General features: G+C 65.1%; 48 protein-coding genes, 1 tRNA gene and 1 pseudogene (2 of these 50 cut by a window edge). 29 read left to right on the plus strand and 21 right to left on the minus strand.

The annotated features are described in order from the left end of the window. Positions 1-1,521: the 3' portion of a polyribonucleotide nucleotidyltransferase gene (gene pnp / locus X265_RS00250; protein ID WP_128963099.1), read on the plus strand. It extends 642 nt beyond the left edge of the window; 1,521 of the gene's 2,163 nt are visible here — the last part of the coding sequence; the start codon falls outside the window, past its left edge; the stop codon is at positions 1,519-1,521. 205 nt (positions 1,522-1,726) lie between these two features. On the opposite strand, the gene katG is transcribed toward pnp, so the two are convergent. Next, positions 1,727-3,892 (minus strand): catalase/peroxidase HPI, encoded by a 2,166-nt coding sequence (gene katG, locus X265_RS00255; RefSeq protein WP_128963100.1) that lies wholly within the window; start codon positions 3,890-3,892, stop codon positions 1,727-1,729. A gap of 113 nt (positions 3,893-4,005) precedes the next feature. Here katG and X265_RS00260 point away from each other — a divergent pair, with 113 nt between their 5' ends. The 3 genes from X265_RS00260 to X265_RS00270 are packed head-to-tail and all read left to right on the plus strand — an operon-like array spanning position 4,006 to position 5,996. Then, positions 4,006-4,932, plus strand: coding sequence for a hydrogen peroxide-inducible genes activator (locus X265_RS00260; protein ID WP_128963101.1), 927 nt, complete (start codon positions 4,006-4,008; stop codon positions 4,930-4,932). Between the two features lie 6 nt (positions 4,933-4,938). Then, on the plus strand, positions 4,939-5,403 hold the full coding sequence (locus X265_RS00265; protein WP_128963102.1) for a GNAT family N-acetyltransferase: 465 nt from the start codon (positions 4,939-4,941) through the stop codon (positions 5,401-5,403). Beyond that, on the plus strand, positions 5,400-5,996 hold the full coding sequence (locus tag X265_RS00270) for a glutathione S-transferase family protein (RefSeq protein WP_128963103.1): 597 nt from the start codon (positions 5,400-5,402) through the stop codon (positions 5,994-5,996). The genes X265_RS00265 and X265_RS00270 overlap by 4 nt, the downstream gene beginning before the upstream one ends. A 10-nt stretch (positions 5,997-6,006) precedes the next feature. Here X265_RS00270 and X265_RS00275 read toward each other — a convergent pair whose 3' ends face one another. The 4 genes from X265_RS00275 to fabA form a co-directional block, all read right to left on the minus strand. Then, positions 6,007-7,995 (minus strand): autotransporter outer membrane beta-barrel domain-containing protein, encoded by a 1,989-nt coding sequence (locus X265_RS00275; RefSeq protein ID WP_128963104.1) that lies wholly within the window; start codon positions 7,993-7,995, stop codon positions 6,007-6,009. A gap of 135 nt (positions 7,996-8,130) precedes the next feature. After that, positions 8,131-8,931 carry an enoyl-ACP reductase FabI gene (gene fabI, locus X265_RS00280; protein WP_128963105.1) on the minus strand — a complete coding sequence of 267 codons (801 nt, stop codon included), beginning with the start codon at positions 8,929-8,931 and terminating at the stop codon, positions 8,131-8,133. Positions 8,932-9,070: 139 nt separating this feature from the next. After that, on the minus strand, positions 9,071-10,294 hold the full coding sequence (fabB, locus tag X265_RS00285) for a beta-ketoacyl-ACP synthase I (protein WP_128963106.1): 1,224 nt from the start codon (positions 10,292-10,294) through the stop codon (positions 9,071-9,073). Positions 10,295-10,343: 49 nt separating this feature from the next. Further along, positions 10,344-10,865 carry a bifunctional 3-hydroxydecanoyl-ACP dehydratase/trans-2-decenoyl-ACP isomerase gene (fabA, locus tag X265_RS00290; RefSeq protein WP_097663360.1) on the minus strand — a complete coding sequence of 174 codons (522 nt, stop codon included), beginning with the start codon at positions 10,863-10,865 and terminating at the stop codon, positions 10,344-10,346. Between the two features lie 359 nt (positions 10,866-11,224). On the opposite strand from fabA, the gene irrA reads away from it, so the two are divergent. After that, the gene (gene irrA / locus X265_RS00295; protein ID WP_128963107.1) at positions 11,225-11,713 is read left to right on the plus strand and encodes an iron response transcriptional regulator IrrA; all 489 of its coding nucleotides are present in this window, start codon (positions 11,225-11,227) and stop codon (positions 11,711-11,713) included. 88 nt (positions 11,714-11,801) lie between these two features. On the opposite strand, the gene X265_RS00300 is transcribed toward irrA, so the two are convergent. Next, a complete protein-coding gene (locus X265_RS00300; protein ID WP_128963108.1) occupies positions 11,802-12,332 on the minus strand; it encodes an SH3 domain-containing protein in 531 nt (176 codons plus the stop codon). A 320-nt stretch (positions 12,333-12,652) separates the two neighbouring features. Between X265_RS00300 and X265_RS00305 the strand changes: the two genes are divergently transcribed. After that, the gene (locus X265_RS00305; RefSeq protein WP_128963109.1) at positions 12,653-13,654 is read left to right on the plus strand and encodes a 2-hydroxyacid dehydrogenase; all 1,002 of its coding nucleotides are present in this window, start codon (positions 12,653-12,655) and stop codon (positions 13,652-13,654) included. A gap of 20 nt (positions 13,655-13,674) precedes the next feature. Here X265_RS00305 and X265_RS00310 read toward each other — a convergent pair whose 3' ends face one another. Then, positions 13,675-14,478: a HesA/MoeB/ThiF family protein gene (locus X265_RS00310; protein WP_128963110.1), complete on the minus strand. Its 804-nt coding sequence runs from the start codon at positions 14,476-14,478 to the stop codon at positions 13,675-13,677. Positions 14,479-14,569: 91 nt separating this feature from the next. Here X265_RS00310 and X265_RS00315 point away from each other — a divergent pair, with 91 nt between their 5' ends. Then, entirely contained in the window at positions 14,570-15,931 is a 1,362-nt protein-coding gene (locus X265_RS00315; protein WP_164938349.1) for a serine protease, read from the plus strand. Between the two features lie 145 nt (positions 15,932-16,076). On the opposite strand, the gene ggt is transcribed toward X265_RS00315, so the two are convergent. After that, complete coding sequence (gene ggt, locus X265_RS00320; protein ID WP_128963111.1) at positions 16,077-17,756, minus strand: gamma-glutamyltransferase; 1,680 nt, start codon at positions 17,754-17,756, stop codon at positions 16,077-16,079. Positions 17,757-18,000: 244 nt separating this feature from the next. Here ggt and X265_RS00325 point away from each other — a divergent pair, with 244 nt between their 5' ends. After that, the gene (locus X265_RS00325; RefSeq protein WP_128963112.1) at positions 18,001-18,744 is read left to right on the plus strand and encodes a ParA family protein; all 744 of its coding nucleotides are present in this window, start codon (positions 18,001-18,003) and stop codon (positions 18,742-18,744) included. A gap of 270 nt (positions 18,745-19,014) precedes the next feature. Here X265_RS00325 and mutM read toward each other — a convergent pair whose 3' ends face one another. Continuing rightward, positions 19,015-19,920, minus strand: coding sequence for a bifunctional DNA-formamidopyrimidine glycosylase/DNA-(apurinic or apyrimidinic site) lyase (gene mutM, locus X265_RS00330; RefSeq protein WP_128963113.1), 906 nt, complete (start codon positions 19,918-19,920; stop codon positions 19,015-19,017). Positions 19,921-20,001: 81 nt separating this feature from the next. Here mutM and ubiE point away from each other — a divergent pair, with 81 nt between their 5' ends. The 12 genes from ubiE to X265_RS00390 all read left to right on the plus strand — a co-directional run bounded on the left by ubiE (position 20,002) and on the right by X265_RS00390 (position 38,384). After that, positions 20,002-20,763, plus strand: a complete 762-nt coding sequence (gene ubiE, locus X265_RS00335) for a bifunctional demethylmenaquinone methyltransferase/2-methoxy-6-polyprenyl-1,4-benzoquinol methylase UbiE (protein WP_128963114.1) — start codon at positions 20,002-20,004, stop codon at positions 20,761-20,763. Beyond that, the gene (ubiB, locus tag X265_RS00340) at positions 20,760-22,334 is read left to right on the plus strand and encodes a 2-polyprenylphenol 6-hydroxylase (RefSeq protein WP_128963115.1); all 1,575 of its coding nucleotides are present in this window, start codon (positions 20,760-20,762) and stop codon (positions 22,332-22,334) included. Before ubiE ends, ubiB begins: the two co-directional genes overlap by 4 nt. A 72-nt stretch (positions 22,335-22,406) precedes the next feature. Continuing rightward, positions 22,407-23,855: a bifunctional phosphopantothenoylcysteine decarboxylase/phosphopantothenate--cysteine ligase CoaBC gene (coaBC, locus tag X265_RS00345; protein WP_128963116.1), complete on the plus strand. Its 1,449-nt coding sequence runs from the start codon at positions 22,407-22,409 to the stop codon at positions 23,853-23,855. Further along, positions 23,852-24,310, plus strand: a complete 459-nt coding sequence (gene dut, locus X265_RS00350) for a dUTP diphosphatase (RefSeq protein ID WP_128963117.1) — start codon at positions 23,852-23,854, stop codon at positions 24,308-24,310. The genes coaBC and dut overlap by 4 nt, the downstream gene beginning before the upstream one ends. A gap of 400 nt (positions 24,311-24,710) precedes the next feature. Further along, on the plus strand, positions 24,711-27,215 hold the full coding sequence (locus X265_RS00355; RefSeq protein ID WP_128963118.1) for a sensor histidine kinase: 2,505 nt from the start codon (positions 24,711-24,713) through the stop codon (positions 27,213-27,215). Then, positions 27,212-28,732, plus strand: a complete 1,521-nt coding sequence (gene tsaE, locus X265_RS00360; RefSeq protein WP_128963119.1) for a tRNA (adenosine(37)-N6)-threonylcarbamoyltransferase complex ATPase subunit type 1 TsaE — start codon at positions 27,212-27,214, stop codon at positions 28,730-28,732. Before X265_RS00355 ends, tsaE begins: the two co-directional genes overlap by 4 nt. 89 nt (positions 28,733-28,821) lie before the next feature. Then, positions 28,822-29,139, plus strand: a complete 318-nt coding sequence (locus X265_RS00365; protein WP_128963120.1) for a PilZ domain-containing protein — start codon at positions 28,822-28,824, stop codon at positions 29,137-29,139. 122 nt (positions 29,140-29,261) lie between these two features. Continuing rightward, positions 29,262-29,984 (plus strand): nucleotidyltransferase family protein, encoded by a 723-nt coding sequence (locus X265_RS00370; protein ID WP_128963121.1) that lies wholly within the window; start codon positions 29,262-29,264, stop codon positions 29,982-29,984. 210 nt (positions 29,985-30,194) lie between these two features. Next, entirely contained in the window at positions 30,195-33,338 is a 3,144-nt protein-coding gene (gene addB, locus X265_RS00375) for a double-strand break repair protein AddB (RefSeq protein ID WP_128963122.1), read from the plus strand. Further along, positions 33,332-36,841: a double-strand break repair helicase AddA gene (addA, locus tag X265_RS00380; protein ID WP_164938350.1), complete on the plus strand. Its 3,510-nt coding sequence runs from the start codon at positions 33,332-33,334 to the stop codon at positions 36,839-36,841. The genes addB and addA overlap by 7 nt, the downstream gene beginning before the upstream one ends. A gap of 69 nt (positions 36,842-36,910) precedes the next feature. Further along, a complete protein-coding gene (gene trxA / locus X265_RS00385) occupies positions 36,911-37,231 on the plus strand; it encodes a thioredoxin (RefSeq protein WP_092289405.1) in 321 nt (106 codons plus the stop codon). A gap of 145 nt (positions 37,232-37,376) precedes the next feature. Further along, entirely contained in the window at positions 37,377-38,384 is a 1,008-nt protein-coding gene (locus X265_RS00390) for an ATP-dependent DNA ligase (protein WP_128969086.1), read from the plus strand. A gap of 118 nt (positions 38,385-38,502) precedes the next feature. Here the strand turns inward: X265_RS00390 and X265_RS00395 are convergent, their stop codons facing one another. The 11 genes from X265_RS00395 to aroA form a co-directional block, all read right to left on the minus strand. Next, complete coding sequence (locus X265_RS00395; protein WP_128963124.1) at positions 38,503-39,846, minus strand: bifunctional folylpolyglutamate synthase/dihydrofolate synthase; 1,344 nt, start codon at positions 39,844-39,846, stop codon at positions 38,503-38,505. After that, positions 39,843-40,784, minus strand: coding sequence for an acetyl-CoA carboxylase, carboxyltransferase subunit beta (gene accD, locus X265_RS00400; RefSeq protein WP_092289413.1), 942 nt, complete (start codon positions 40,782-40,784; stop codon positions 39,843-39,845). Before accD ends, X265_RS00395 begins: the two co-directional genes overlap by 4 nt. A gap of 124 nt (positions 40,785-40,908) precedes the next feature. Then, positions 40,909-41,745 carry a tryptophan synthase subunit alpha gene (gene trpA / locus X265_RS00405; protein ID WP_128963125.1) on the minus strand — a complete coding sequence of 279 codons (837 nt, stop codon included), beginning with the start codon at positions 41,743-41,745 and terminating at the stop codon, positions 40,909-40,911. Next, on the minus strand, positions 41,742-42,959 hold the full coding sequence (gene trpB / locus X265_RS00410) for a tryptophan synthase subunit beta (RefSeq protein WP_128963126.1): 1,218 nt from the start codon (positions 42,957-42,959) through the stop codon (positions 41,742-41,744). Before trpB ends, trpA begins: the two co-directional genes overlap by 4 nt. Then, the gene (locus X265_RS00415) at positions 42,956-43,615 is read right to left on the minus strand and encodes a phosphoribosylanthranilate isomerase (RefSeq protein WP_128963127.1); all 660 of its coding nucleotides are present in this window, start codon (positions 43,613-43,615) and stop codon (positions 42,956-42,958) included. Before X265_RS00415 ends, trpB begins: the two co-directional genes overlap by 4 nt. 64 nt (positions 43,616-43,679) lie before the next feature. Beyond that, the gene (locus X265_RS00420; protein WP_128963128.1) at positions 43,680-44,072 is read right to left on the minus strand and encodes a lipopolysaccharide assembly protein LapA domain-containing protein; all 393 of its coding nucleotides are present in this window, start codon (positions 44,070-44,072) and stop codon (positions 43,680-43,682) included. A gap of 71 nt (positions 44,073-44,143) precedes the next feature. Next, positions 44,144-44,449 (minus strand): integration host factor subunit beta, encoded by a 306-nt coding sequence (locus X265_RS00425; RefSeq protein ID WP_007598410.1) that lies wholly within the window; start codon positions 44,447-44,449, stop codon positions 44,144-44,146. A 182-nt stretch (positions 44,450-44,631) separates the two neighbouring features. Next, positions 44,632-45,612, minus strand: coding sequence for a signal peptide peptidase SppA (gene sppA, locus X265_RS00430; RefSeq protein ID WP_128963129.1), 981 nt, complete (start codon positions 45,610-45,612; stop codon positions 44,632-44,634). 344 nt (positions 45,613-45,956) lie between these two features. Continuing rightward, positions 45,957-47,663, minus strand: a complete 1,707-nt coding sequence (gene rpsA, locus X265_RS00435) for a 30S ribosomal protein S1 (protein WP_164938351.1) — start codon at positions 47,661-47,663, stop codon at positions 45,957-45,959. Positions 47,664-47,929: 266 nt separating this feature from the next. Continuing rightward, positions 47,930-48,568 (minus strand): (d)CMP kinase, encoded by a 639-nt coding sequence (gene cmk / locus X265_RS00440; RefSeq protein WP_128963131.1) that lies wholly within the window; start codon positions 48,566-48,568, stop codon positions 47,930-47,932. Beyond that, positions 48,565-49,902: a 3-phosphoshikimate 1-carboxyvinyltransferase gene (gene aroA, locus X265_RS00445; protein WP_164938352.1), complete on the minus strand. Its 1,338-nt coding sequence runs from the start codon at positions 49,900-49,902 to the stop codon at positions 48,565-48,567. Before aroA ends, cmk begins: the two co-directional genes overlap by 4 nt. A 161-nt stretch (positions 49,903-50,063) precedes the next feature. Between aroA and X265_RS00450 the strand changes: the two genes are divergently transcribed. From X265_RS00450 to X265_RS00460, 3 genes and pseudogenes are all read left to right on the plus strand, one after another. After that, entirely contained in the window at positions 50,064-50,474 is a 411-nt protein-coding gene (locus tag X265_RS00450) for a TIGR02300 family protein (protein WP_128963133.1), read from the plus strand. A gap of 91 nt (positions 50,475-50,565) precedes the next feature. Then, positions 50,566-50,641, plus strand: a tRNA-Ala gene (locus X265_RS00455). A 137-nt stretch (positions 50,642-50,778) separates the two neighbouring features. Next, positions 50,779-51,021 (plus strand): annotated as a pseudogene (locus X265_RS00460) (GIY-YIG nuclease family protein). 3 nt (positions 51,022-51,024) lie between these two features. Here the strand turns inward: X265_RS00460 and X265_RS00465 are convergent. Continuing rightward, a complete protein-coding gene (locus X265_RS00465; RefSeq protein WP_128963134.1) occupies positions 51,025-51,483 on the minus strand; it encodes a MarR family winged helix-turn-helix transcriptional regulator in 459 nt (152 codons plus the stop codon). Between the two features lie 157 nt (positions 51,484-51,640). Between X265_RS00465 and X265_RS00470 the strand changes: the two genes are divergently transcribed. The 6 genes from X265_RS00470 to X265_RS00495 form a co-directional block, all read left to right on the plus strand. Further along, on the plus strand, positions 51,641-52,066 hold the full coding sequence (locus X265_RS00470; protein WP_128963135.1) for an organic hydroperoxide resistance protein: 426 nt from the start codon (positions 51,641-51,643) through the stop codon (positions 52,064-52,066). 173 nt (positions 52,067-52,239) lie between these two features. Then, a complete protein-coding gene (locus X265_RS00475; RefSeq protein ID WP_128963136.1) occupies positions 52,240-53,457 on the plus strand; it encodes a CaiB/BaiF CoA transferase family protein in 1,218 nt (405 codons plus the stop codon). A gap of 226 nt (positions 53,458-53,683) precedes the next feature. After that, on the plus strand, positions 53,684-55,003 hold the full coding sequence (gene ugpB / locus X265_RS00480) for a sn-glycerol-3-phosphate ABC transporter substrate-binding protein UgpB (RefSeq protein WP_128963137.1): 1,320 nt from the start codon (positions 53,684-53,686) through the stop codon (positions 55,001-55,003). Positions 55,004-55,051: 48 nt separating this feature from the next. Then, positions 55,052-55,933 (plus strand): sn-glycerol-3-phosphate ABC transporter permease UgpA, encoded by an 882-nt coding sequence (gene ugpA, locus X265_RS00485; RefSeq protein ID WP_128963138.1) that lies wholly within the window; start codon positions 55,052-55,054, stop codon positions 55,931-55,933. Continuing rightward, entirely contained in the window at positions 55,933-56,781 is an 849-nt protein-coding gene (gene ugpE, locus X265_RS00490; protein ID WP_128963139.1) for a sn-glycerol-3-phosphate ABC transporter permease UgpE, read from the plus strand. The genes ugpA and ugpE overlap by 1 nt, the downstream gene beginning before the upstream one ends. Positions 56,782-56,794: 13 nt before the next feature. Further along, positions 56,795-57,671, plus strand: the 5' portion of a protein-coding gene (locus X265_RS00495) for a sn-glycerol-3-phosphate import ATP-binding protein UgpC (protein ID WP_128963140.1). 209 nt of this gene lie beyond the right edge of the window; 877 of the gene's 1,086 nt are visible here — the first part of the coding sequence; it begins with the start codon at positions 56,795-56,797; its stop codon lies off the right edge, out of view.

Genomic DNA, 57,671 nt, shown 5'->3' on the forward strand with positions numbered 1-57,671 from the left:
GTCATCAACGCGATCATCGAGCTCGCCGAGAAGGCCGCCAAGGAGCCGCGCGAAGTCACCGTGATCGACAATGCCGCGCTCGAGAAGGAAATGCTCGGCCTCGTCGAGCAGGAGCTGCGCGCCGCCTACGCCATTCCGGTCAAGCAGGATCGCTACGCCGCGGTCGGCAAGGTCAAGGAAAAGGTGATCGCCCACTACTTCCCCGAAGGGCAGGAGCCGAAATACGACAAGCTGCGCATCGCTGCCGTCTTCAAGGAGCTCGAGGCGAAGATCGTTCGCTGGAACATCCTCGATACCGGCAAACGCATCGACGGCCGTGACGTCAAGACGGTGCGCAACATCATCGCCGAAGTCGGCGTGCTGCCCCGCGCCCACGGCTCGGCGCTGTTCACCCGCGGCGAGACCCAGGCGATGGTCGTGACCACGCTCGGCACCGGCGAGGACGAGCAGTACATCGACGCGCTGTCGGGAACGTACAAAGAGACGTTCCTGCTGCACTACAACTTCCCGCCCTACTCGGTCGGCGAGACTGGCCGCCTCGGCGGTACCAAGCGCCGCGAGATCGGCCACGGCAAGCTCGCCTGGCGCGCGATCCACCCGGTGCTGCCGCCGCATCACGAGTTCCCCTACACCGTGCGCGTGGTCTCGGAGATCACCGAATCCAACGGCTCCTCGTCGATGGCTTCGGTCTGCGGCGCTTCGCTCGCGCTGATGGACGCCGGCGTACCGATGAAGCGGCCGACCGCGGGCATCGCGATGGGCCTGATCCTCGAGGACAAGCGCTACGCGGTTCTCTCGGACATCCTCGGTGACGAGGACCATCTCGGCGACATGGACTTCAAGGTGGCCGGTACCGAGCAGGGCATCACCTCGCTCCAGATGGACATCAAGATCGAGGGCATCACCGAAGAGATCATGAAGGTGGCGCTGGCCCAGGCCAAGGACGGTCGTATCCACATCCTCGGCGAGATGGCCAAGGCGCTCACCAACGCCCGCGCCGAGCTCGGCGAATACGCGCCCCGCATCGAGACCTTCAAGATCGCCACGGACAAGATCCGCGAAGTGATCGGCACCGGCGGCAAGGTGATCCGCGAGATCGTCGAGAAGACCGGCGCCAAGGTCAACATCGAGGACGACGGCACCGTGAAGGTCGCCTCCTCCGACGGCGAGGCGATGAAGGCCGCGATCAAGTGGATCAAGTCGATCGCATCCGATCCGGAAGTCGGCCAGATCTATGACGGCACCGTCGTCAAGGTGATGGAGTTCGGCGCCTTCGTGAACTTCTTCGGCTCCAAGGACGGCCTCGTCCACATCAGCCAGCTCGCGGCCAACCGCGTGCAGAAGACCTCCGACGTCGTCAAGGAAGGTGACAAGGTCAAGGTCAAGCTGCTCGGCTTCGACGACCGCGGCAAGACCCGCCTGTCGATGAAGGTCGTCGACCAGACCACCGGCGAAGACCTCGAAGGCAAGGACAAGGGCGGCGAGGGCGAGAAGGCCCCGCGCGAAGCGGCCGGCGAGTAATCGCTAACCCAGACCCAAAACACGAAGGGCGGCCGAAAGGCCGCCCTTTTTGTTTGTCGCTCCAGGTGAGCTGCGCCCCCTCTCCCGCTTGCGGGAGAGGGTCGGGGAGAGGGGTCTCTCCTCAATGGGAAAATCCCCTAGAGGAGAAAGCCCTCACCCGCACCTTCGGCGCAACCTCTCCCGCAAGCGGGAGAGGTTGGAAGCCTCACGCCGCGATGTCGTACCGATCGAGGTTCATCACCTTGGTCCAGGCCTTCGCAAAGTCTTTCACGAACTTCTCCTTGGAATCCGAGGTCGCATAGACCTCGGCGAAGGCGCGGAGCTGCGAGTGCGAGCCGAAGATCAGATCGGCGCGCGTAGCAGTCCACTTCACCGCATTGGTCTTGCGGTCGTGGCCCTCATAGGAGCCATCGGCAGCGGGGGCCCACGCCGTGCTCATATCGAGCAGGTTGACGAAGTAGTCGTTGGAGAGCGTGCCCACCTTCGAGGTGAAGACGCCGTGCTTCGACCCGTTCGCATTGGCGCCGAGCACACGCAGGCCGCCGACCAGGACGGTCAGTTCGGGACCGGTCAGCCGCAGAAGCTGCGCGCGATCGACGAGGGCCTCTTCTTCCCGCATGAACTGATGCTTCTTCCCGACATAGTTGCGGAAACCATCAGCCCGCGGCTCCAGCGGCGCGAAGGAGGCGGCATCGGTCTGCTCCTGCGAGGCATCCATGCGGCCCGGCGTGAAGCCAACCTTGACGTCGACACCGGCATCCTTGGCGGCCTTCTCGACCGCGGCAGTGCCGCCGAGCACGATCAGGTCGGCGATCGAGACCTTCTTGGCCCCGCCCGACGCGTTGAACTCCTTCTGGATCGCCTCGAGCTTGCCGAGCACCTTGGCGAGCTGAGCCGGCTGGTTGACCTCCCAGTCCTTCTGCGGAGCCAGGCGAATGCGCGCGCCGTTGGCGCCGCCGCGCTTGTCCGAGCCGCGGAAGGTCGAGGCCGACGCCCAGGCGGTCGAGACCAGTTCGGACACCGAGAGGCCCGAGGCCAGGATCTTGCTCTTCAGCGCGGCGATATCCTGGTCGCCGACCAGCTCGTGATTCACGGCCGGAATCGGATCCTGCCAGATCAGCGTCTCCTTCGGCACCAGCGGGCCGAGATAGCGCTGGATCGGACCCATGTCGCGATGGGTGAGCTTGAACCAGGCGCGGGCAAACGCATCCGCGAACTGATCGGGGTTCTCCAGGAAGCGGCGCGAGATCTTCTCGTAGGCAGGATCGAAGCGCAGCGAGAGGTCGGTCGTCAGCATCGTCGGCCGATGCTTCTTCGACTTGTCGAACGGATCAGGAATGATCGCGTCGGCACCCTTCGCCGTCCACTGGTTCGCACCACCCGGGCTCTTCGTCAGCTCCCATTCGTATTTGAACAGGTTCTCGAAGAAGTTGTTGCTCCACTTCGTCGGCGTCGTCGTCCAGGTCACTTCGAGGCCACTGGTGATGGAATCGCCGGCCAGGCCAGAGCCGTGCTTGCTCTTCCAGCCGAGGCCCTGGTCTTCCAGCGCGCCCGCTTCCGGCTCGGGACCGACCAGCGACGGATCGCCAGCGCCGTGGGTCTTGCCGAAGGTGTGGCCGCCGGCGATCAGCGCGACGGTCTCTTCGTCGTTCATCGCCATGCGGAAGAAGGTCTCGCGGATGTCCTTCGCCGCGGCGACCGGATCCGGCTTGCCGTTCGGACCTTCCGGATTGACGTAGATCAGGCCCATCTGCACGGCGCCGAGCGGCTCGGCGAGCTGGCGCTCACCGCTGTAGCGCTCGTCGCCGAGCCAAGTGCCTTCCGGACCCCAATAGAGCTCTTCCGGCTCCCAGACGTCGGCGCGACCGCCGGCAAAGCCGAACGTCTTGAAGCCCATCGACTCCAGCGCGACGTTGCCCGCGAGCACCATCAGATCGGCCCAGGAAATCTTGCGGCCGTATTTCTGCTTGATCGGCCAGAGCAGCCGGCGCGCCTTGTCGAGGTTGGCGTTATCGGGCCAGCTGTTGAGCGGGGCGAAACGCTGCTGACCAGCACCGGCGCCGCCGCGGCCGTCGGTGATGCGATAGGTCCCCGCGCTGTGCCAGGCCATGCGGATCATGAGACCGCCATAGTGACCGAAATCGGCGGGCCACCATTCCTGCGAATCCGTCATCAGAGCGGTCAGATCCTTGATGACCGCGTTCAGATCGAGCGACTTGAACTCCTTGGCATAGTCGAAGTCCTTGCCCATCGGGTCGGACAGGTCGGAGTTCTTGTGCAGCATCTCGATGCTGAGATTGGTGGGCCACCAGTCGCGGTTCGCCGGCACGCGTTTTCCACCCGAAAACGGGCACTTTGAAGTGTCGTCCATGAATACCTCCTCTGGTGGCTCGAACTCGCGCCATTGACCAGGTAGAAGCACTCTAAGCGCCGCCTTCCATCAGGGGAAGTTGACTTTAATGATCGCTGCGATAGGATTTTCTGATGATCAATCTGACGCTGCGCCAGCTGCGGTATTTTGACGCGCTGGCGCGTCATGGTCATTTCGGCCGCGCCGCGGAGGCCTGTTCCATCTCGCAACCGGCGCTGTCGATGCAGATCAAGGAACTGGAGGAGGCGCTCGGCGGGCTGTTGCTGGAGCGCAGCGCACGCCAAGTCGCGCTAACCCGGTTCGGCGAGGAGCTCGCGCAGCGCGTCCGCGACATCCTGCGCTCGGTCGACGAGCTCGGCGATTTCGCCCGCGCCTCGCGGGACCGTTTCTCCGGCCGCTTGCGCATCGGCATGATCCCGACGATCGCGCCTTATCTCCTGCCCAAGATCACCAAGAACCTCACGCGGATGCATCCGGAGCTCGACATCCGCGTGCGCGAGACGATGACGCCGCGCCTGATCCAGGAGCTCGTCGAGGGCCGGCTCGACACCGCCATCGTCGCGCTGCCGGTCTCCGAACCCTCGCTCACCGAGGTCGCGCTGTTCGAGGAGAAATTCCTGCTGGTACGGCCGGGCACGGATGCGGGCACGCCCGTGCCGTCGCGCGAGATGATGCGCGAGATGCGGCTGCTGCTGCTCGAGGAAGGCCATTGTTTCCGCGACCAGGCGCTGTCGTTCTGCAACATGCAATCGGCGCCCCCGCGCGAGATGCTGGATGCGAACTCGCTGTCGACGCTGGTGCAGATGGTGAGCGCCGGTATCGGCGTCACGCTGATTCCGGAGATGGCGGTGTCGGTAGAGACGCGATCGGCCTCGGTCTCGCTGTCGCGCTTCCGCGATCCCGAGCCGTCACGCACCATCGGCATGGTCTGGCGCAAGACCAGCCCGCTGGCGCGGCAACTGCTCCAGATCTCGGAGGTGGTGTGTCTGTCGGCCGGCAAGGTGCGCGCGCGGCAGTCCCTGCGCAGCCAGCGGGCGTAGCGCTTGATGTCGGATCCGGTCATCCGCCCCGCCCGCACCAACGAATATGATGAGATCGCCCGCGTCTGGATGGAGAGCTGGGTTTCGACCGGGCTCGCCGAAGCGAGCAACTTCCTGCTGGCGAATCTGCGCGCGCGCCTCAGGCGCGAGATCGAGGACGGCTGGACCCTGTTCGTCGCCGACGACAACAGTACGATCGCCGCGATGCTGGCGCTGCACCTGCCCAAGCTCTATCTCGACCAGCTGTTCGTCGCGCCCGCCTATCAGGGCCAATCGCTGGGACGGAAGCTGCTTGCCTTCACGCGCACGAAAATGCCCGACGAGATGTACCTGCGCTGCGTCCGCGAGAACGAAAAGGCCTGGCGCTGGTACGAGCGCGAGGGTTTTGTGTTCGAGAAGCAAGAGATCGAGCCGTCGAACGGCTTCATGATGAAGTACTATCGGTGGAAGAATAACGGAGATCCACGATGATCAAGCTCTATTGGTCGCCGCGCTCGCGATCATTTTCGACGCTCTGGCTGATGGAAGAGAGCGGCCTGCCTTATGAGCGCGTGCTGACCGACATTTCGACGGGTGCGCAGAAGGCACCGGCCTATCTGGCAATCAACCCGATGGGCAAGGTACCGGCGCTCAGCGATGGCGATGCCGCGCTCGGCGAGGCCGCTGCGATCTGCGCTTATATCGCCGACCGCTTTCCGGAGACCAGGCTCGCGCCCGCAATCACCGATCCGCGCCGCGCACGCTATCTGCAATGGCTGTTCTTTTCGCCAAGCTGCATTGAGCCCGCGATCATCCAGATCTTCACCAAGATCGAGGTGCCGACCTCGACGGCGGCCTGGGGCAGCGCGACGCAGGTGTTCGACGTGCTGGAAGCAGCACTCGCCAAGGGACCGTGGATTCTCGGCGAGGAGTTTTCCGCCGCCGACATCACCATCGGCTCGGGCCTGAATTTCGCGGTGCGCCTGTTCAAGATGGTGCCGTCGCGCCCGGCCTTCGAGGCCTATCTCGCCCGCTGCATGGCGCGGCCAGCGTTCCAGCGCGCGGAGAAGATTGCGGCAGGTTGAGACAGGCCGGCTACAGCTTGATCCTGAGGACGGCGAGCCCGGACTGCTGCAGCAGTCCGGAGGATGTCGCCGCAAGGCCGTAACGGATTCCGAGATCGAAGGTCTTGCCGTCGGCGGCGACGAGACTCATCGCTGTCGAGTAGATCCACGGCGACAAAGCAAGGCCGTTGGTCACGAAGGTGTCGCCGCCTCCGGCAAATGCCGATTTGACCTGAAGTGCCTGGTTCAGCGTGTTGTAGCCGATGCCGGCCTCACCGGTGAGGTAGACCTGCTTTGCGATCTGGTAAGCGCCCTTCACTCCCGCCGTCAGCGTGAGCTCACGATAGGTTTGCGCATCCACATTGAGGCTGAAACCGCCCGCGCCGCTTTCCTGATAAGCGGGAGAACGCACCTGTCCATAGTCAAGTCGCAGCGACGGCGCGATCGCAAATCCCGGCTCGAGCGGAATCAGTTTGCGGACGCCGGCACCTGCATGTCCGCTGTAGGAGCGATAGCCGGCACCGGCGGTGCTGTTGATGAAGGCGAGCGAGCGGCTCTCGACATTATCGTTCAGCGCACCATCGAGCTGACCGTCGATCTGGAAGCCATTACCGAGCGCGTGGGCGCCATAAATTCCGGCCTGATATGAATCGATCCCGAGCCGGTTCGGGACCGCATCTTCGCTTCCGGTGATGGTGTGATGGGAATAGGCGAATACGCCGCCGATCATCGTGCGGGCGGAGATGGCCGTATCCCCGCCGACGGCGATCCCGCCACCGGACGCGTTGTATCCGGCAACGCCGTCCTGGCCGCCCTGCCGCACGCTGCCGCCGAGCGGCTTCATCCACACATTGCGCTCTGCCGCCACGGCGCCGTTCACTCCAAGCACGTCGTCAAGTCGCCCCGTCATGGCCTGCTGAAACACGCGCTGCGTGGTGTATGTCGCCTGCGACGCAGCGCCGGTGAGAACGGGCAAGGTCTGGTTGACGGCGTTGACAAGATTCGGACCGCTCAGATTGTCGAGGACAACGAAACCGGGTGCCATGGAGCCGGTCCAACCGAGCGAGGTCGCCGAGAGACGATAGAGCATCTCGGCCGCACCGAGCCCGGCGCGGCTATTCTGCCCTTGCAGCGTTTCGGCATAGGGCCGAACAAGTGAAAGATAGGCCACTCCACCGGTCGGGTTACCCGAGAGATCGTAAGTGCTGACCAGCATCTGCGCACCCGACGCATCGCCGCTCGCCGCGCCATAGAGGCTGCTAAGCGTCCCCTTGGAGAGCGTGTTGAAGAGAACATTGCCCTCCGGCGTGACCGAGCCCAGGATCGTGAAATTGGCAGCACTGCTTCCCGTGGGCGCGATGCCGGCGCCCCAAAAATATCCGTTCTGATAGTTCGTGATGACGAAGCGGCCGGGAGACGACGAGCCGAACAGTGCCGGGCTGGAGATCCGCCACGGGGTGCCTGATGTCCACGCCCATTGCGGAACGGAGTTCGCGGGGATGGCTTGCGAGGCCGGCGGCATGAAGATCGCGGGATCGTAAGGCAGCATGTAGGCCCAATGGGTCACGAGCAGGCTGTCACCCGTGATCATCTGCATCTCCATCCCGGTCATGCCGTTGACGGTGCGCATGTGGCCAAGGCCGACAGTCACGGCACCACCGGACGTCGGCGTGAACAGCATCGTAATCTGGCCTGCGGTGGTGACGAAGCCCTGGATGGTCGAGGTGTCGGTCAGCAGCGCAGGGCCAAGCTTGAGCTGCGCGACACTGGTTCCGGTGAACGAGCCATTCGTCGCGGTCGCGAGCGACCACAATGTCTGGTCGCCGATCGGAATCGGATTGAAGAAGCCGGTCTTTGGTGCAGCATAGGCCAGCAGCTGCGCTGTCGGCACGTACCAGTTGGTGTTGGAAAGGGTCGCATCCCAGATCGCCGACTGCGCCCGGACCCGTGAGCCGCCGCAGAGCAGCATGGCGCCGGCGACGAACGCGAGCGCACTGACCCGGCTTACCGCATGCACCATCCGCAAGATCGTTCCCCCGAACCCCGGCCCACGTGACCCACGCAGCACCGCCGGACGGAGATGAACACGACTCTTTGGGAATGTCTGCCCCACGATCGTGGGGTGCGAGCAAAGATCGCAGTCCCGTCTACAAGACTACTCCGACGCCTTCAGATCGTCCGGCCTCGGCATCAGGACGATGTTGTAGCCGGAATCGACGTAGTGGATTTCGCCGGTCACGCCGCCGGAGAGATCCGACAGCAGGTACAGCGCCGAGCCGCCGAGTTCGTCGAGCGTGACGCCGCGGCGAAGCGGCGAATGCTTCTGCATGAAGGCGAACATCGCGCGCGCTTCGCCGATGCCGGAGCCTGCGAGGGTGCGGATCGGGCCGGCGGAGATCGCGTTGACGCGGATGCCGCGCGGTCCGAAATCGGACGCGAGATAGCGCACCGAGGCTTCCAGTGCCGCCTTGGCGACGCCCATCACGTTGTAGTTCGGCATGGATCGCTCCGAGGCGCCGAAGGTCAGCGTGACCATGCTGCCGCCCTCCGTCATCAGCTCAGCGGCGCGCTTGGCGACCTCCGTGAACGAGAAGCAGGAGATCACCATGGTGCGCGAGAAGTTCTCGCGGCTGGTGTCCGCGTAGCGGCCCTTCAGCTCGTTCTTGTCGGCAAAGCCGATCGCGTGAATGACGAAGTCGAGCTTGCCCCATTCTTCGCGGAGCACATCGAAGGTCGCGTCGACGCTTGCGATGTCCTCGACGTCGCAAGGCAGCACCAGTTCGACGCCGAGAGACTCCGCGAGCGGCTTGACCCGCTTGCCGAGAGCCTCGCCCTGGAAGGTGAAGGCAAGCTCGGCGCCGTGGGCATGCAGCGTCTTGGCCATGCCCCAGGCGATGGAATGATCATTGGCGATGCCCATGATCAGACCGCGCTTACCCTTCATCAAACCTTCCATCGCCTAACGGCTCCTATCGTTCCGCGTCATCACCCGCGCAGGCGGGTGATCCAGTATTTCAGAGACAGCAGTGATTGAGTCGAGAGGCCGCGGCGTACTGGATGCCCCGCCTTCGCGGGGCATGACAGCGAGCAGGCCGTCACACGTCCATCCGGCTGAACACCAATGTGGCGTTGGTGCCGCCGAAGCCGAACGAGTTCGACAGCACGGTGCCGATCTTGACGTTGTCGATGCGCTTGCGGACGATCGGCATGTCGGCGAAGACAGGATCGAGCTCCTGGATGTGCGCGCTCTCGCAGATGAAGCCGTTGTTCATCATCAGCAGCGAGTAGATCGCCTCCTGCACGCCGGTGGCGCCGAGCGAGTGGCCGGTCAGCGCCTTGGTCGCCGAGATCGGCGGGCACTTCTCGCCTGTTCCGAACACCTTGCGTAACGCCTCGATCTCCGGCGGATCGCCGGCCGGCGTCGAGGTGGCGTGCGGATTGATGTAGTCGACCTTGGTTTTCACCGTTGACATCGCCATGCGCATGCAGCGCTCGGCGCCTTCACCTGACGGTGCGACCATGTCGTAGCCGTCCGAGGTCGCGCCGTAGCCGACGATCTCGCCGTAGATGCGCGCGCCGCGCGCCTTGGCGTGCTCAAGCTCTTCGAGGACCAGCACACCGGCGCCGCCGGCGATGACGAAGCCGTCGCGGTTGACGTCATAGGGGCGCGAGGCCGTGGCGGGCGTGTCGTTGTACTTCGAGGACATCGCGCCCATGGCGTCGAACAGCACCGACAGCGACCAGTCGAGCTCCTCGCAGCCGCCGGCGAAGATCACGTCCTGCTTGCCGATCTGGATCGTCTCATAGGCATTGCCGACGCAGTGGTTCGACGTCGCGCAGGCCGAGGAGATGGAATAGTTCACGCCCTTGATCTTGAACCAGGTCGCGAGCGTGGCCGACGCTGTGGACGACATCGCTTTCGGCACCGCAAACGGACCGACGCGTTTCGGCCCCTTGGTGCGGGTGATGTCGGCGGCTTCGACGATGGTGCGGGCGGACGGACCGCCGGAGCCCATGATGATGCCGGTGCGGATGTTGGAAACTTCCTCGGGCGAGAGACCGGAGTCCTGGATCGCCTGCTCCATCGCAACGTGATTCCACGCCGCGCCCTGACCGAGGAAGCGCATCGCGCGCCGGTCGACCACGGTCGAGGGATCGAGCGTGGGCGCACCTTGCACCTGCGAACGGAAGCCGAGCTCGGCATATTTCTCCGCCCGCGAAATGCCCGACTTCGCCTCGTGAAGGCTTGCAAGCACTTCCTGGGTGTTGTTTCCGATCGACGAGACGATACCCATCCCGGTGACCACAACCCGCCTCATGACAGCCTCGCCTAAATCGTTGTCTTCTTGGTAATGCTTGATAATACGCCTAGCCCAGGCTCGTGCCCTGCTTGAACAGTCCGACCTTCAGATCCTTGGCGCGATAAATAATCTGGTCATCGACCGAAAGCCATCCGTCGGCGATGCCGAGCACGAGCTTTGAACGCATCACGCGCTTGATATCGACGTTGTACACAACCTTGCGGGCCTCGGGCAGCACCTGGCCGCTGAACTTTAATTCGTTGAGGCCAAGTGCACGGCCACGACCTTCGCCTCCGGTCCAGCCGAGATAGAAGCCGACCATTTGCCAGAGCGCATCGAGGCCGAGGCAGCCGGGCATGACGGGATCGTTCTTGAAGTGGCAGCCGAAGAACCAGAGGTCCGGCTTCACGTCGAGTTCGGCGCGCACCAGTCCCTTGCCGAACTCGCCGCCATCGTCGTTGATTTCCGTGATGCGGTCGAACATCAGCATCGGCGGCAGCGGCAGCTGTGCATTGCCCGGGCCGAACATCTCGCCGCGGGCGCATGCCAGCAGATCTTCGTATTCGTAACCGTTGCGCCTGTTCAGCATGCAGAAGCCTCTATTCTAACCCCGATTGATCGGCGTTTCTGGCAAAAATGGGCCCCGTTTCGTCCGGAAAGCAACGCGTCGTCAGCAGGCGCGAATGCCGAGCCCGGATGGACCTGCACACATGGACTTGCGAACCCGGCCTCAATTGCCCGGCCGCGCCACACCAGGCTAAGCGGAACCGGGCGCTCTCTAACACAGGGCATTTCGGTGGCAAAGCGATCTCATGAAGGTAAAATGACGAGGCTCGGGCGCGGTTCCCTCGCTAATTAGAACCACTCTAGTTGCGAGAAACTTGCATCTGCATCTATCTGTCCATATATTGCAGGTAGATAGAGTCCACGCGTGCCCGAATTTTGGAAATGAGCGAGAACAACGCGCCCCTTCGCCACGACGACGTCCATGCCGCCCTACTGGCCGGCCGCCAGCCGGCTCTGACCGGCTGCCCTTGGCACGACGTCAACGAAATGCTGCAGTCCGCGGGCCTGCGTCCGACGCGCCAGCGCATGGCGCTGGGCTGGCTGTTGTTCGGTAAGGGTGCACGCCACCTCACGGCTGAAATGCTCTACGAGGAAGCGACCCTGGCCAAGGTCCCGGTGTCGCTCGCAACCGTCTACAACACGCTGAATCAGCTGACCGACGCCGGTCTGCTGCGCCAGGTCAGCGTCGACGGCACCAAGACCTATTTCGATACCAACGTCACCACCCATCACCATTATTATCTCGAGAACAGCCACGAGCTGGTCGACATCGAGGATCCGCATCTGGCGCTGTCCAAGATGCCGGAGGTGCCGGAGGGTTACGAAATCTCACGCATCGACATGGTCGTGCGGCTGCGCAAGAAGCGCTGAGATCGTTCAATCGCTAGTTTGATCGTCAGGACCGGGCAGAAGCGCGAAGCGCGTCTTCGCGCGAGACGTCCCGGCCATTGTCAAGCCGTCAATTCACCTGCTCGTCGGCGTAAACGCCCCAGAGGCGCTCCTGCTGGATCCAGCCGTCAAACCCGTTGCCGGTGACGTGGCACCAGTTGGTCGTGCACTTTTTCACCTGCGTGACGACGCCAGCCTGGAGCTTTGCGGCAACCGCGCTGTCCGGATCGGCGCGATCATAGATCGGCGCGAGCTCGTCCTTGTGCTTCATGGTGACCACCGCAGTGCGGCGGCCCGACAGCAGCGAATGATAGACCCAGCCCTCGGCACCTTCGGAATCGCGGACCCGCCGCCAATTCTCGAACTCGGCCGTGATTTCGACCGGCAGGCCGGCGCGGGTGTAGACCCAGGCCACGTCATTGTCCTTGGTCGGGCCGGCGCGGACGTTCACGTGATCCGATTTCAGGCTGACATAGCGCGGCACCGGCAGACCGCTGGCGGTCTGCGGGGTGGCGTCCTTGGCCGAATGCGAGGGGCCGACCGAAGCGCTCCACCAGGTGCAAACGAGCGCCATCACCGAACAAAAACGCCCCAACGCCATTAACCCGTCTCCTGTCGAAGACCCGGCTGAACCGGATCCTCTCCCCAAATTCCAAACCCTGCCGCATCCCCTCTCCCGCCCCACGCGGGTGTTCCCGGAGCCTTAGTCCTGGTTCTTGTCTTGGCCCGGCCTTCTGCTAGAGAGGACGGACGCTTGAACAACCAGTTTGCCCCGATTTTCCGGCCGGAAATCGGGGGAAAGCTTGAAGGAAACGCCGGGGACGACACGGCAAGGCCAGTGTCGAACAACCGGGTTAATGAGGCCTCAACGGCCGGCCTTTGGCGACAAAGGCGGCCTGCAACGCCTCATGAGGGCAGGACATGTCGGTGAAGAAAAAGCCCCTCGTCGTCGTGACGCGCAAGCTGCCGGACTCGATCGAGACCCGGATGCGCGAACTGTTCGACGCGCGCATCAATCTCGACGATACGCCGATGTCGGCCGAGCAGATCGCCGAAGCCGCGCGCACCGCCGACATCCTGGTTCCGACGGTCACCGATCACATCAGTGCCGACATCGTCAACCAGCCCGACTGCAAGCTGCGCCTGATCGCGAATTTCGGTAACGGCGTCGACAATATCGACGTCGCAGCTGCGCATGCCCGCGGCATCACCGTTACCAACACGCCGAAGGTGCTGACCGAAGACACCGCCGACATGACCATGGCGCTGATCCTGGCCGTGCCGCGCCGAATGATCGAGGGCGCCTCGGTGCTGACCGAAGGAAAACCCTGGGCGGGCTGGTCGCCGACCTGGATGCTCGGTCACCGCATCGGAGGCAAGCGCCTCGGCATCATCGGCATGGGCCGCATCGGCCAAGCGGTTGCGCGCCGCGCCCGCGCCTTCGGCCTGCAGATCCACTATCACAACCGCCGTCCCGTCGCGCCTGTCATCGCCGAAGAGCTCGGCGCGACTTATTGGGAAAGTCTCGACCAGATGCTGGCGCGGATGGACATCATCTCGGTGAACTGCCCGCACACGCCGGCGACCTTTCATCTGCTGTCGGCGCGGCGGCTGAAGCTGATCCGCAAGGACGCCTACATCGTCAACACCGCGCGCGGCGAGGTCACCGACGAGGACACGCTGATCAAGCTGATCGAAGGCGGCGAGATAGCCGGCGCCGGCCTCGACGTCTACGAGCACGAGCCCGCGGTCAATCCGAAGCTGGTGCGGCTTGCGAAGGCCGGCAAGGTGACCCTGATGCCGCATATGGGCTCGGCCACGATCGAGGGCCGGGTCGAGATGGGGGAGAAGGTGATCATCAACATTCGCACCTTCCTCGACGCACACAAGCCGCCGGACCGGGTGCTGCCGAGCATGCTGTAGGTCGCAAAGACCTATCGCGCTCAGTCGCGATGAGCGCTGAGATCGGCGATCACGGGCCCATCGCCATTGAGCGGATTGGCTGGATCGCGCCCATAGCGCAAGGTCTCGAAGCGCATTGCGCGCGCATCGATCATCAGCAGGCGGCCGACCAGGCCCTCACCGAAACCGACGATCTCGCGGATCGCCTCCAGCGCCATCATGGAGCCCATCACGCCGGCAAGCGCGCCCATGACGCCGGCCTCGGCGCAGGCCGGCACGGTGCCCGGCGGCGGCGCTTCCGGAAACAGGCACCGATAGGTCGGATTGAATTCGCCCTGTTCGTTGGTCTCGTGCGCGCGGATCGTCGTGAGCGAACCGTCGAAGGTGCCGAGCGCCGCCGTGATCAGCGGGCGCTTCGCGAAAAAGCAGGCATCCGAGACCAGATAGCGCGTCGAGAAATTGTCGGAACCATCGAGCACGAGATCGTAGTCGCCGATCAGATCGAGCGCGTTGTCGGCATTGAGCCAGGTCGCGTGACCGACGAAACGGACATGCGGATTGAGCTCGGCGATCCGCTCGGCCGCGCTCTCGACCTTGTGCCGGCCGATGTCAGGAGTGGTGTGGATCACCTGGCGCTGCAGGTTGGACAGCGACACAACGTCGTCATCGACCACGCCGAGCGTGCCGACGCCGGCGGCGGCCAGATACATCAGCGCGGGCGCTCCGAGACCGCCGGCACCGATCACCAGCACGGAAGCCCGCTTCAGCGCGGCCTGACCGGGACCACCGACATCGCGCAGCACGATATGGCGGGCATAGCGTTCGAGTTCGTCCGGGCTCAGCACCGTCTCTTACTCCTGAACCACCCCGAGATTGTTCGCGACCAACGAGATGTGCTTCAATGGCAGCGCGTTCAATGGGCTGGCTGGATTTGTCATGAGATCGATGCTTGCGGCAACACTGATGTTGGCGTCTGCCACAGGCGCGAACGCCCAGATGACGGCGCCGCAGGTCCCCGGCGCCAGGCCGAAGGTGGTCCAGACCGCCCCGATCAAGCCGCCCGCCGTGCAAACGCCGTCGGAAACGGCCGACGCGATGGCGCAGGCCGAGCGGCTATCGCTGCAATCCGACCTCGCTTGGGTCGGTCAATATAACGGCGCCATCACCGGCGACGTCAGCTCGCGCATGGTCGACGCCATCAAGGAATACCAGAGAGCCAAGGGCGGCAAACCAACCGGTGTGCTCAATCCGCAGGAGCGCGCCGCCCTCGCCGAGACCGCACGGCGCAAGCAGGACAGCGTCGGCTGGAAGATCGTGACCGAGATGACCAGCGGCGCGCGGCTCGGCATTCCCTCGAAGCTGGTGCCGCAACAGGCCACCGATGCCAACGGCTCGAAATGGACCTCACCGACCGGAACGGTGCAGGTGCTGCTCAGCCGCCGCAAGGAGGCGAACCCGACCACCGCAAAACTCGCGGACGCCGAGAAGAAGGAGCCAGCGGGGCGCAAGATCGACTACACCGTGGTGAAGCCCGACTTCTTCGTGCTTTCAGGGTTGCAGGGTCTGAAGAAGTTTTACGTGCGCGGCACCTCTAGAGGCGACGAAGTCCGCATCATGACCATTCTGTACGACCAGGCCATGGAGAACACGGTCGAGCCGGTCGTGATCGCGATGTCGAGCGCATTCAACGCGTTTCCGTCGGGGCCACAGGCCGGGCCGCCGCCGCGCAAGACTGTCGAATACGGCACCGGCATCGTCGTCAGCGACGACGGCGCGATCGTCACGGATCGTCTCGTCACCGACTCTTGCCTCGCCATCACCATCGGCGGCTACGGCAATGCCGATCGTCTCGCCGAGGACAAGGAGCACGATCTCGCGCTGCTGCACATCTATGGCGCACGCGGCCTGAAGCCGCTCAGCCTCGCGAGCGGCGTTGTGAAGACGAGTGTCGATATCGTCGGCATCGCCGATCCGCAGAGCCAGGGCGGCGCGGCAGGCGTGTCGAGCGTCAAGGGCGCGCTGGCGCCGGTGACGTCGAGCGATTCTGCGCTCTCGCCTCCGCCCGCGGTCGGCTTCTCCGGCAGCCCGGCCATGGACGGCGACGGCAAATTCGCCGGCATCGCGCTGCTGAAATCGGCAATGGTTGCGGGCCCCACGACTTCGGTGCCGGCATCGCAAGCGGTGATGGTCTCGGCAGAAGCCGTGCGCGATTTCCTGAAGGCGAACGCGGTCGCTGCGAACGGCACGTCGACCGACGCGAAGGCCGCCGTCGTGCGTGTCATCTGCGTGCGGAAATAGCTTTCGTGTCCCGGACGCGCAGCAACGCTTAGCGTTGCTGCGCAGAGCCGGGACCCAAGCATCCTCATGCGCCGTGTTGGTGGATTTCTGAGCCCCGGCTCAGCAGCCCACCGCTTCGCGCTGCGCTGCGTCCGGGGCATGAAGCCTAACTCAGCCTGAACCTGATCCCGCTCTTCGCAAGACCACCCGAAATTCCGACCGGCGTGCCATCCGCCCGCCAGCAGGCGGCGCCCGTCATGGTGCCGTCGTCATGGAAGGCGATCCCGTTCATGCCGCCGGCGACCGTCGCGACCGGCTGCACCTTGTGGCCAAGCGCTGTGAGCTTTGTGCGGACGCTCTCGGGGATGGTCTGCTCGACCTCGAGCGCATTGCCTTCGGTCCAGACCCGCGGCGCCTCGACGGCCTCCTGCAGACTCATGCCGTGATCGATCAGATTGAGCAGCGCCTGCATCGCGCTTGGGAAGATGCGTTTGCCTCCGGGCAGGCCCAGCGCGTAGCGCAGCTTGCCGTCGCGGAGCGCCATCATCGGCGACATCGAGGTCGTGACGCGCTTGCCCGGCGCCAGCGACAGCGCATGGCCCGGCCGCGGATCGAACAGGTTCATGTAATTGTTGGCGATGGCCCCGAGACCCGGGATCATGATCTTGGCGCCAAAGAGATTGTTGATGGTCTGGGTGGTCGCGACCACGTTGCCGAAACTGTCTGCCGCCGTTAGATGCGTGGTATGCGCGCTTTCGAGCTGCGTCACCCCGGCGCCAAAGGCCTGCGCCCGCGCCGGATCGATCGTACGACGGCGCTCCTCGGCGTAAGCCTTCGAGGTCAGCTTCTCTACGGGCACGCCGACGTAATCGGGATCGCCGCTGGCGGCGGCACGATCGGCGAAGGCGATCTTCAGGACTTCGGCGAGGTAATGGATGGTCTCTGACGTTCCGAAGCCGAGGGCGCCGATGTCGTAGCCTTCCAGGATGTTCAGCATCTGCGTGATATGCACGCCGGAAGCCGCCGGCGGCGGGGGACCGAAAATGGTCCAGCCGCGATAAGAGGCGCGGATCGGCAGCCGCTCGACGGTCCTGTAGTTGGCGAGATCGTTGCGGCGGATGAAACCGCCTGATTTCTCCATGTAGTCGACGAGGATATCGCCGAGCGGCCCTCCGTAGAGGGCCGCCTCGCCATGATCGGCAATATAACGGAGCGTCTCGGCATATTCCGATTGCACCACGCGTTCGCCGACCTTGAGCGGCTCCCCATTGGGCAGATAGATCGCGGCGATCGGCTTGTCCTTGCGCATCTCGGCGGCGCACTCGCTGATGCATTCGTGCAGGTAAGGCGTGGCGGCATAGCCGCGCGCGGCGTGCTTGATCGCCGGCTGCATGACGTCGGCCAGCGACATGGTGCCGAACCTTTGCAGCGTCTCGCACCAGGCTTTCAACGAGCCCGGCGTCGCAACCGCCTTCGGGCCGTTGAGGTTCTCGTTGCCGACGGTGTCGAACACGTCGTGCGCCGAGCCTGGCTTGGATGTGTAGGTGGTGTCACGCACCGAAGCAGGGACGGTGCTCTGGCCATCGATGACGCGGTGGCTGCCATCGGCGAGGCGGATATGCGCCATGCCGCCGCCGATGATGCCGACCATCATCGGCTCGACCACCGTCAGCGTGAACAGCGTCGCGATCGCGGCATCGATGGCGTTGCCGCCGGCGGCCAGCATCTCGGCACCGGCGCTGGAGGCGAGCGGATGATTGCTGACCACCATGCCGCGGCTCGAGACCGCCGGCATCTTCTGACATTCGAAGCTGGTTGCCGTCCGTTCGCGCCAGTTGCCGCCCATGCCGCTCGCCTTTCTTGTTCACTGCGGCAAGCACATCATACGCGCGAATACGGGTCCAGTATTGGTACGGATTAGCTGGCATTCCCGATTCTGCCATCATCGTCAGCGTTGATTCGGACATCCGCGGTCCCCTTTGGATCGGGCAAGGCACGTCCTGAGCGAGAAGAGCTCAGCATCAAGAAGCGATGCACGTTCGCGTGGCGTTACCCGTAAGACCCAAGCACTCCAAAGGATTGATCTTCCCATGCACACGATCGTACTGGCCACCCAAAAGGGCGGCAGCGGCAAGAGCACGCTCGCCGTCGGCCTCGCGCTGGCTGCCAAGCAGGCCGGCTTCACCGTCCGCCTGATCGAGACCGACCCGCAGGGCACCCTCTCCAACTGGCAGCGCCGCCGCAACAACGACGATATCGTCGTCGAGCCGATCTATCACGCCGCCGATCTCGCGCCGCGGCTGAAGATGCTGGCCGACAGCGGCCTCCAGCTCGCGATCGTCGATACCGCGGCGGGCCTTTCCGCAGCGACCACCGCCGCGATCCGCTACTCGGACCTCTGCCTGATCCCGGCCCGCCCGAGCGTCGCCGACATCGAGGCGACCGTCTCAACGCTCAGCGTCGCGCGCGCCTGGAAGCGTCCCTACAGCTTCGTGCTGAACCAGACGCCGATCCGCGGCCAGCGCATCGACAATGCCGCGAGCGCGCTCGCCGAGGAAGCCGCGCTCGATCTCGCTGAAGTGCTCGCACGTCCGCTGATCGTGATGCGCAACGACCATCAGGACTCGCTCGCTTCGGGCCTCGCCGTCAGCGAATTCGCCCCGAACGGCAAGTCGACGGAAGAGATTCGCGGCCTCTGGCGCTGGATCGAGACCCGTCTCGAGCTCGAGGCCACGACCAATGTCCTGATCGATGAGGTGATGTCGGCGGCCGACGGGATGCTGCATGCGGCCAGCGAGCTCGCGGCGGACGAAACCACCACTCTGGCGTCCTGAGCGGGGCAATCGCTCGAGACCCAGCGGCTCTTCGCCGTCCGGTGAACGAGCCCAAGCGACGAAGCAATCCGGCCACCAGCCCGGCCGGATTGCTTCGCTTCGCGTTTTGTCGAAAACAACCCCATGCACAGTAGAACCGCGGTCAGCCGAGTTGCCGCGGCGACGGCCCCCAGACGTCTTACTCGTCAGGCAAAACGGCTGTTCGCGAGCTAAGGTGCTCTATTGGTTGGTTCGTCCCAGAGATTCACAGTCTTCCGGCTGCGGTCCCTCTCACTTCTGACATTTCGGGCACCAGAACGTCGACCGTCCGTTCTGGACGAACCGCTTGATCGTGCCGCCGCAGCGCGGCGTGGTGCACTTCTCGCCTTCGCGGTCGTAGACCTTGAAGGAATGCTGGAAATAGCCGAGCTCGCCTGAGGTCTGGCGATGGTCGCGGAGTGACGAGCCGCCGGCCTTGATGGCATCGTTCAGCACGGTGTGGATCGCGCCGACCAGGCGCTTGGCGTGATCGGTCGGCTCGCCCCCGGCAACGCCCTTGCGTTGTCCGGCCTTCGTCGACAACGTCGCGGCGATGCGGCGCGGCGACAGATGCGAGCGGTGCAGCGCTTCGCAGACATAGATGTTGCCGAGCCCTGCGACCACGCGCTGGTCGAGCAGCGCGGCCTTCAGGCTCGTCGCCTTCCCTGCGCAGGCGCGCGCCAGCATGGCGGCATCGAACTCGTTGCCGAGCGGTTCGGGGCCGAGGTCGCGCAGCAACGGCTCGTCTTCGAGCGCGTGGCGCGCAATCACTTTCATGTAACCGAAGCGCCTGGGATCGTTGAAGACGATGTCGGCACCCGAAGACATCCGAAACAGCACATGGTCATGCGCGGAGTCCTTGCCCCTGGGATAGTGAAACTCGCCAGGCGCGGCCTCGTTGTCCGGCTTGATGACGCGAAACGAGCCCGACATGCCCAGATGCATCAACAGCACATCGCCGGAGGCGAGATCGGCCATGAGATATTTTGCACGGCGGCCGAGGCCCGTGACGATCTGCCCCTGGAGCCGGGCCACGAAGTCCGGCTGGAACGGAAAGCGCAAATCCGGCCTGCGAGCCTCCGCGACGACGATTTTGGCCCCCTCCATGACGGGCTGAAGGCCGCGGCGGACGGTCTCGACTTCGGGCAATTCAGGCATGGTCAGGCATTCACCTTATGAGGGCGGTGTGATAGCGCCATTGCGGCGGGCGGGCTATGGTCCGCCCAGTGGAGTAGAGTAATGGATCGGCCGGGCGAAACCACGCATTTTGGCTTCAAAGACGTTCCCCTGGGGGACAAGCAGACGCTGGTGAACGATGTGTTTCACAGCGTGGCGTCGCGCTATGATCTGATGAACGACCTGATGTCCGGTGGACTGCACCGGATCTGGAAGGACATCATGATCAACGCGCTGGATCCGCCGCGAAGCGACCGGCCGTTCAAACTGCTCGACGTCGCCGGCGGCACCGGTGACATCTCGTTCCGCGCCGCCAAGGCGGCGGGTCCCGGCTTTCACGCCACCGTCTTCGACATCAATTCCGACATGCTGGCGGTGGGCCGCGAGCGTGCCGCCAAGCGCCACCTCGAGACCCAGGTCGATTTCGTCGAGGGCAATGCCGAAGCGCTCGCCTTCGCCGACCGCAGCTTCGACGCATATACGATCGCTTTCGGCATCCGCAACGTGCCGCAGATCGACAAGGCGCTGCGCGAGGCCTATCGGGTGCTGAAACCCGGCAGCCGTTTCCTGTGCCTTGAATTCTCGACCGTCGAGATGCCCGGGCTCGACAAGCTCTACGATTTGTTCTCGTTCAAGGTGATCCCGCCGCTCGGCCGCATGGTTACGGGCGATGCCGAATCCTACCAATATCTCGTCGAATCGATCCGCAGGTTTCCGAAGCCGAACGTGTTCGCCGACATGATCCGCGAGGCCGGCTTCTCCCGCGTCGGCTGGCAGACACTGACCGGCGGCATCGTCGCACTGCATTCGGGCTGGCGTTTGTGATTTCTGCCATCACCCACATTTCGCGCCTGATCCGCGCCGCGTTCGTGTTTGCGCGCGAGGGCGTGTTCGGCTCCGTCGATCCCAGCCTGGTGCCGCCGCCAGGACAGCTCGCGCTGAAGCTTGCGCGTCTGGTCGAACGCCGCGGCGCCAAGCACGGCCCGCGGATCTCGCGCGCCCTGACGCGGATGGGCCCGGCCTATCTCAAGCTCGGGCAGTTCCTGGCCACACGCCCTGACGTCGTCGGCGTCGTCATGGCGCGCGATCTCGAAAGCCTGCAGGACCGGCTGCCGCCTTTCTCGCAGGCCGAAGCGGAGGCTGCGATCACCACGTCGCTGGAACGGCCGCTGACGGATGTGTTCGCCAGCTTCGGACCGCCGGTCGCGGCCGCCTCGATCGCGCAGGTGCATCGCGGCGAGGTCGAGCGCGACGGCATTCGCCGGGCCGTCGCGATCAAGGTGCTCAGGCCGAACGTGGCGGCGCGTTTCCGCCGCGACCTCTCCGATTTCTTCTACGTCGCGCACAAGGCCGAGACCTATTCGGCCGAGGCGCGGCGCCTGCGCCTGGTCGAGGTCATCAACACCATGTCGCGCTCCGTCGCGATGGAGATGGACCTGCGGCTCGAGGCCGCGGCGCTGTCGGAGATGGCGGAGAACACGCAGGACGACCCTGATTTTCGCGTGCCTGCCGTCGACTGGGACCGCACCACCCACAACGTGCTGACGATGGAGTGGATCGACGGCATCGCGCTGAACGACCACAAGCGCCTCGAAGAAGCGCAGGTCGACCTGCCCGATCTCGGCCGCAAGATCATCCAGAGCTTCCTGCGCCACGCGCTGCGCGACGGCTTCTTCCACGCCGACATGCATCCGGGCAATCTGTTCCTCGATGACGCCGGCCGCCTCGTCGCGGTCGATTTCGGCATCATGGGCCGGCTCGGCATGAAGGAGCGGCGCTTCCTCGCCGAAATCCTGCTCGGCTTCATCACGCGCGACTATCGCCGCGTCGCCGAGGTGCATTTCGAGGCGGGCTACGTACCTGCACATCATTCGGTGGAGAATTTCGCGCAGGCCATCCGCGCCATCGGCGAGCCGATCCACAACCGCACCGCCGAGGAGATCTCGATGGCGCGGCTGCTGACGCTGCTGCTCGAGGTCACCGGCCTGTTCGACATGACGACGCGGCCCGAGCTGATCCTGCTGCAGAAGACCATGGTGGTGGTCGAAGGCGTCGCGCGCGGCTTCGATCCCAGGCTCGACATCTGGAAGGTCGCCGACCCCGTCGTGCGCGAATGGATCGAGCGCAATCTCGGACCCATCGGCCGCGTGCAGGGCGCGCTCGCCGGCGGCGGCGAGCTCGCCAAGGTGCTGATGCGCCTGCCTGACATCGCCGAGCGCTCGGTTAAGGTGCTGGAGCAGCTCGAGACCATGACGCGGGAAGGCATCCGGCTGTCGCCGGAGAGCATCGCCGCGATGGGACGCAGCGAGGGCCGCAAGAACCGCTGGCGCACCGTGGCAGTCTGGATCATCGCCGTGACCTTCATCGGCATCCTGATCGCTGTCCGGAATCTCTGATCTCCAAAAGCGTGATTGCATTGCAATCACGCGGGTGATAGCATCGCTATCATTCCGTGCTGGAGGGGCGTCATGGCAAGCCTGACCATCCGCAAGCTCGACGACGCCGTCAAAACCTATTTGCGGCTGCGATCGGCGAGGAATCGCCGGTCGGTGGAGGAAGAGGTTCGAGTCATCCTGCGGGAGCTGATCGAGGGCCGCGAGGAGCCGCTGACGCCGTTTTCGGCGCCTCCCGCACCATCCGGCGTCCCGGCGCCCCAGCGCACCGGCGCCCTCCCCGAGGCCAGCGTCACCCTGATCATCGGGGGCGGCATCGCCGCCTACAAGTCGCTCGATCTGATCCGCCGGCTGAAGGAGCGCCGCATCGAGGTCCGCTGCGTGCTGACCAAAGCGGCGCAGCAATTCGTCACGCCGATGGCTGCAAGCGCGCTGTCGCATGAGCGCGTCCATACCGACTTGTTCGACCCCCAGAGCGAGTTCGACGCCGGCCATATCCGGCTGGCGCGCGACTGCGATCTGATCGTGGTGGCGCCGGCCACCGCCGATTTGATGGCGAAGATGGCGAACGGCCATGCCGACGATCTCGCCAGCGCGATCCTGCTCGCGACCAACAGAAAAATCCTGCTGGCGCCGGCGATGAATCCGCTGATGTGGAACAACGCCGCCACCCGCCGCAACGTCGCGCAGCTGCAGCGCGACGGCGTGGTGCTGATCGGCCCCAATTCCGGCGAGATGGCCGAAGCCGGCGAAGCTGGCATCGGCCGCATGTCGGAGGCGATCGAAATCGCCAACGCCGCCGAGAAATTGCTGCGGCCGCCGGTGCCGCGGCCGCTCGCCGGCAAGCGCGTGCTGATCACGGCGGGACCCACCCACGAGCCGATCGATCCGGTGCGCTATATCGCCAATCGCTCCTCCGGCAAGCAGGGCTTTGCCATTGCCGCCGCTGCGCAGGCCGCGGGCGCCGAGGTGGTCCTGGTGAGCGGCCCGGTCGATCTCGATGATCCCGCCGGCGTCACCGTGAAGCACGTGGAATCGGCGCGGCAAATGCTGGAGCAGGTGCAATCCGCGCTGCCCGCCGACATCGCGATCTTCGCCGCCGCCGTCGCCGACTGGCGCGTCGCCAATGAAGGCGAGCAGAAGCTGAAGAAGACGTCAGCCGGCATGCCGCCGCTTCAGCTGGTCGAGAACCCCGATATCCTCGCCACGATCTCCAAGCTCACTGAAAAGCGCCCGCCGCTGGTGATCGGCTTCGCCGCCGAGACCGAGCATCTCATCGAGAATGCCAAGACCAAGCTCGCCCGCAAGGGCTGCGACTGGATCGTCGCCAACGACGTCTCGCCCGCCACAGGCGTGATGGGCGGCGACCGCAACACCGTGCACCTCATCAGCAAGAATGCCGAGAACAACAACGAGATCACAGTTGATTCCTGGCCTGTCATGACCAAGGAACAGGTCGCGATCGAGCTGGTCGCGCATATCGTGAAAAGCGCGACCAAGAAATCTCCGGAGCCGGCATCTTGAGCAACAAAGTCACGGTCGAACTGCAGCGCCTGCCTCATGCGGAAGGCTTGGCCCTGCCGACCTATCAAACCGCGCAGGCCGCCGGCCTCGATTTGATGGCGGCGGTGCCGGAGGGCGAGCCGATCACGCTCGCGCCGGGCCAATACGCGCTGGTGCCGACCGGGCTGGCGATTGCCTTGCCGCCGGGACACGAGGCCCAGGTGCGGCCGCGCTCCGGGCTTGCCGCCAAGCACGGCGTCACCGTGCTGAACACGCCCGGCACCATCGACGCCGACTATCGCGGCGAGATCAAGGTGATCCTGATCAACCACGGCGCCAGCCCGTTCGTGATCAAGCGCGGCGAGCGCATCGCGCAGATGGTGATCGCGCCGGTGCTTCAGGCCACGCTGGTTCCCGTGGCCACACTGTCCTCGACCGATCGTGGCGCCGGTGGGTTTGGGTCGACGGGGCGGTAAGTCGCATCGAGCTCAATCGACCGCCGCGCTCTCTCCGTTCCCTCCCCCCTTGTGGGGGAGGGGCAGGGAGGGGGGCCACACGAGGATTCTCTCCGCCGTACCGCTAGCGCTGCATCATCAGCACCTTTTGCTTGGCTACCCCCCTCCCTAACCGTCCCCCACAAGGGGGGAGGGAACCTACCTGCGTTGGAGCGCGATCGAGTCTCATCCGCATCGGCTGACGCGCAGTCTCATCCGCGGAATTACGTGACGCCGGAACTCCACACTCGGCATTTTTGTAAGACCGCCTTTGCGTTCACGATCTGGACTCTTACCGGTGGAGTCGCGGTGAGGGTATTGTCTTTTGATTCGCGCGCGGCGGGGGTCGCCGCGCGTAAATTCGTGCGGTCTTGGGGCAACTATGTCAGGCGTGATCGTGTCGATGCGTCGGACGCTGTTGTCGTGCACATCGTTGGCGCGCAACAGCTTGTTGGGAGGCGCTCTCGCAGCGCTGCTGCCGGCTGAGCCGGCGAAAGCCTCCGACCTTGTCGATACACTCTCGATATTGCTGGATTTCAACCGGCAGGAGCTCGCGGTGCTGGCCACTGCGCTGGCCTTGCTCGGCTTCTCGGTCATGGCTGCGATCCTCTTGATGCGCACGCGCGTGCGCACCGCCAAGAGCGAGGCGGCGTTGCGCGGGCGAATCAGGGAACTCCAGTTGCAGGCCGACCGCTTCGGCGCGCTGCTGTTCGCCGAACCGCAGGTCCTGATCTCCTGGCCGGCCGGCGACGATCGCGCGCAGATCTCCGGCGATATCTCCATGGTGCTGCCGCGTGATTCGTCGCCGCAGCGCGTGCTCGCCTTTGGAACCTGGCTGCCGCCGGAACCGGCGCTGCAGATGGATCACGCCGTCGATCACTTGCGCGAACGCGGCGACGGTTTCCAGCTGACGCTGACCACCGCCAACGGCCATACGCTGGAAGCGATCGGCCGCGCCATCGGCGGCCAGGCCATTGTCCGGATTCGCGAATTGTCCGGTCTGCGGCGCGACCTGGCCGAGACCAATCTGCGCTACAGGGCGCTCTCCGACGAAACCGAGATGCTGCGCGGCTTCGCCGCAGCTAGCCCGTGGCCGATCTGGGCCAAGGGCGAGAACGGCGCGCTGACCTTTGCCAACCCGGCCTATGTCCGCGCCACCGAGGCGACCAGCATCGCTGACGCCCAGGACCGCAAGCTCGAGCTGCTCGACAGCGCCGACCGCACCGCCATGGAGCGCGGCCTGAAAGAGGCTGCGAGTTTTACCTCGCGCCTGCCGATCGTGATCGGCGGCGAGCGCCGCATGTACGACGTGCGCGCCGTCAATGTCGGCCATGGCAGCGTCGGCGTCGCGATCGATGCCAGCGAGGCCGATGCGCTGAGCGCGGCGCTGGTGCGGATGGCGGAGGCGCATCGCCGCACGCTCGACCAGCTCTCGTCGGGCGTTGCCGTGTTCGACGGCCAGCGCCGGCTCGCCTTCTACAACGATTCCTACCGCCGGCTGTGGGATCTCGACCGCAGCTTCCTCGACACCCACCCCGACGATTCCAGCGTGCTCGACCAGCTCCGCGCCGCGCGCAAATTGCCGGAGCAACCGGACTTCCGCGCCTGGAAGGCCAAGCTGCACGAGGCCTACCACGCGGTCGAGGCCGCCAAGGACACCTGGTACCTGCCCGATGGCCGCGCGCTGTCGGTCGTGACCACGCCCAATCCCGAGGGCGGCGTCACCTATCTGTTCGACGACGTCACCGAAAGCCTCGAGCTCGCCCGCCGCTTCGACGGCATGATCCGGGTCCAGCGCGAGACGCTCGACAGCCTCGCCGAGGGCGTCGCCGTGTTCGGCAGCAACGGCAAGGCGCAGCTGTTCAATCCGGCGTTCCTGAGGATGTGGAAGCTCTCGAACGATTCCATGCGCGAGGAGCCGCACATCCAGACCGTCGAAGGCTGGTGCCACCAGCTCTTCGACGACCCCGCGGTCTGGCGCCAGATCCGCGAGGCCATCACCTCGATCGAGAACCGCGCCGACGTACCGCTGAAGCTGGAGCGCAAGGACGGCAGCGTGCTCGACGGCATGATCCGTCCGCTGCACGACGGCGCCACCATGCTGACCTTCCTCGACATCACCGACACCGAGAATGTCGAGCGCGCGCTGCGCGAGCGCAACGAGGCGCTGGAAGCCGCCGACCAGATGAAGGTGGATTTCGTCCACCACGTCTCCTACGAGCTGCGCTCGCCGCTCACCACCATCATCGGCTTCGCGCATTTCCTCAGCGACCCCTCGACCGGGCCGCTGACGCCGAAGCAGGCCGAATATCTCGACTACGTCACCAAATCGACCAACGCGCTGCTGGCGCTGACCAACAACATCCTCGATCTCGCCACCATCGACGCCGGGGCCATGAAGCTGGAGCTCGGCCCGGTCGACGTCAGCAAGACCATCGAGCTCGCCGCCGAAGGCATCCAGGACCGGCTCGCCACCGACCGCATCCGCCTCAAGGTCGAAATCGCGCCCAACGTCGGCAGCTTCATCGGGGACGAGAAGCGCGTGGTGCAGGTGCTCTATAATCTGCTCGCCAACGCAGTCGGCTTCTCGCCGCAGGATTCCACCGTCGGCATCAGCGCGCGCCGCACCGAGCACAGCGTGGTCTTCATTGTGACAGATTCCGGACCTGGAATACCCGCCGACATGAAGGACAAGGTGTTCAACTGGTTCGAAAGCCGCTCCCAGGGCTCGCGTCATCGCGGCGCCGGGCTCGGCCTGTCGCTGGTGCGCTCCTTCGTCGAGCTGCATGGCGGCAAGGTGCAGGTGGATTCGGTCGTCGGCAAAGGCACGGTCGTCACTTGCGACTTCCCGACCGACCAGGCGGCGCATCGCGACGCCGCCGAATGAGCGAACCAGCCACACTCTCCGTTGCGCTCCAAGACGAGACGGCGACTGCGCAATTGATGGCCGACCTCGCGCTCCTGATCGGCCCCGGCGACACCATCACGCTGACGGGCGATCTCGGCGCCGGGAAAACCGCGGCCGCGCGCAGCCTGATCCGCTATCTCGCCGGCGACGACGGGCTGGAAGTGCCGAGCCCGACCTTCACGCTGGTGCAGGGCTACGAGCTGCCGGCATTTCCTGTCATGCATGCCGACCTCTACCGTGTGGAAGATGAAGGCGAGCTCGAGGAGATCGGGCTGTCGCCCTTGCCCGACGCCACGCTGGTGCTGATCGAATGGCCCGAGCGCGCGCCATCGGCGATGCCCGAAGACCGCATCGATATCGCGCTGACGCATCGCCCGGAGCTGGGATCGACGGCGCGCGCCGCCGACATCACCGGCTACGGCAAGAGCGCCGCGACCATTGCGCGGCTGAAGTCCTTGCGCGAATTCCTCGACGCGTCAGGCTATCTCGACGCCGGCCGCAGACGCATGGCGGGTGATGCCTCGACGCGCTCCTATGCGCGCCTGTTCCGCGACGACGGCATCGTCATCCTCATGAACTCGCCGCAGCGCCCCGATGGCGCTGCGATCTACAATGGCAAGTCCTACAGCGCCGCGGTGCATCTCGCCGAGAACATCAAACCGTTCGTCGCGATCGACGAGGGCCTGCGCGCGCAGGGAATTTCCGCGCCGAAGATCCACCATGTCGATCTCGACCACGGCTTCCTGATCTCGGAAGATTTCGGCAGCGAAGGCGTGGTTGAAGGCAATCCGCCGCGGCCGATCCCCGAGCGCTATGAGGCGGCAACTGACGTGCTGGCCATGCTCCACGGAAGGTCGCTGCCGGAAACCCTGCCGCTGGACGGGCAGACCTACACGATTCCCGCTTTCGACACCGAGGCGCTGCTGATCGAGATCGGCTTGATGCCGGAATGGTACCTGCCCGACCGCAACGCGCCGCTGAGCGAGGCCAAGCGCGCGGAATTCTTCGCGATGTGGCGCGAATTGCTGAAGAAGCCGCTGGCCGCCCCGAAGACGTGGATCATCCGCGACTACCACTCGCCAAATCTGATCTGGCTCGCGGATCGCACCGGTATCGAGCGCGTCGGCGTGATCGATTTCCAGGACACCGTGCTCGGCCCGCGCTCCTACGACGTCGTGTCGCTGCTGCAGGATGCGCGCATCGACGTGCCTGAAGCGCTCGAGCTGACGCTGCTGTCGCGCTACATCAAGGCGCGCCGCACCGAGGATGCAAGCTTCGATCCGGCCGGTTTTGCCGAGCTCTATGCCATCATGTCGGCGCAGCGCAACACGCGCCTGCTCGGCACTTTCGCCCGGCTCAACCGCCGCGACGGCAAGCCGCATTACCTGCGCCATCAGCCGCGGATCTGGACCTATCTGCAGCGCTCCCTCGCCCATCCCGCGCTCGAGCCTTTGCGCGACTGGTACCTCGCCAACGTCCCGCCGCCCCAATCCTGAAACAGGAACCGGTTTACCGGCTGTTAGCCATCGCACCGGTATCCTCGCCCGCGGGCAGCCGGATGAATACGGGGGCTGGAGCAGGGCAGATGGCGGTCAAGGCGGACCATCGCGGGACCAACAGGGTCGTTTTCGAGCGTGGGGTACCGGCCCAGATGATGGGCATCGACGGCACCTGGCGGCGCGACTGCACCATGGAGGACGTCTCCGAGACCGGCGCCAAGCTGACCATCGACGGCTCCGTCGAGGGTCTGCACCTGAAGGAATTTTTCCTGGTGCTGTCGTCGACCGGGCTTGCGTACCGGCGTTGCGAACTGGCCTGGGTGAATGGCGACCAGATCGGCGTCAATTTCCTGAAAGCCGGCGACAAGAAGAAAAAGGCGCGTTCCACAGCCGCTGGGGCGTGACGGCAACACACGTCGCACAACCGTCACGGCGGGTGGCTAAGGCGGTTCAGACGCGGTGCGGCGGGTCGGGGCCCGTGCTAGGCTGCCGCAAATAGAGACTTCGAGGTTCGAGAAAGCGAAGGATGTCCGTCAAACCGACCAAAGCCATGGTGCTCGCCGCGGGGTTCGGCCTGCGCATGCGTCCGTTGACGGATAAGATGCCGAAGCCGATGGTGCCGGTGGCGGGACAGCCGCTGCTCGACCACGTGCTCGACAAGCTGGCTCAGGCCGGCGTCGCCGAGGCCGTGGTCAACGTGCATTACCTGCCGGACCAGATCATCGAGCACACCGCAACCCGCCAGCATCCGCGCGTGATCATCTCGGACGAGCGCGACCAGGTGCTCGGCACCGGCGGCGGCGTGGTCAAGGCGCTGCCGCTGCTCGGCGACGCGCCGTTCTTCCACGTCAATTCCGACACGCTGTGGATCGACGGCGTGCGCTCCAACCTGGCGCGGCTCGCGGAAAATTTCGACCCGGACCGCATGGACATCCTGCTGCTGATGGCGCCGACGGCGACCAGCATCGGCTATGGCGGCCGCGGCGATTACGGCATGCTGCCCGACGGCGCCCTGCGCAAGCGCAAGGAAAAAGAGATCGTCCCGTTCGTCTATGCCGGCGCCGCCATCCTGTCGCCCAGGATCTTCGAAGGCGCGCCGCAGGGCGAGTTCTCGCTGACCAGGATGTTCGACCGCGCCAATGAGCAGGAGCGCCTGTTCGGCCTGCGCCTCGACGGCGTCTGGATGCATGTCGGCACGCCCGACGCGGTGCACGCCGCGGAAGAGGCGTTTCTGGAGAGCGTGGCGTAGGCCTGCCACGAAGACGGTGCCGTAGGGTGGGTAAAGGCGCACTGGCGCCGTGCCCACCATCTCTCTCGATCGCAGAAAATGCGTGGGCACGCTGCGCTTTGCCGACCCTACGAGACCGTTTCCCGCGAACAACGGGGACGACTTCACCCCGCCCCATGACCATTTGAATCCGCGTCCCTATATTGCCTGATCCTTCGAATCAGGCAGACCATGCGCGTTTTCAGCGTTCCGCTCTCAGTTCCGTTCCTGCACACGATCGTCTCGGCTCTGCTCGACGGGCGGCTGGTGGACGGATTCGAGGCGCGCAAGGAACCGGCGCGGCTGGCGGATGCCACACTCTACCTGCCAACCCGGCGCGCCATGCGCGTCGTCCGCGAGATCTTTCTCGACGAGATGAAGGCCGATGCCGTGGTGCTGCCGCGCATCGTCGCGCTCGGCGACATCGACGAGGACGAGCTCGCCTTCGCCGACGAAGGCGAGCAGTTTTCCGGCGCCACGCCGCTCGAGATTCCGCCGCGGCTCGGCGAGCTGGAACGGCGCCTGACACTGGCCCAGCTCGTTGCCGCCTGGGCCAAGGGTCCGGTGCTGGCGCCGCTGGTGGTCGGCGGCCCCGCCTCGACGCTGGCGCTGGCCGGCGATCTCGCCCGCCTGATCGACGACATGGTGACGCGCGGCGTCGCATGGAGCGCGCTCGACGGCCTCGTGCCCGATATGCTCGACCGCTACTGGCAGCACTCGCTCGACTTCCTGCGCATCGCGCGCATCGCCTGGCCCGCACATCTTGCCGAGATCAACCGGATCGAGCCGGCGGCACGGCGCGATCTGCTGATCGCCGCGGAAGCCAAACGGCTGACCGCGCATCCGAACGGGCCCGTGATTGCAGCCGGCTCGACCGGCTCGATGCCGGCGACCGCTAAATTTCTGCACGCGGTCGCTTCGCTGCCGCATGGCGCGGTGGTGCTGCCTGGTCTCGACACCGATCTCGACGAGGATGCCTGGCGCAGCATCGGCGGCAGCAGGGACCTGCTGGGCATCACCGAGAATCCTACCTCGAACCATCCGCAATATGCCATGCATGCGCTGCTGGATCGCTTCGGCATCAAGCGCAGCGATGTGGAGATTCTCCAGCCGCCGGCGGACGACGGCCGCGATCTGCTCGCGTCCGAATCGATGCGCCCCTCCGCCAAGACGGAAGTCTGGCACGACCGGCTGAAGCAGCCCGATGTCGCAGCGAAGATCGCTGGCAGCATGAAAAACCTCGCGGTGGTCGAAGCGCCCAATCCCGAAATGGAAGCGCTCGCCATCGCCATCGCGATGCGCGAGGCGCGGCATCTGGGCAAATCGGCGGCGCTGGTGACGCCGGACCGCGCGCTGGCGCGGCGGGTGATGGCCGCGCTGACGCGATGGGACCTTGCCTTCGATGATTCCGGCGGCGACGTGCTGATGGAAACCTCGGCCGGCGTGTTCGCGCGCCTCGCGGCCGAGGCGGCGACCAGGGGCTTGGAGCCGCCGACGCTGCTGGCGATGCTGAAACATCCGCTGTGCCGGCTCGGTCGCGCATCCGGCGCCTGGAAGGCCGCGATCGAGGACCTCGAGCTTGCGGTGCTGCGGGGCACGCGGCCGCCTGCAGGCACAAGCGGTCTCCTGCGCGAGTTCAACCGCTTTCGTGAGGAGCTGGCGAAGCTGTGGCGCAACGAGGCCTCCGCGCTGCACGCCGCCGAACCACGCGCGCGCCTCAAGGCCGAGGATCTCGACCGCATCGCGGCGCTGATCGATACATTGCAGAGAGCGTTGGCGCCGATCGAAGGTCTCGCGGCATCGAAGCCGTTCGACTTCGCCGAGCTGGCGCATCGCCATCGCGAGATCATGATCGCGCTGTCGCGCGACGAGCAGGGCGTTCCGCTGGCCTTCGAGGAGCGCGAGGGGCTTGCGCTTGCCGGCGCCTTCGACGATCTCTTGCGCGGCGGCACGACCAGCGGCCTGATGGTGACGCTGCCCGACTATGCCGACGTCTTCCAGACCGCGTTCAGCGACCGCGCCGTGCGCCGGCGGGACAAGCCGGGAGCGCGCCTGCAGATCTATGGCCCGCTGGAATCGCGCCTGATGCAGGCCGACCGCATCATCATCGGCGGGCTGATCGAGGGCGTCTGGCCGCCGGCGCCGCGGATCGATCCCTGGCTCAGCCGGCCGATGCGGCACGAGCTCGGGCTCGATCTTCCGGAGCGGCGTATCGGCCTCTCCGCGCACGACTTCGCCCAGCTGCTCGGCGGCGACGAGGTGATTCTCACCCATTCGGCCAAGGCCGGCGGCGCGCCCGCCGTGGCCTCGCGCTTCCTGCACCGGCTTGAGGCCGTCGCGGGCGACGAGCTCTGGAAGGCGGCTGTCCGTGCCGGCGAGAAATACGTGCGGTTCGCGGGCGCGCTGGATCAGCCCGATAAGGTCGAGCCGGTCAAGCAGCCCGAGCCGCGCCCGCCGCGCGCGACGCGGCCGCTGAAGATGTCGGTCACCGCGATCGAGGACTGGCTGCGCGACCCCTACACGATCTATGCAAAATATATTCTGCGGCTGGATGCGCTCGATCCCGTCGACATGCCGCTGTCGGCCGCGGATCGCGGCTCGGCGATCCACGATGCGATCGGCGAATTCACCGAAAGCTATGCGACGCGCCTGCCCGACGATCCCGCCCGCGTGCTCCGGGCGATCGGCGAGAAGCATTTTGCCCCGCTGATGGAGCGGCCCGAGGCGCGCGCGCTGTGGTGGCCGCGCTTCCAGCGCATCGCGCGCTGGTTCGGGGAATGGGAGACGGCGCGGCGCGACGCGATAGAAGCCATCACCGCCGAGACGCGCGGCCAGATCTCGATCCGGCTCGACAATGAGCGCAGCTTTATCCTTTCCGCGCGCGCGGACCGCATCGAGCGGCGCCAGGGCGGCAGCTATGCCATCCTCGACTACAAAACCGGCCAGCCGCCATCAGGCAAGCAGGTCCGCATGGGGCTGTCGCCGCAGCTGACGCTGGAAGCGGCGATCCTGCGCGAAGGCGGCTTTCCCGACATCGACGCCGGCGCCTCGGTGAGCCAGCTCGTCTATATCAGGCTGAGCGGCAACAATCCGCCGGGCGAGGAGCGCATCCTCGAGCTCAAATACAAGCCGGGCGACGAACCGCAGCCACCAGATGCGGCCGCCACCGAGGCACGCGCCAAGCTGGAGGCACTGATCCGCGCCTTCGAGGACGAGAACCAGCCCTACACCTCGCTGAACCTGCCGATGTGGGCGAACCGCTACGGCACCTATGACGACCTTGCCCGGATCAAGGAATGGTCCGCGGCCGGCGGCCTGGGGATCGAGGAATGGTGAAGGCCCCGCGTCCCATTCCGGATGAAGTGCGCGCACGGCAGGCGCGTGCGTCCGACCCGACCGCGTCGGCCTTCGTGTCGGCCAATGCCGGCTCGGGCAAGACCCATGTGCTGGTGCAGCGCGTGATCCGCCTGCTGCTCTCGGGCGTTCCGCCGGAGAAGATCCTCTGCATCACCTTCACCAAGGCCGCCGCCGCCAACATGGCCGAGCGCGTGTTCACCACGCTTGGCCATTGGGTGACGCTTGACGATACCGCGCTCGACGCCGCGATCCGCGCCGTCGGCATCCCGCATCCTGATCGGAAATTGCGCCGCGAAGCACGAAAGCTGTTTGCCTGCGCGCTGGAGACGCCGGGCGGCCTGAAGGTGCAGACCATCCACGCGCTGTGCACACGCTTGCTTCAGCAATTCCCGTTTGAGGCCAACGTGCCCGCGCGCTTTGCCGTCATGGACGATCGCGACCAGAACGACATGATGGAGCGGGCCAATCTGAAGGTGCTGCTGGAGGCCGCAAGGGAACCTGACAGCGTCACCGGCCGTGCGCTGCTGACCGCAATGGCGAGCGCGGCCGATGTCACCTTCAAGGAGGTCGTGCGCGAGGCGTGCCTGAGCCGCGACCATTTCATGGCGTGGACCGACGAGGCCGGCAATGCCGGTGCAGCGGCCGAACAGATGGCCGCCGTGCTGGGTGTCGATCCGAACGATGGCATCGAGGATGTCGAGACAGAGATCCTCGACGGCCCATTCCTGCCGCGCTCGCGCTGGGACGACATTGCGTTTGCGCTCGAGGAAGGCAGCAAATCCGACAACGATCAGGCGAGCCGGCTCCGCGAAGCCAAGGCGTTCTCCGGCGCCGCGCAGGTCGATGCCTATCTCTGCGTCTTCCTCACGGACGAGAAGGTGCCGCGCAAGGCGGTGTTGACCAAGAAGTTCGGCGAGCACAATCCGTCGGTCGCGCGCCTGTTCGAGAACGAAGCGTCTCGCCTCGGCGGATTGATCGAGAGGCGCCGCGCCGTGACCATGCGCGACCGTACCGCGGCCCTGCTGCATATCGCGACCGCCGCCGCCGCCAACTACCGCCGCGAGAAGCAGGAGCGCGGCCTGCTCGACTACGACGATCTCATCGACAAGACACTGGCGATGCTCGACCGCATCTCCTCGGGCTGGGTGCATTACAAGCTCGACCGCGGCGTCGATCACGTCCTGATCGACGAAGCCCAGGACACCAGCCCGCGGCAATGGGACATCGTCGCGCACATCATCTCGGAGTTCACCGCCGGCGAAGGCGCGCGCGACGGGTTGAACCGCACCGTCTTCGCGGTCGGCGACGAGAAGCAGTCGATCTTCTCGTTCCAAGGCGCAGCGCCGCACGAGTTCGACGCGCGCCGGCGCGAGCTGCATCGCAAGTTCACGGCGGCCGGTCTGAAGTTCGATCCCGTTGCCTTCACCTACTCGTTCCGCTCCGGCGCGACGATCCTGCACTCGGTCGACCACGTCTTTCGTGATCCCCAGATCTACAAGAGCATCCATGCGGTCGAGATCGGCCATCCCCTGCACAATGCGCTCGCCGATGCCGGCCCCAGCGTGATCGAGCTGTGGGATCTCGCGGAGGCCGACGGCCGGCAGGAGATCGAGGGCTGGCGCGCGCCGTTCGACGGCGTCGCCGTCACCAGCCCCGAGGTCAAGCTCGCCCGCCGCATCCAGGCCGAGATCAAGCGGCTGGTCGAGAGCGGCACGCTGACGGGTCACGAAGGCGAGCGGCGGCCGCTGCGCTATGGCGACATGCTGATCCTGGTGCGCCGGCGCGGCAACGCGTTCGATGCCGTGATTCAGGCGCTGAAGCACGCCAACATCCCGGTCGCCGGCGCCGACCGCCTCAAGCTCACCGAGCATATCGCGATCATCGACCTGATGAACCTTGCGGATGCGCTGCTGCTGCCGCAGGACGACCTTGCGCTGGCGGTGGCGCTGAAGAGCCCGCTGTTCGGCCTCGACGACGACGATCTGTTCCAGCTCGCCCACACCCGCAAGGGATCGCTGCGCCGCGCGCTCGGCGAGCATGCGGCGGACAGCGAGAAGTTCGCGACCGTGCTGCGGCGGCTTGAAGCGTGCGAGATCCGCGCGCGCGAGGAGACGCCGTTCGCCTTTTATGCATGGCTGCTCGGCGGCGACGGCGGCCGGGCGCGCATCCTGCGCCGGCTCGGCCATGAAGCCAACGACGCGCTCGACGAATTCCTGGAGCTGGCGCTCAATTGCGAGCGCAAGGCGCCGGCCTCGCTGCAGGGCTTCATGGCCTGGCTGCGCTCGGCCGACACCGAGGTGAAGCGCGACATGGAGATCTCGCGCGACGAGGTGCGGGTCATGACCGTGCACGGCGCCAAGGGCCTCGAAGCTTCCGTCGTGTTCATGGTGGACACCACGTCGTCGCCCGCGGACTCGCAGCGCGTGCGCCTCATCCACGTGCCGCGCGGCAATGGCGGCGAGGTCGTGGTCTGGGCCGGCCGCAAGGCCGATGATCCCAAGCCCGTCGCGGACGCGCGCAGGGCCATGCTGGAAGAGACCGAGGACGAATATCGCCGCCTGCTCTATGTCGCGATGACGCGCGCGGCCGACCGGCTGATCGTCGGCGGCTGCATGCCCGGCAACATGCGGACCGTGCGCAAGCTGAGCTGGTACGATCTGATCGACACCGGGCTGTCCGGCTCGGGCCTGGCGAAGGAGACGATCGAGACGCCGCTCGGCAAGGTCACCCGATTCGCCCGCCCCGAGGACGTCGTTGCGCTCGGCCCGCCCGCGACCTCAATAGAGCATTCGGTCACGCTGCCGGACTGGCTGCGGACGCGCGCACCACGCGACATGATCGAGGACGATCCGGTGCGCCCGTCCGGCCAGGCGGCGGAGGAAGGCCGCAGCGTGCGATCAGGCGAATCGGTGCAGTCGCGCGCATTGGCGTTGCAGCGCGGCACGCTGGTGCACCGTCTCCTGCAATCCCTGCCCGACATGGCCGTAGAACGCCGCCGCGAGGCCGCGCTCGGCTTCATGGCGCGCAATGCCTCGGACTGGGCGGAGGCTGAGCGCGTTGCGCTCGCCGACAAGGTGCTCGCCCTGATTGCCGAGCCGCGCTTTGCAGCCGTGTTTGCCGCGGGCAGCCGGGCCGAGGTCGCCATTGTCGGCAAGCTCGACCGGCCCGGGCGACCGCCGGCGCTGGTGTCGGGCCAGATCGACCGGCTGGTCGTTCGTACGGAGGAGGTTTTGATCGTCGATTTCAAGACCAACCAGGCCGCGCCCAGGACCGCGGCCGAGGCGCCCGCCGCCTATGTCCGGCAGCTTGCGTTGTACCGGGCGGTGCTGTCGCGGCTTTATCCCCAAAAGCCCATCCGCGCCGTCCTTCTCTGGACCGAGGCCCTTGAATACATGGAGATTTCGCCCCCCGCGCTGGACGCGGCGCTGGCATCCGTTCATCTCGGTGTGAGCGTCCTTGACCCGGCAAGGGGCCGTTCATAGGTTGACGCCATGATCCCCGGCGCGATTCCAGGTCGCGCCGATTCTCTTTCAACCGAATGAGGTACTCCAATGGCCGTTGGCAAGGTTTCCGACAGCGATTTCGAAGCCGAAGTGCTCAAGGCGAACGGCCCCGTGGTCGTCGATTTCTGGGCCGAATGGTGCGGCCCCTGCCGCATGATCGCGCCCGCCCTCGACGAGATCGCCGGCGCGATGGGCGACAAGGTCAAGATCGTGAAGCTCAACGTCGATGAGAGCCCGAAGACCGCCTCGAAATACGGCGTGATGTCGATCCCGACCCTGATGATCTTCAAGGGTGGCGAGATGGCCTCCCGCCAGGTCGGCGCCGCGCCGAAGGCGAAGCTGCAGCAGTGGATCACCTCTGCGGTCTGATCCACCCGCGCCACTAATTATTTTCGACAACGGCCGGCGAAATGCCGGCCGTTTGCGTTGAGGGAACGTGTCCTGCGTGTGATGAGTCCCGCCCTTGCCTGCCCCTCCCGCAAAACGCGCGCGAAAATCGGCTTCGCTGGTCGCGATGGAGGCTCGTTCCGTCGATGCGATCCCGCGGGGCAAGGAGTGGCAGTACGAGCCGAAATGGGACGGCTTTCGCTGCCTGCTCTCGCGCGAGCGCGGCCACGTCGATCTCCGCTCGAAGTCCGGTGAAGATCTCGCGCGCTATTTTCCTGAAATCGTCGCCGCGGCGCTGAAGCTGAGGGCGGACCGGTTCACGCTCGACGGCGAGATCGTCGTGCCGCAGGCCAAGGGCTTTTCCTTCGACGCACTGCTGCAGCGGATTCATCCGGCCGCAAGCCGTGTGACGAAACTCTCGCAGGAAACGCCGGCGCTCTATCTCGTCTTCGATCTGCTCGCGACGGCCAAGCAGCGGGAGCTTGCCGGGGCGCCGCTCAGCGAGCGCCGGCCGGCACTGGAGGCCTTTGCGAAGACCAATCTGAAGAGCAGCCTGTTTCGCCTCTCGCCTGCGACGACAAGCTTCGCCACGGCCCAGAAATGGCTGGCGCAATCCGGCGGCGGCTCGGACGGCGTGATCGCCAAGCGCATGGACCTGCCCTATCAGGCGGGAAATCGCGACGGCATGCAGAAAATCAAGAAGTTTCGCAGCGCCGATTGCGTGGTCGGCGGCTTCCGCTATGCGACCAACAAGATCTCGGGGAGGAAGGTGGTCGGCTCACTGCTGCTCGGACTCTACGACGACAAGGGCCTGCTGCACCATGTCGGCTTCACCTCCGCGATCAAGGCGGCTGAAAAGCCTGCCCTGACCGACCGGCTGGAAGCGCTGATCGGCGAACCCGGCTTCACCGGCAATGCGCCGGGCGGGCCGAGCCGCTGGTCGACGGAACGTTCGGCGAAGTGGTGCCCGCTCGAGCCGAAGCTCGTCATCGAGGTCTGCTACGACCATTTCAGCGGCGAACGTTTCCGCCACGGCACCTCGATCCTGCGCTGGCGTCCGGACAAGGCGCCGCGACAGTGCACGTTCGAGCAATTGAAGCAGAAGGTGGCGAACCCGATGAAGATGTTGAAGTGATGCTCCTGCCCCGGACGCAGCGCGAAGCGCTGCTGAGCCGGGGCCCATGTTGCGGCATTCTGAGTCCCGGCTCTGCGGAGCAGCGTTGCACGCTGCACCGCGTCCGGGACAAGAAAGCTCATGCAGGAGGCGTGCCGTTGAGGCCGAGCACGTGCCCGGCGAGATAGAGCGAGCCCGTGATCAGAATCCGCGGCGGCACCTCGTAGGCGAGCCGCGACAGCGCGCGCAGCGCGGCCTCGATGCCGGGCGCGATCTCGACGCGCATGCCGAGGCTGCGGACCGCGTCGGCGAGACGATCGACCGGCATCGCATTCTCGGTGTCGGGTATCGGCACCGCGACGATGTGACGGGTGAGGCCGGCGAAATTGGCGAGGAACGCCTGCGCGTCCTTGTTGGCCATCATGCCTGCGATGACGACCAGCGGCCGCGAGACCCGCTCTTCGAGATCGCCGAGCGCGGCGGCGGCGACGCGGCCGCCTTCGGCATTGTGGCCGCCGTCGAGCCAGATCTCGCTCCCCTGCGGTCCCCAGGAGAGCAGCTCGCCGGAGGTGAGACGCTGCATCCGGGCCGGCCATTCGGCACCGACGATGCCGGCCTCGAACGCCGCCTGGTTGACTTTGAAGGTCGGGACTGCGCGCAACGTCGCGATGGCAAGGCCGGCATTGTCGAACTGATGGCGGCCGAACAGGCGCGGCGCCGCGAGATCCATCAGGCCACGGTCGTCGGAATAGACCAGGCGCCCGCGCTCGACATTGACGTGCCAGCTTTCATTGGCGGCAAGCAGCGGTGCGCGCATGCGCCTGGCCTCCGCCTCGATGACCGCCATCGCCTCTCCCCTCTGCTCGGCGCAAACCACGGGCACGCCCCGCTTGATGATCGCGGCCTTCTCGGCGGCGATCGATGCCAGCGTGTCGCCGAGGAAATCCATGTGGTCCATGCTGATAGGCGTGATCACGCAGGCCGCGGGCGCATCGACCACGTTGGTCGAATCGAGCCGGCCGCCGAGGCCGACTTCGAGCAGCACCGCGTCGGCAGGGTTTTGTGCGAACAAGAGGAAGGAGGCAGCGGTCTTGAGCTCGAACAGCGTGGCGGGCTCGCCGGCATTGACGCGCTCGACCTCTTCCAAAGCTGCGCGCAATTCGTCGTCGGAAACGAGCACGCCGCCGCCGACGCGGCCGAGGCGAAAACATTCGTTGATGCGGACCAGATAGGGCGAGGTGTAGGCGTGGACGCGCAAGCCGGCGGCCTCCAGCGTGGCGCGCAAGTAAGCCACCGTGGAGCCCTTGCCGTTGGTTCCGGCGACGTGGATCACCGGCGGCAGCTTGCGCTCGGGATGGCCGAGCCGCTCGAGCAGGCGATGCATCCGCTCCAGCCCGAGATCGATGCGCTTCTGATGCAGGACCGACAACCGCCCGATCACTGCGTCGAGCGGCGACTTTGTGCTGTCGGGAGAGGCGTTCACGCGTGAGGCGCAGCCGGCGCCGTTTCGGGGGCCGATACGATCTGTGCCGGACTGGTGACGGCCTGCGCCGGCTTCGACGCGCTCTCGAGCGCCGGTGCCTTGGTCAGCAGGCGGCAGAGCCGCGCCAGCGTCGGACGCAGTTCGTGGCGATGCACGACCATGTCGACCATGCCGTGCTCTTTCAGATATTCGGCGCGCTGGAAGCCTTCGGGCAGCTTCTCGCGGATGGTCTGCTCGATCACGCGGGCGCCGGCGAAGCCGATCAGCGCGCCGGGCTCGGCGATCTGCACGTCGCCGAGCATCGCATAGGACGCGGTGACGCCGCCGGTGGTGGGATTGGTCAGCACGACGATGTAGGGCAGCTTGGCCTCGCGCAGCATCTGCACCGCGACCGTGGTGCGCGGCATCTGCATCAGCGACAGGATGCCTTCCTGCATGCGCGCGCCGCCCGACGCGGCGAACACGATGAACGGCGACTTCTTCTCGACCGCAAGCTCCATCCCGCGCACGATGGCTTCGCCCGCGGCCATGCCGAGCGAGCCGCCCATGAAGTCGAAATCCTGCACGGCGACGACGACGCCGGCACCTTCGAGCTTGCCGTAGCCGACCTTGACCGCGTCATTGAGGTTCGTGCGTGCCCGCGCGTCCTTGATGCGATCGGCGTATTTCTTCTCGTCACGGAACTTGAGCGGATCGGGCGTGACCTCGGGCAGCGCGATGTCGAACCAGGTCTCATTGTCGAAGATCGACTTCAGCCGCGCCACCGCGCCCATGCGCATGTGGTAGTTCGAGCCGGGAATGACGAACTGGTTGGCCTCGACGTCCTTGTAGAACACGAGCTGTCCGGAATCCGGGCACTTGATCCACAGATTCTCCGGCGTCTCCCGCCGCAGCATGTTGCGGATCTTCGGCCGGACCACATTGGTAAGCCAGTTCATGGTTTGCTCCGATGTACGATCCCCCAAGGGATCGCCTGAAGGACTATATGGCGGCCGGGCCGATGCCCGACAAGCCGCCGTGTCGCCTGCGCCAAAGCGCATGAAACGTAGCGCGAATTATGGCCTATTCGGCCGCCTGTTTCGCAGCTTTGACGCCCTGGGCCAGAGCAGCCGTCAATTCGGCCACGGCGTTAACGGTTTTGGCGGTGGCCCGCCCCTCGGCATCGAGGCTGTTCTTGAGCGCGTCGACCAGCGCGGTGCCGACCACCGAACCATCGGCCTTCTCGGCGATGGCGCGCGCGGCCTCGGGGGTGCGAATGCCGAAGCCAACGCAGATCGGCAAGCCGGTATGCCGCTTGATGCGCGCGACGGCTTCGCCGACAACATTCGCGTCCGCCGCTGCCGCACCGGTGATGCCGGCGATGGAGACGTAATAGACAAAGCCCGACGTGTTCGTGAGCACGGCCGGCAGACGCTTGTCGTCGGTCGTCGGAGTCGCCAGGCGAATGAAGTTCAGGCCTGCCTTCAGCGCGGGAATGCAGAGCTCGTCGTCTTCCTCCGGCGGCAGATCGACGACAATCAGGCCGTCAACGCCGGCCGACTTAGCGTCAGCCAAAAACTTGTCGACGCCGTAAATGTAGATCGGATTGTAATAGCCCATCAGCACCAGCGGCGTGGCGTTGTCGTCCTTGCGGAACGCACGCACCAGCTCCAGCGTCTTCTTCAACGTCATGCCGCCCTTGAGCGCGCGCAGACCCGCGGCTTGGATCGAGGGACCATCGGCCATCGGATCGGTGAAGGGGATGCCGAGCTCGATGATTTCGGCGCCTGCCTTGGGCAGCGCCTTGACGATCTCGAGCGACGTCGTGATGTCAGGATCTCCGGCCATCACATAGGTGACGAAGGCCGCGCGGCCCTGCTTCTTCAACTCGGCAAAACGTGTGTCGATACGCGTAGTCACTTGCTCTTGCCCCTCAGGATGTCGCCGACCTGCGGGACGTCCTTGTCGCCGCGGCCGGAGAGATTGACGACCATCAGGTGGTCTTTCGGCCGCTTCGGCGCGAGCTCCATCACTTTGGCGATGGCATGTGCGGGCTCGAGCGCAGGGATGATGCCTTCGAGCTTCGAGAGCAGCTGGAATGCGGCGAGCGCCTCGTCATCGGTCGCGGACAGATAATTGACGCGGCCGACCTCGTGCAGCCACGAATGCTCGGGGCCAATGCCGGGATAGTCGAGACCGGCCGAGATCGAATGCGCATCCTGGATCTGGCCGTCGGCGTCCATCAGGAGATAGGTGCGGTTGCCATGCAGCACGCCGGGACGGCCGCCGGCGATCGAGGCCGCGTGCAGCTGCGTGAGCCCGTGGCCGGCGGCTTCGACGCCAAAGATTTCAACAGAGGGATCATCGAGGAAGGGATGGAACAGGCCCATCGCGTTCGAGCCGCCGCCGATGCAGGCGACCAGCGAATCCGGCAGGCGACCCTCGACCTCCTGCATCTGCGCCTTGGTCTCGTTACCGATGATCGACTGGAAATCGCGCACCAGCGTCGGATAGGGATGCGGGCCCGCCACCGTGCCGATGCAGTAGAAGGTGTTGTGCACGTTGGTGACCCAGTCGCGCAGCGCCTCGTTCATCGCATCCTTCAGCGTGCGCGTGCCCGACTGCACCGGCATCACCGTGGCGCCCAGCATCTCCATCCGGATCACGTTGGGCTGCTGCCGCTCGACGTCGACGGCGCCCATATAGACCACGCATTCCAGGCCGAAGCGCGCACACAGCGTCGCGGTGGCGACACCGTGTTGGCCGGCGCCGGTCTCGGCGATGATGCGCTTCTTGCCCATGCGCCGCGCCAGCATGATCTGGCCGAGCACGTTGTTCACCTTGTGCGAACCGGTGTGATTGAGCTCTTCGCGCTTCAGGTAGATCTTGGCGCCGCCGAGATGCTCGGTGAGGCGCTCGGCGAAATAAAGCGGCGAGGGCCGGCCGACATAGTTCTTGAGATAGCCGTTCATCTCGGCCTGGAAGGCCGGATCGGCCTTGGCCGCGGTGTAGGCCTTCTCGAGGTCGAGGATCAGCGGCATCAGGGTTTCGGCGACGAAGCGGCCGCCGAAGATGCCGAAGTGGCCGCGCTCGTCGGGGCCGCTGCGATAGGAATTTGGTTTGGCGATGTTCATCGAACGCTCAACTCTCGGGTGGCGCGCGCGGCGCGAATGAAGGCCTTGATCAGCTCGGGGTCCTTGACGCCAGGGGCGCTCTCGACTCCGGAGGAGACGTCGATGCCGCCGGCGCGGGTGACGCGAAGGGCTTCCGCAAGGTTTTGGGCATCGAGGCCGCCCGAGACCATATACGGGAGATTCAGCTCCAGGTTTTGCAGCAGATGCCAGTCGAACGGCGCGCCCAGACCTCCGGGGCGCGTCGCGTCCTTCGGCGCGCGGGCGTCGAACAGGATGCGGTCGGCGACCGCGGCATAGCCGGGCAGCACGGCGAGATCGGCGGCACTCGCGACCGGCACCGCCTTCATCACCGGGCGGCCAAACCTCTGCTTGATGTCGCGCAACCGCGCCACGCTCTCCTTGCCGTGAAGCTGGAAGATGTCAGGCGACAGTGCGTCCATGATGTTGTCGAGCGTCGCATCGTCGGCATCCACCGTGAGCGCCACTTTCAGGGCGCGCCGCTTCACCTGCCGACCGAGATCCCGTCCCGTCTCCAGCGAGACATGCCGCGGCGAGGGCGGAAAGAACACGAACCCCACCATGTCGGCGCCCGCGTCGAGCGCCACCTCGAGCGTCTCGGGCGTGGACAGGCCGCAGATTTTGACGAGCAGGGACATGGTCTCAAAGCAGAGGGAGGCCGCAAGTGGCGGCCGGGAAACGGGCTTTTCGGTCGGGCCGCTTCTACAACGTCACGCGCTGCTTGTCTCGCCCGACGGGGCCGTAAAGGCCCATCCCTGAGGGCACCGGGAGGCGCTGGGGATCGGGCTTTGCCGGGGCCGCCTGGGCCCTCAGATCGGCCAGCTCGACCCGGGCGGCCCGGGCATCCGCCTCATGCCGGCGTGCCGCGCGCCGCCAGTGCCGCTGGCCGAACCAGACGGCGCAGCCGCCGACGATGACGCCCACGGCAGCGGCCAGGATCAGCAGCAGGAACAGCGGCAACGTGACCGACAGGGCCGGATCGGCCGCCATGAGAGGATCGAAGGAGACGGTGACGAAATGCCGGTTGGCCACGGCAAAGGTCACCAGGATCAGGCCCAGCGGAATCACGATCAGCGCGGTCAGGAACTTTCGCATCGCGATCGCTCGCCTTGAATCAAGCTTGCTGCCGCATCATGCGGCTATCAGGTAAAATCCGGACGACAGGCTTAATCGGGTGCGCCGGGATCCGGATGGTCGCGATTGAGCCGCTCGCGCATCTCCTTGCCGGTCTTGAAGAACGGAACGCTCTTCTGGTCGACGGGGACATGGGCGCCGGTGCGTGGATTGCGCCCCGCGCGTGCCGGACGATGCTTGACCGAGAAAGCGCCGAAACCGCGCAGCTCGACGCGGTCACCGCGCGCGAGGGCCGCTACGATCTCTTCGAGAATCGCATTCACAATGTTCTCGACATCCCGCTGGTACAGATGCGGGTTGTGCTCGGCGATACGCTGAACAAGTTCGGATTTGATCATCGAGAGATAGGACCCGGAAGCGTGCGGATGACCATTTCCGTGAAAATGCGTTGATCTGTCAAGACGCTAAATGAACGTCGCGCATCGTGAAAATGCGTGACAAATGCCGAAAAAGCGGGCTGCACGGGCACCCGCGAGACGGGAAAAAGGTTCGGAGCTCGCGTTGTTCCCGCCGTTTCAGGTCAATTCGACGCAGCCGGCTCCCACAGGGCCAGCATTCCATCCAGCCCGACGCGATCGACCGCCTGCACAACGCCGGTTTGCGTGATTTGATGCGCAATCGAGCCGAATCCAAGCGCTTCCAGCGTCACGGCAGCGGCCGTCTTGAGGAACGTCAGATCGCCAAAGCGTGGCTCGAGCTTGTAATCGCGTACCGAAAGACCCTTCTTGACGCCCTTCTGTTCCTCGAGCCAGGCCACGGCGGTTTTCTCGTCACCGAGCTGATCGATCAGCTTGAGACCGATCGCCTGGCGGCCGGTGAAGACGCGGCCGTCGACGACTTTTTCCAGCTGCGTGTCATCCATGCCACGGCGCTGCTTCACCAGATCCTTGAACCAGGCATAGGAATCCTTCACCAGCGCATCCAGCGCGGCCCGCGCTTCCGGGCTGGTCGGCTCAAAACCGTTGGGCGCGGCCTTCAGCGGCGTGGACTTCACCTCCTCGACCTTGACGCCGATGGTCTTCAGCAGTTCCGAGACGTTGGGAAACTGGAACAACACGCCGATCGAGCCGACCAGCGAGCTCTGCTGGGCGATGATGTGGTCGCTGGCAATCGCGGTGATGTAGCCGCCGGATGCCGCAAGGCCTTCGACCACGACGACCAGCGGCTTCTTGGCCTTCAGCCGCGTCAATGAATCATAGAGCTGCTCGGAGCCGGCGGTGGTGCCGCCGGGCGAATTGATGTGAACGATGACGGCGGCGGCCTGCGAATTCTCCAGCCGCTCCAGCGCCCGCGTGCGGTCGGCATCGCTGCGGATCAAGCCCTCGATCTGCACGCGCGCGATGGAGCCGGCGGAGACGAAGCTGCCGCGCGCGCCGGGCGTCGCAATCAGCGCAAAGCCCGCGATCGCCGCGATCGCGATCAGCGCGGCCGCCACGCGCCAGAACGTCAGCTTGCGGCGGATCCTGCGGCGATCGACGATGATGTCCGAATCGAGCGACATCTAGCTATCTCCAAATGAAAGGCCGCTGGCGTTGTGCCGTCACGATATGACCATGGGCTTGTCTCGATACATCAATTGCGGCGCAATTTGAAGAAAACAAGGCTGTGAGCGCGTAGCCCGGAGCTGCCACATCCCGCTGTCATCCCCGCGAAGGCGGGGATCCACAACCCCAGGAGAAGTTGTCGCGCGAGTTGATAACCACGGGTCTTCGCCAAACTCAAACTTGTGGGTATGGGTCCCGGGCTCGCGCTTCGCGCGCCCGGGACGTCAGCGGAGTATGCCGCAGCAATAAAAAAGCCCCGGCTCGCGCCGGGGCTTCGATGTCGGCAAAACCTTGGTTTTGCTTACTTGCTGTCGCGGTTCTTGAGCGCGGTGCCGAGGATGTCGCCCAGCGTCGCACCCGAATCCGAGGAGCCGTACTGCGCGATGGCTTCCTTCTCTTCGGCGACTTCGAGCGCCTTGATCGACACCTGGACCTTGCGGGCCTTCTTGTCGAACTGGATCACGCGGGCATCGACCTTCTCGCCGACGGCAAAGCGTTCGGCGCGCTGATCGTTGCGGTCACGCGCGAGCTCCGAGCGCTTGATGAAGGTCGAGAAATCGGTCCCGGTGATCTTCACCTCGATACCGCTTTCCTTCACCTCGAGCACTTCGCAGGTCACGACCGCGCCCTTCTTGACATCGCCCGGCTCGGCGAAGGGGTCGCCTTCGAGCTGCTTGATGCCGAGCGAGATACGCTCCTTCTCGACGTCCACATCGAGCACCACGGCCTTCACCATGTCGCCCTTCTTGTAGTTGTCGATCACCTGCTCGCCCGGAAGCTTCCAGTCGAGATCGGAGAGGTGGACCATGCCGTCCACGTCGCCCTCGAGGCCCAGGAACAGACCGAACTCGGTCTTGTTCTTGACTTCGCCCTCGACCACCGAACCGGTCGGATGACCTTCGACGAAGACCTCCCACGGGTTGCGCATGGTCTGCTTGAGACCGAGCGAGATGCGGCGCTTGACGGAATCGACTTCCAGCACCTGCACGTCGACTTCCTGCGAGGTCGACACGATCTTGCCGGGGTGCATGTTCTTCTTGGTCCACGACATCTCGGAGACGTGGATCAGGCCTTCGATGCCCGGCTCGAGCTCGACGAACGCACCGTAGTCGGTGATATTGGTGACACGGCCGGTGAAGCGGGCACCCAGCGGGTACTTGGCTTCGATGCCCTGCCACGGATCGTCCAGCAGCTGCTTCATGCCCAGCGAGATGCGGTGCGTCTCGTGGTTGATCTTGATGATCTTGACCTTCACGGTCTGGCCGATCGAGAGCACCTCGGTCGGGTGGTTGACACGGCGCCACGCGATGTCGGTGACGTGCAGCAGGCCGTCGATGCCGCCGAGGTCGACGAACGCACCGTAATCGGTGATGTTCTTGACCACGCCGTCGATGACCTGACCCTCTTCGAGGTTCTGCACCAGCTCCTGGCGCTGCTCGGCGCGGGTCTCTTCGAGAACCGTGCGGCGGGACACCACGATGTTGCCGCGGCGGCGGTCCATCTTGAGGATCTGGAACGGCTGCGAGTTGTTCATCAGCGGCGCGACGTCGCGGATCGGACGGATGTCGACCTGCGAGCGCGGCAGGAAGGCCACGGCACCGTCGAGGTCGACGGTGAAGCCGCCCTTGACCTGGTTGAAGATGACGCCGTTGACCTTCTCGTTGTTCTGGAAGGCCTTCTCGAGCTTGCCCCAGCTCTCTTCGCGGCGCGCCTTGTCGCGCGACAGCACGGCCTCGCCGAGCGCGTTTTCGATGCGATCGAGGAACACTTCGACCTCGTCGCCAACCTTGAGATCGCTGTCACGGCCGGGGCCGGAAAATTCGCGCAGGGCGACGCGGCCCTCGGTCTTCAGGCCGACGTCGATGACGGCCATGTCCTTTTCAATTGCAACCACCTTGCCCTTGACGACCGAGCTCTCCTGCAGGTTGCCGCCTGCGAAGGACTCGTCGAGCATCGCGGCGAAATCGTCACGCGACGGGCTATAGGTATCAGCGGAAGTCGAAGCCATTTGTTCTCCAGTTGCGGATGTCTTGCCGGCCGTTGGGTTCAAGGGCGTATCGCGCGCGCAGTGTCGGAAGGCCCGCAAGACCTTCGAGCGACCGCTCGTTGCTCCGGCTTGAGGCCGAAACAGCGGAAGCGGGCCGGCAGAGGCCCGCGCGTTCGATACGTGGAAATCTTGTGTCCGGAGCCTGGATCGCGTCGGCCCCAAACAGGGACCTGACGTATCGACCTCAAAGAGCGGGAGCGGGCGCTTCCTCCAATGACGGCTGCGGCTTAACCCCGCGACCGGCCCGCTCGGACGGCCTCGATAATGTCGATGGCGGCCCGGACGCCGCCTTCTATATCCAGTTGGGAGTTATCTAGCAAGTAAGCATCCGGGGCCGGTTTTAAAGGCGCGATCGGCCGGTTCTTGTCGCGCTCGTCGCGCTGGATGATGTCGGCGAGTACGGCCGCCTCGTCCGCCTCCTCGCCCCTCGCCCTGGCCTCCATGGTGCGGCGGCGGGCACGAACCTTGGGGTCGGCGACGACGAAGATCTTCACGTCGGCATGCGGGCAGATCACGGTTCCAATGTCCCGGCCATCGAGCACGGCGCCGGGCGGATCGGCGGCGAATTGCCGCTGGAAATTGAGCAGGACCTCGCGAACCCTGGGGATCGCCGAGACGATTGAAGCGCCCTCGCCGGCCGCCTGGGTCTTCAGGGCGGGATTGCCGAACTTTTCGGGATCAAGCTCCAATGCCGCCGCCACCGCCGCGGCCTCGTCCCGGAGATCGGCGCCCGACTGCATCAGGGCGTAGGCAACCGCACGATAGATCACGCCGGTATCGAGATGACGATAACCATAGTGATGCGCGAGGCGCTTGCCGAGGGTGCCCTTGCCCGAGGCCGCGGGTCCGTCGATGGCGATGATCATGAAAACTCGGCCCCCAGCGAACGCATCATCGGAATGAAATCGGGGAAACTGGTGGCGATGAAGGCGGTGTCGTCGACCATCACCGGCTGATCGGACGCGCAGCCCATTACCAGCGCGGACATCGCGATGCGGTGATCCATGTGAGTGGCGACCGTGCCGCCACCAGGGACGTGGCCGCGGCCCTCGACGATCAGATCGTCGCCGGAGACGGTGACCTTCACACCGTTGACGCGGAGCATCGCGGCCGTGGCCTCCAGCCGGTCGGATTCCTTGACCCGCAACTCCTGCAGGCCACGCATGATTGTCGTGCCTTCGGCGAAGGACGCCGCAACCGCCAGCACCAGATATTCGTCGATCATCGAGGGCGCGCGCTCCGGCGGCACCTCGACGCCGCGCAGCTTTGAGGCGCGCACGCGCAAGCGCGCCATAGGCTCGCCGGCGTCGCTGCGGACTTCGCTTTCCTCGATCAAAGCCCCCATTTCACGCAGCGTGGTGAAAAGACCGGTGCGCAGCGGATTGGTCATCACGTCAGAAAGAACTACATCGGAGCCTTCGACGATCAGCGCTGCGACGATAGGAAAGGCCGCGGAAGACGGATCGGCGGGCACGATGACGGTGGCGCCATGCAGCTCAGGCTGACCCACAAGCGAGATGCGGCGGCCGTGAGCCCCCTCGGCGATCGAGGTGATATCGGCGCCAAAATGCTTCAGCATCAGCTCGGTGTGGTCGCGGCTGGCCTCGCTCTCGATGACGGTGGTGGTGCCGGGCGCGGCCAGGCCCGCCAGCAGCACCGCCGATTTGATTTGGGCCGAGGCGACCGGGGTCTTGTAGGTGATCGGCAGCGGGTCACGCGCGCCCTGGAGGGTCAGCGGCAGGCGGCCGCCTTCGCCGCCGGAGATCACCTTCGCCCCCATTTTCTCGAGCGGATCGAGGATCCGACGCATCGGGCGGCTGCGCAGCGAGGCGTCGCCGTCGAACACCGCCGAGATCGGGCAGCCGGCGACGGCGCCCATGACCAGCCGGCAGCCGGTGCCGGAATTGCCGAAATCCAGCGCTGCCCTGGGCTGGGCGAAGCCGCCGACGCCGACGCCCTGGACTTTCCAGGCGAAAGCGCCGGTGCGCTCGACCTTGGCGCCGAGGGCCTGCATGGATTTGGCTGTGTTGAGGACGTCCTCGCCCTCGAGCAGGCCCGTAATGCGGGTTTCGCCGACCGCCAGCGCGCCCAAAATGAGAGCCCGGTGCGAGATCGACTTGTCCCCGGGCACCCGTACTTTTCCGGTCAGGGGACCGCTCGCACGCGACGTCAGCGGTGTCGGCTTGTCGGAATGGGTCAAGATTGTGTCCTTGGATGCGCCCTTTAGGGGCTGCGGGCAGGTACCACACGGTCTCCCCGCCGTCACGAGCATGTCTTTCTCTCGTAATGCGCTATTGACAGCGGGCCGCCAACTAGCCAAGTGAAGCACCGCTTTTCAGACATTCCCAGGATTCCTCTGCCGTGGCCAAGTCCGAACTCGGAACCAAACGTATTTGCCCGACCACGGGCAAGAAGTTCTATGACCTCAACAAGAATCCGGTGATCTCGCCTTATACCGGCGAAGTCGTGCCGATCGCGCCCATCGCGCCGGCCCGTGCGACCCGCGGCAGCGCCGAATCCCGCAACATGGCTCAGGATACCGCGCCGGAGCCGGCGGAGTCGGAAGAGTTGGTCTCGCTCGAGGAGGCCGACGCCGAGGAGAACACCGGCAAGGTCAAGGCTGTCGTCCCCGAATCCGAGGACGATATCGAGGTCGACGAGACCCTCGACGACGACGATGACGACGATTCGACCTTCATTGCCGACGAGGAAGAGGGCGATGAGGACGTAACCGACATCATTGGTGATGTCGGAGGTGATGAAGAGACTTGAGATCAGTCCTGATCTGTGAAAAAGGGTGCACCGCGCGAGTCGGAAGACTCGCGGGTCGGGAGTGATCCCCCAGGATCATCTCCACGGTTAAGGGGCCATAGCTCAGCTGGGAGAGCGCTTGCATGGCATGCAAGAGGTCGGCGGTTCGATCCCGCCTGGCTCCACCACGCTTCGCCCTTCGGGCTACGCGTGGCGCAGCCACGAGGGGCCTAAAGGGCGAAGCGTGGTGTCCGGCGAAGCCCGGCAGGGCGAAGACGGACGAATGACGAGACTCACCTAACGACTGCCCAGGCGCGAGCCGTCAATGTGGTACGTCTACATCCTCCGCAGCATTGAATTTCCCGATCAGGAATACAGCGGCGCCACGGAAGATCTGAAGCGACGGGTGCCTGAACACAACGCCGGCAGGTCCGCTCACACCACCAAGTTCAAGCCCTGGAAGCTCGTCTAGTACTGCGCTTTCCCCGAGAAGATGAAGGCCTTGGCGTTCGAGAAATATCTCAAGTCGCACTCGGGCAGAGCCTTTTCGAAAAAGCGGCTCTGCTAACCCCTACTCCCCAATCACCGCATTCAGCCGATCCCGCAGCGCGACGATCTCGTCCTTCATCGCGACAAGCTCCGCGACCGTGCAGTTCGAGGCCGCCAGGATCGACTGCGGGACGCTGCGCGCCTTTTCCTTGAGTGCGTGACCTTGCACGGTCAGCGCGATCAGGACCTGGCGCTCGTCCTCGCTGGAGCGCGTGCGCTTGACCAGATGCGCGGCTTCGAGCCGCTTCAACAGCGGCGTCAGCGTCCCCGAGTCCAAAAACAGCTTCTCGCCGATCTCCTTCACCGGCACGTCGTCGCGCTCCCACAGCACCAGCATGACCAGGTATTGCGGATAGGTCAGGCCGAGCCTGTCCAGCAGCGGCTTGTAGACGCGGTTGAAGGCATGCGCGGCCGAATAGACGGCGAAACAGATCTGGTTGTCGAGCCGCTGCGGATCGAGGATCGTTGATTTCCGGGCCATCTGACATCTCATGGGATTTGTCTCATTCTGGGGCCGGCCGGCCGGACATTCAATTGCGAACAATTAAATGTGAGACCTGCAAAATTCAATTGCGCACAATCTAATTGCCTGCCATATACGCGACACCCCACCCCGAAAGACCCCTGAGGAGACGAAAATGTCCGTGAACGTCCTCTACAAGACCAGCGCGAAGGCCACCGGCGGCCGCGACGGCCATGCTGCGACCCTGGATGGCGCGCTCGACGTCAAGCTCACCACGCCGAAGGAGCTCGGCGGTGGCGGCGGCGCCGGCAACAATCCCGAGCAGCTGTTCGCGGCCGGCTATGCCGCCTGCTTCATCGGCGCGATGAAATTCGTGGCCTCGCAGGGCGGCCCGAAGGTCCCGGCCGATACCTCCGTGACCTCGACCGTCGGCATCGGCCCGCGCTCGGAAGGCGGCTTCGGCCTCGACATCGATCTCGCCGTCTCGCTGCCGGGTCTTGCCCGCGCGGACGCCGAGGCGCTGGTCGCGAAGGCGCACCAGGTGTGCCCGTACTCCAACGCGACGCGCGGCAATGTCGACGTCCGCCTGACGGTCGTCTGATCCGACGGCGGATCGGCTGGCCCGAGATCCCCCTCGGGTCGGCCGCCTCCGCGAGATTTCCCACATCGCGGGATTGCGCGGCGGCGCGCATGCGGCCCTACGCGGCAGCCCATTGCTGGCATAAAAAAACCTCGCTAGGCCTGTGGTCGAATATCGACAAGGGAAGCGAAGGCATGACTGAAGCCGCCAGTTCTGGAGCAGCATTGGGCGCAATGAGCGGACTGCGCGTCATCGACCTCACGCGCGTGCTCGGCGGTCCCTACTGCACCCAGATCCTCGCCGACCATGGCGCCGACGTGATCAAGGTCGAGCCGCCCGCGGGCGACGAGGTGCGCGAATGGGGCCCTCCCTTCCACGAGGAAGACGCGGCCTATTTCATCGGTATCAACCGAAACAAGCGCTCGATCGGCCTCGATCTCGCTTCCGAAGGCGGTCGCGTCGTACTGCTCAAGATGCTGGAGACCGCCGACGTCCTGATCGAGAATTTCAAGCCGGGCACGCTGGAGAAATGGGGCATCGGCAACGATGTGCTGCGCGAAAAATTCCCGCGCCTCGTGCATTGCCGGATCTGCGGCTTCGGCGCCGACGGCCCGCGCGGCGGCAATCCCGGCTATGATGCCATCATCCAGGCCATGACCGGCATGATCGCGGCAACCGGCTCGGTCGAGAGCGGACCGATGCGGATCGGCGTGCCGCTGGTCGACATCACCACGGGGCTTTATGCGGCGATCGGCATCCTGATGGCGCTGTCGGAGCGGCAGCGCTCGGGCAAGGGCCAGTTCCTGGAGACGACGCTTTACGAGACCGGCCTTGCCATCATGCATCCGCACACCGCGAATTATTTCATGCATGGCAAGCCGCCCTCGCTCACCGGCAACGAGCACCCGAACCTTGTGCCTTACGCGATCTTCCCGACCAAGACCGACAACATCTTCATCGGCGTCGGCAATGACGGCACCTTCCGTAAGCTCTGCAAGGAAATCGGCAAGCCCGAGCTCGGCACTGACCCGCGCTTCGCCCGCAACAAGGACCGCATCGCCAATCGCGAGGCGCTGCGCGCCGAACTTGCGGCCGTGTTCAGCCAGCATGAGGCCGAGCCGCTGTGCAATCGCCTGCTCGCCGCCGGCCTACCGGCAGGGCCCGTGCAGAAGATCGACCAGGCGCTGACCAATGCGCACACGATCGCGCGCGGCGATATCATCGAGAAGGACTGGTACAAGGGCGTCGCCTCGCCGATCCGGCTCGATCGCAGCAAGCCGAGCCTGCGCCGTCTGCCGCCGAAGTTCAGCCAGCACTCCCAGGAGGTGCTGGGCGAGTTCGGCTACTCAAAGGCGGACATCGACGCGATGATCGCGCAAGGTGTAGTCTGCGGCCCCGAGCGCAAGCGCTAGGGCCTTACCTCCTCATCAAACATGCCGCAGTGCGGCGGGGGCACGCATGTGCACCGCCAACGGATGCGGCTGCGCGCGGGCGCGTTCGCCTATTTGATGGCTTCCCTTTTCCAGCGCTTGCCGCTTTCGTTTCGGCCGCTTACACAGTCATGTGAACGTCATATGGCGCTGCTAGCGCAAGCGCTTCTTTTTGACGGCCAAAGGACGGCCAAGGGAGGTTTACTTGATGGCTCTTCGACATTTTGGAGCGGCTGCCGCTGTTGCACTCACGCTGGGTCTGGGCGCTTCGCCTGCGCTGGCCGTCACTGAAATCCAGTGGTGGCACGCGATGACCGGCGCGAACAACGACGTCATCGTCAAGCTCGCCAACGACTTCAACGCATCGCAGAGCGACTACAAGGTCGTCCCGACCTACAAGGGCAGCTATCCCGACACCATGAACGCCGGCATCGCGGCGTTCCGCGCCGGCAATGCCCCGCACATCATGCAGGTGTTCGAGGTCGGCACCGCGACCATGATGGCCGCGACCGGCGCCGTGAAGCCCGTTTACAAGCTGATGCAGGAAGCCGGCGAGAAGTTCGATCCCAAGGCCTATCTGCCTGCGATCACCGGCTACTATTCGACCTCGAAGGGCGAGATGCTGTCCTTCCCCTTCAACTCCTCGTCGACCGTCATGTGGGTCAATCTCGACGCATTGAAGAAGGCCAATATCGCAGCGGTCCCGAAGACCTGGCCGGAAGTTTTCGAGGACGCCAAGAAGCTGAAGGCTGCTGGCTATGCGACCTGCGGCTTCTCCGGCTCGTGGGTCACCTGGGTCAATCTCGAGCAGCTCTCGGCCTGGCACAACGTGCCGCTTGCGACCAAGGCCAACGGCCTCGACGGCTTCGACACCAAGCTCGAGTTCAACGGCCCGCTCCAGGTCAAGCACCTCGAGAACCTCGTCGAGCTGCAGAAGGACAAGACCTACGATTACGCCGGCCGCACCAACACCGGCGAAGGCCGCTTCACGTCAGGCGAATGCCCGATCTACCTGACCTCGTCGTCCTTCTTCGGCAACGTCAAGGCGCAGGCCAAGTTCGCCTTCACCGCCGCGCCGATGCCGTACTATCCTGACGTCAAGGGCGCGCCGCAGAACTCGATCATCGGCGGCGCCTCGCTCTGGATCATGGGCGGCAAGTCGGCCGAGGAATACAAGGGCGTCGCGAAATTCTTGACGTTCCTCTCGGACACCGACCGCCAGGTCTGGATCCACAAGGAATCGGGCTATCTGCCGATCACCAAGGCGGCCTACGAGAAGGCCAAGGCCGAGGGCTTCTACAAGGATCAGCCCTATCTCGAGACCCCGCTGCTCGAGCTGACCAACAAGGAGCCGACCGAGAACTCCCGCGGTCTGCGCCTCGGCAACATGGTCCAGCTGCGTGATGTCTGGTCGGAAGAGATCGAGCAGGCGCTGGCCGGCAAGAAGACGGCGAAGCAGGCGCTGGACTCCGCCGTCGAGCGCGGCAACACGATGCTACGTCAGTTCGAAAAAACCGCGACGAAGTGAGGCGATGAGCGGCAGGCCGGTAGTCCGGCCTGCCGCTCACCCGGCACCATGCAGAAGCAGGCCATTTTCAAATCAAAGCTATTGCCTTACGCGCTGGTTGCTCCGCAACTCGCGGTCGTCCTGATTTTCTTCTACTGGCCGGCCCTGCAGGCGGTTATTCAGTCCTTCCTGCTCCAGGACGCCTTCGGCCTGTCGACGAGCTTCGTCTGGTTCGACAATTACATCGAGCTGTTCCAGGACCCGGCTTACTTCGAGTCGATCATCCGGACCTTTTTCTTCTCCTTCGCGATCGCGGTGTCGTCACTGTCCTTCGCGCTGCTGCTCGCGGTGATGGCGGACAAGCCGCTGCGTGGCGTGATGCTTTACCGCACGCTCCTGATCTGGCCGTACGCGGTGGCGCCGCCCGTCGTCGGTGTGCTCTGGATCTTCATGCTGCATCCCTCTCTCGGTGTACTCGCGCGTTACCTGCGCGCCGCCGGCATCGACTGGAATCCGCTGCTCGACAGCAACCAGGCCGCGACGCTGATCATCGTTGCCGCAGCGTGGAAGCAGATCTCGTATAATTTCCTGTTCTTCCTCGCAGGCCTGCAAGCCATTCCGAAAAGCGTGTTCGAGGCCGCCGCGATCGACGGCGCGCGCCCGATGCGGCGGTTCTGGACCGTGACCTTCCCGCTGCTGTCGCCGACCATCTTCTTCCTCCTGGTCGTCAACATCGTCTACGCCTTCTTCGACACCTTCGGCATCATCGACACCATGACCCGTGGCGGTCCGGGAACGTCGACGGTGACGCTGGTCTACAAGGTCTATTCCGACGGCCTGCTCGGCGGCAATCTCGGCAGCTCGGCGGCGCAATCGGTGATCCTGATGATCCTCGTCATCGTGCTCACGGGAATTCAGTTCCGCTTCGTCGAACGCAAGGTGACCTACTGATGGTCGAGCAAGAGGGCATCCGGCGCTACCTCGCCCACATCATCCTCTGGATCGGGATCGCGATCGTCGCCTTCCCCGTCTACATCGCCATCGTCGCCTCGACTCAGGACAACGCGCTGATCGCCAATGGCCAGATGTCGCTGCTGCCCGGCGGCCACTTCTTCGAAGTCTACTACCAGACCATCTTCGTCGGCACGAGCGGCTCGACCCGCGAGCCCGTGGCCAACATGATGCTCAACTCGCTGATCATGGCGCTGCTGATTGCAGTCGGCAAGATCGCGATCTCCATCATCTCGGCCTATGCGATCGTCTATTTCCGCTTTCCGCTGCGGATGCCGATCTTCTGGCTCATCTTCATCACCTTGATGCTGCCGGTCGAGGTGCGCATCTATCCGACCTACAAGATCGTCGCCGATCTGCACATGCTCGACAGCTATGCGGGGCTGGCGCTGCCGCTGATCGCATCGGCCACGGCGACGCTGCTGTTCCGCCAGTTCTTCATGACGGTGCCGGACGAATTGCTCGAAGCCTCGCGCATCGACGGCGCCGGCCCCTTGCGCTTCTTCTGGGATACGCTGTTGCCGCTGTCCCGCACCAACATGGCGGCGCTGTTCGTCATCCTCTTCATCCTCGGCTGGAATCAATATCTCTGGCCGCTGCTCATCACCACCCGCGACGACATGCAGACCATCCAGGTCGGCATCCGCAAGATGATCACGACAACCGACGCACTGACCGAATGGCCGATCGTGATGGCGACCGCCGTGCTGGCCATGCTGCCGCCGGTGTTCGTCGTCGTCGCCATGCAGAAACTGTTCGTGCGCGGCCTGGTCGAGACGGAAAAGTAAGAAGCGAGTTTCTATGGCCAACGTCACCCTGCGCAACGTCCGCAAGACCTACACCGGCGGCTTCGAGGCCATCAAAGGCGTCAACGTCGATGTCGCAGACGGGCAGTTCTGCGTGCTGGTCGGACCAAGCGGTTGCGGCAAGTCCACGCTGCTGCGCATGGTCGCAGGCCTCGAGACCGTGACCGGCGGCGAGATCGACATCGGCGGCCGCGTCGTCAACGAGATCGAGCCCGCCGATCGCGACATCGCGATGGTGTTTCAGAATTACGCGCTCTACCCGCATATGAGCGTCTTCAACAACATGGCTTACGGCCTGCGCAACCGCGGCATGGCGGAAGCCGAGATCAAGAGCCGCGTCGAGGAAGCCGCGCGCGTGCTCGAGCTCTCCGCCATGCTGGAGCGCAAGCCGCGCCAGCTCTCCGGCGGCCAGCGCCAGCGCGTCGCCATGGGCCGCGCCATCGTGCGCCAGCCGAAGGTGTTTCTGTTCGACGAGCCGCTCTCCAACCTCGATGCCAAGCTGCGCATCGCGATGCGCGTCGAGATCCGCAAATTGCAGCGCCGGCTCAACACCACATCGATCTACGTCACCCACGACCAGTTGGAGGCGATGACGCTCGCCGACATCCTCGTCGTGATGAATGGCGGCGAAGTCGAGCAGGTCGGCAACCCCCTTGCGATCTACGAGAAGCCGGCGACGACCTTCGTCGCCTCCTTCATCGGCGCGCCGCCGATGAACCTGATGTCGACGCGCACGGACGAGATCAAATCGCAGCTCGGCGGCAGCGCGGGCGAGGCCGGCATCCTCGGCATCCGCCCGGAGAATTTCGTCATCACCGACCAGACGCCATCAGGCGGCGTCGCGTTGTCCCTGACCGTGGAAGCGATCGAGC

The organism is Bradyrhizobium guangdongense (assembly GCF_004114975.1).
GTDB classification, from domain to species: domain Bacteria; phylum Pseudomonadota; class Alphaproteobacteria; order Rhizobiales; family Xanthobacteraceae; genus Bradyrhizobium; species Bradyrhizobium guangdongense.

What these genes read in the sequence shown, in the direction of transcription:
- katG (WP_128963100.1), bottom strand. Translation starts at nt 3,892, where the DNA reads ATGGACGACACTTCAAAGTGCCCGTTTTCGGGTGGAAAACGCGTGCCG.
- X265_RS00260 (WP_128963101.1), top strand. Translation starts at nt 4,006, where the DNA reads ATGATCAATCTGACGCTGCGCCAGCTGCGGTATTTTGACGCGCTGGCG.
- X265_RS00265 (WP_128963102.1), top strand. Translation starts at nt 4,939, where the DNA reads ATGTCGGATCCGGTCATCCGCCCCGCCCGCACCAACGAATATGATGAG.
- X265_RS00270 (WP_128963103.1), top strand. Translation starts at nt 5,400, where the DNA reads ATGATCAAGCTCTATTGGTCGCCGCGCTCGCGATCATTTTCGACGCTC.
- X265_RS00275 (WP_128963104.1), bottom strand. Translation starts at nt 7,995, where the DNA reads ATGGTGCATGCGGTAAGCCGGGTCAGTGCGCTCGCGTTCGTCGCCGGC.
- fabI (WP_128963105.1), bottom strand. Translation starts at nt 8,931, where the DNA reads ATGGAAGGTTTGATGAAGGGTAAGCGCGGTCTGATCATGGGCATCGCC.
- fabB (WP_128963106.1), bottom strand. Translation starts at nt 10,294, where the DNA reads ATGAGGCGGGTTGTGGTCACCGGGATGGGTATCGTCTCGTCGATCGGA.
- fabA (WP_097663360.1), bottom strand. Translation starts at nt 10,865, where the DNA reads ATGCTGAACAGGCGCAACGGTTACGAATACGAAGATCTGCTGGCATGC.
- irrA (WP_128963107.1), top strand. Translation starts at nt 11,225, where the DNA reads ATGAGCGAGAACAACGCGCCCCTTCGCCACGACGACGTCCATGCCGCC.
- X265_RS00300 (WP_128963108.1), bottom strand. Translation starts at nt 12,332, where the DNA reads ATGGCGTTGGGGCGTTTTTGTTCGGTGATGGCGCTCGTTTGCACCTGG.
- X265_RS00305 (WP_128963109.1), top strand. Translation starts at nt 12,653, where the DNA reads ATGTCGGTGAAGAAAAAGCCCCTCGTCGTCGTGACGCGCAAGCTGCCG.
- X265_RS00315 (WP_164938349.1), top strand. Translation starts at nt 14,570, where the DNA reads ATGAGATCGATGCTTGCGGCAACACTGATGTTGGCGTCTGCCACAGGC.
- ggt (WP_128963111.1), bottom strand. Translation starts at nt 17,756, where the DNA reads ATGGGCGGCAACTGGCGCGAACGGACGGCAACCAGCTTCGAATGTCAG.
- X265_RS00325 (WP_128963112.1), top strand. Translation starts at nt 18,001, where the DNA reads ATGCACACGATCGTACTGGCCACCCAAAAGGGCGGCAGCGGCAAGAGC.
- mutM (WP_128963113.1), bottom strand. Translation starts at nt 19,920, where the DNA reads ATGCCTGAATTGCCCGAAGTCGAGACCGTCCGCCGCGGCCTTCAGCCC.
- ubiE (WP_128963114.1), top strand. Translation starts at nt 20,002, where the DNA reads ATGGATCGGCCGGGCGAAACCACGCATTTTGGCTTCAAAGACGTTCCC.
- coaBC (WP_128963116.1), top strand. Translation starts at nt 22,407, where the DNA reads ATGGCAAGCCTGACCATCCGCAAGCTCGACGACGCCGTCAAAACCTAT.
- X265_RS00355 (WP_128963118.1), top strand. Translation starts at nt 24,711, where the DNA reads ATGTCAGGCGTGATCGTGTCGATGCGTCGGACGCTGTTGTCGTGCACA.
- tsaE (WP_128963119.1), top strand. Translation starts at nt 27,212, where the DNA reads ATGAGCGAACCAGCCACACTCTCCGTTGCGCTCCAAGACGAGACGGCG.
- X265_RS00365 (WP_128963120.1), top strand. Translation starts at nt 28,822, where the DNA reads ATGGCGGTCAAGGCGGACCATCGCGGGACCAACAGGGTCGTTTTCGAG.
- X265_RS00370 (WP_128963121.1), top strand. Translation starts at nt 29,262, where the DNA reads ATGTCCGTCAAACCGACCAAAGCCATGGTGCTCGCCGCGGGGTTCGGC.
- addB (WP_128963122.1), top strand. Translation starts at nt 30,195, where the DNA reads ATGCGCGTTTTCAGCGTTCCGCTCTCAGTTCCGTTCCTGCACACGATC.
- addA (WP_164938350.1), top strand. Translation starts at nt 33,332, where the DNA reads ATGGTGAAGGCCCCGCGTCCCATTCCGGATGAAGTGCGCGCACGGCAG.
- trxA (WP_092289405.1), top strand. Translation starts at nt 36,911, where the DNA reads ATGGCCGTTGGCAAGGTTTCCGACAGCGATTTCGAAGCCGAAGTGCTC.
- X265_RS00390 (WP_128969086.1), top strand. Translation starts at nt 37,377, where the DNA reads ATGGAGGCTCGTTCCGTCGATGCGATCCCGCGGGGCAAGGAGTGGCAG.
- accD (WP_092289413.1), bottom strand. Translation starts at nt 40,784, where the DNA reads ATGAACTGGCTTACCAATGTGGTCCGGCCGAAGATCCGCAACATGCTG.
- trpB (WP_128963126.1), bottom strand. Translation starts at nt 42,959, where the DNA reads ATGAACATCGCCAAACCAAATTCCTATCGCAGCGGCCCCGACGAGCGC.
- X265_RS00415 (WP_128963127.1), bottom strand. Translation starts at nt 43,615, where the DNA reads ATGTCCCTGCTCGTCAAAATCTGCGGCCTGTCCACGCCCGAGACGCTC.
- X265_RS00420 (WP_128963128.1), bottom strand. Translation starts at nt 44,072, where the DNA reads ATGCGAAAGTTCCTGACCGCGCTGATCGTGATTCCGCTGGGCCTGATC.
- X265_RS00425 (WP_007598410.1), bottom strand. Translation starts at nt 44,449, where the DNA reads ATGATCAAATCCGAACTTGTTCAGCGTATCGCCGAGCACAACCCGCAT.
- sppA (WP_128963129.1), bottom strand. Translation starts at nt 45,612, where the DNA reads ATGTCGCTCGATTCGGACATCATCGTCGATCGCCGCAGGATCCGCCGC.
- rpsA (WP_164938351.1), bottom strand. Translation starts at nt 47,663, where the DNA reads ATGGCTTCGACTTCCGCTGATACCTATAGCCCGTCGCGTGACGATTTC.
- cmk (WP_128963131.1), bottom strand. Translation starts at nt 48,568, where the DNA reads ATGATCATCGCCATCGACGGACCCGCGGCCTCGGGCAAGGGCACCCTC.
- X265_RS00465 (WP_128963134.1), bottom strand. Translation starts at nt 51,483, where the DNA reads ATGGCCCGGAAATCAACGATCCTCGATCCGCAGCGGCTCGACAACCAG.
- X265_RS00470 (WP_128963135.1), top strand. Translation starts at nt 51,641, where the DNA reads ATGTCCGTGAACGTCCTCTACAAGACCAGCGCGAAGGCCACCGGCGGC.
- X265_RS00475 (WP_128963136.1), top strand. Translation starts at nt 52,240, where the DNA reads ATGACTGAAGCCGCCAGTTCTGGAGCAGCATTGGGCGCAATGAGCGGA.
- ugpB (WP_128963137.1), top strand. Translation starts at nt 53,684, where the DNA reads ATGGCTCTTCGACATTTTGGAGCGGCTGCCGCTGTTGCACTCACGCTG.
- ugpA (WP_128963138.1), top strand. Translation starts at nt 55,052, where the DNA reads ATGCAGAAGCAGGCCATTTTCAAATCAAAGCTATTGCCTTACGCGCTG.
- ugpE (WP_128963139.1), top strand. Translation starts at nt 55,933, where the DNA reads ATGGTCGAGCAAGAGGGCATCCGGCGCTACCTCGCCCACATCATCCTC.